46 protein-coding genes and 2 pseudogenes are annotated in these 51,693 nt (G+C 42.6%); 25 read left to right on the top strand and 23 right to left on the bottom strand.

Annotated features, from left to right (window positions below; genetic code table 11):
• Positions 1-2,186: tetratricopeptide repeat protein (locus Q0541_RS31535; RefSeq protein ID WP_298920406.1), on the bottom strand; the 2,186-nt coding region annotated here is incomplete at its 3' end.
• A 471-nt stretch (positions 2,187-2,657) separates the two neighbouring features.
• On the opposite strand from Q0541_RS31535, the gene Q0541_RS31530 reads away from it, so the two are divergent.
• Complete coding sequence (locus tag Q0541_RS31530) at positions 2,658-2,804, top strand: hypothetical protein (RefSeq protein ID WP_298920405.1); 147 nt, start codon at positions 2,658-2,660, stop codon at positions 2,802-2,804.
• A 234-nt stretch (positions 2,805-3,038) separates the two neighbouring features.
• Here Q0541_RS31530 and Q0541_RS31525 read toward each other — a convergent pair whose 3' ends face one another.
• Both Q0541_RS31525 and Q0541_RS31520 read right to left on the bottom strand, forming a co-directional pair.
• On the bottom strand, positions 3,039-3,728 hold the full coding sequence (locus tag Q0541_RS31525) for a phosphorylase (protein WP_298920404.1): 690 nt from the start codon (positions 3,726-3,728) through the stop codon (positions 3,039-3,041).
• Entirely contained in the window at positions 3,721-3,906 is a 186-nt protein-coding gene (locus Q0541_RS31520) for a hypothetical protein (protein WP_298920402.1), read from the bottom strand. Before Q0541_RS31520 ends, Q0541_RS31525 begins: the two co-directional genes overlap by 8 nt.
• Before the next feature lie 261 nt (positions 3,907-4,167).
• On the opposite strand from Q0541_RS31520, the gene Q0541_RS31515 reads away from it, so the two are divergent.
• From Q0541_RS31515 to hpnH, 3 genes are all read left to right on the top strand, one after another.
• Positions 4,168-6,816 carry an efflux RND transporter permease subunit gene (locus tag Q0541_RS31515; RefSeq protein WP_298920400.1) on the top strand — a complete coding sequence of 883 codons (2,649 nt, stop codon included), beginning with the start codon at positions 4,168-4,170 and terminating at the stop codon, positions 6,814-6,816.
• Positions 6,817-6,945: 129 nt separating this feature from the next.
• Complete coding sequence (hpnA, locus tag Q0541_RS31510) at positions 6,946-7,968, top strand: hopanoid-associated sugar epimerase (protein WP_298920398.1); 1,023 nt, start codon at positions 6,946-6,948, stop codon at positions 7,966-7,968.
• Between the two features lie 116 nt (positions 7,969-8,084).
• Positions 8,085-9,104, top strand: coding sequence for an adenosyl-hopene transferase HpnH (gene hpnH / locus Q0541_RS31505; RefSeq protein WP_273769616.1), 1,020 nt, complete (start codon positions 8,085-8,087; stop codon positions 9,102-9,104).
• Positions 9,105-9,316: 212 nt separating this feature from the next.
• Here the strand turns inward: hpnH and Q0541_RS31500 are convergent, their stop codons facing one another.
• Positions 9,317-10,405 (bottom strand): aliphatic sulfonate ABC transporter substrate-binding protein, encoded by a 1,089-nt coding sequence (locus Q0541_RS31500; RefSeq protein ID WP_298920396.1) that lies wholly within the window; start codon positions 10,403-10,405, stop codon positions 9,317-9,319.
• A 34-nt stretch (positions 10,406-10,439) separates the two neighbouring features.
• Positions 10,440-11,096 (bottom strand): class I SAM-dependent methyltransferase family protein, encoded by a 657-nt coding sequence (locus Q0541_RS31495; protein ID WP_298920394.1) that lies wholly within the window; start codon positions 11,094-11,096, stop codon positions 10,440-10,442.
• A gap of 1,150 nt (positions 11,097-12,246) precedes the next feature.
• Between Q0541_RS31495 and Q0541_RS31490 the strand changes: the two genes are divergently transcribed.
• The 7 genes from Q0541_RS31490 to Q0541_RS31460 all read left to right on the top strand — a co-directional run bounded on the left by Q0541_RS31490 (position 12,247) and on the right by Q0541_RS31460 (position 17,453).
• Entirely contained in the window at positions 12,247-12,768 is a 522-nt protein-coding gene (locus Q0541_RS31490; RefSeq protein ID WP_273763451.1) for a phycocyanin subunit beta, read from the top strand.
• A gap of 87 nt (positions 12,769-12,855) precedes the next feature.
• Positions 12,856-13,347, top strand: a complete 492-nt coding sequence (gene cpcA / locus Q0541_RS31485; protein ID WP_298920391.1) for a phycocyanin subunit alpha — start codon at positions 12,856-12,858, stop codon at positions 13,345-13,347.
• A 164-nt stretch (positions 13,348-13,511) separates the two neighbouring features.
• Positions 13,512-14,324: a phycobilisome linker polypeptide gene (locus Q0541_RS31480; protein ID WP_298920389.1), complete on the top strand. Its 813-nt coding sequence runs from the start codon at positions 13,512-13,514 to the stop codon at positions 14,322-14,324.
• Between the two features lie 161 nt (positions 14,325-14,485).
• A complete protein-coding gene (locus Q0541_RS31475) occupies positions 14,486-15,355 on the top strand; it encodes a phycobilisome linker polypeptide (protein WP_298920387.1) in 870 nt (289 codons plus the stop codon).
• An 82-nt stretch (positions 15,356-15,437) separates the two neighbouring features.
• Positions 15,438-15,719, top strand: coding sequence for a phycobilisome linker polypeptide (locus Q0541_RS31470; protein WP_298920385.1), 282 nt, complete (start codon positions 15,438-15,440; stop codon positions 15,717-15,719).
• Positions 15,694-16,539 carry a HEAT repeat domain-containing protein gene (locus tag Q0541_RS31465; RefSeq protein WP_298920383.1) on the top strand — a complete coding sequence of 282 codons (846 nt, stop codon included), beginning with the start codon at positions 15,694-15,696 and terminating at the stop codon, positions 16,537-16,539. The genes Q0541_RS31470 and Q0541_RS31465 overlap by 26 nt, the downstream gene beginning before the upstream one ends.
• A 170-nt stretch (positions 16,540-16,709) precedes the next feature.
• Entirely contained in the window at positions 16,710-17,453 is a 744-nt protein-coding gene (locus Q0541_RS31460) for a HEAT repeat domain-containing protein (RefSeq protein ID WP_298920381.1), read from the top strand.
• A 237-nt stretch (positions 17,454-17,690) separates the two neighbouring features.
• Here the strand turns inward: Q0541_RS31460 and Q0541_RS31455 are convergent, their stop codons facing one another.
• From Q0541_RS31455 to Q0541_RS31435, 5 genes are all read right to left on the bottom strand, one after another.
• The gene (locus tag Q0541_RS31455; protein WP_298920379.1) at positions 17,691-18,350 is read right to left on the bottom strand and encodes a 2OG-Fe(II) oxygenase; all 660 of its coding nucleotides are present in this window, start codon (positions 18,348-18,350) and stop codon (positions 17,691-17,693) included.
• A gap of 28 nt (positions 18,351-18,378) precedes the next feature.
• Positions 18,379-19,389 (bottom strand): iron-siderophore ABC transporter substrate-binding protein, encoded by a 1,011-nt coding sequence (locus Q0541_RS31450; RefSeq protein WP_298920377.1) that lies wholly within the window; start codon positions 19,387-19,389, stop codon positions 18,379-18,381.
• Positions 19,389-22,025, bottom strand: a complete 2,637-nt coding sequence (locus Q0541_RS31445; protein ID WP_298920375.1) for a TonB-dependent siderophore receptor — start codon at positions 22,023-22,025, stop codon at positions 19,389-19,391. Before Q0541_RS31445 ends, Q0541_RS31450 begins: the two co-directional genes overlap by 1 nt.
• Before the next feature lie 295 nt (positions 22,026-22,320).
• The gene (locus tag Q0541_RS31440; RefSeq protein WP_298920373.1) at positions 22,321-23,286 is read right to left on the bottom strand and encodes a helix-turn-helix transcriptional regulator; all 966 of its coding nucleotides are present in this window, start codon (positions 23,284-23,286) and stop codon (positions 22,321-22,323) included.
• An 839-nt stretch (positions 23,287-24,125) separates the two neighbouring features.
• Positions 24,126-24,785: a hypothetical protein gene (locus tag Q0541_RS31435; protein ID WP_298920371.1), complete on the bottom strand. Its 660-nt coding sequence runs from the start codon at positions 24,783-24,785 to the stop codon at positions 24,126-24,128.
• Between the two features lie 310 nt (positions 24,786-25,095).
• Between Q0541_RS31435 and pruA the strand changes: the two genes are divergently transcribed.
• Complete coding sequence (pruA, locus tag Q0541_RS31430; RefSeq protein WP_298920368.1) at positions 25,096-28,134, top strand: L-glutamate gamma-semialdehyde dehydrogenase; 3,039 nt, start codon at positions 25,096-25,098, stop codon at positions 28,132-28,134.
• A 62-nt stretch (positions 28,135-28,196) separates the two neighbouring features.
• A complete protein-coding gene (locus Q0541_RS31425; protein ID WP_298920365.1) occupies positions 28,197-28,673 on the top strand; it encodes a GNAT family N-acetyltransferase in 477 nt (158 codons plus the stop codon).
• A gap of 280 nt (positions 28,674-28,953) precedes the next feature.
• On the opposite strand, the gene Q0541_RS31420 is transcribed toward Q0541_RS31425, so the two are convergent.
• Positions 28,954-30,399 (bottom strand): MFS transporter, encoded by a 1,446-nt coding sequence (locus Q0541_RS31420; RefSeq protein WP_298920362.1) that lies wholly within the window; start codon positions 30,397-30,399, stop codon positions 28,954-28,956.
• 385 nt (positions 30,400-30,784) lie between these two features.
• Positions 30,785-33,010, bottom strand: a complete 2,226-nt coding sequence (locus tag Q0541_RS31415; protein ID WP_298920359.1) for a PAS domain S-box protein — start codon at positions 33,008-33,010, stop codon at positions 30,785-30,787.
• 383 nt (positions 33,011-33,393) lie between these two features.
• Here Q0541_RS31415 and Q0541_RS31410 point away from each other — a divergent pair, with 383 nt between their 5' ends.
• Both Q0541_RS31410 and Q0541_RS31405 read left to right on the top strand, forming a co-directional pair.
• A complete protein-coding gene (locus tag Q0541_RS31410) occupies positions 33,394-33,522 on the top strand; it encodes a hypothetical protein (RefSeq protein WP_298920357.1) in 129 nt (42 codons plus the stop codon).
• 55 nt (positions 33,523-33,577) lie between these two features.
• Positions 33,578-34,504 (top strand): cobalamin-binding protein, encoded by a 927-nt coding sequence (locus Q0541_RS31405; RefSeq protein WP_298920355.1) that lies wholly within the window; start codon positions 33,578-33,580, stop codon positions 34,502-34,504.
• Between the two features lie 294 nt (positions 34,505-34,798).
• On the opposite strand, the gene Q0541_RS31400 is transcribed toward Q0541_RS31405, so the two are convergent.
• The 3 genes and pseudogenes from Q0541_RS31400 to Q0541_RS31390 form a co-directional block, all read right to left on the bottom strand.
• Positions 34,799-35,101 carry a TMEM165/GDT1 family protein gene (locus Q0541_RS31400; RefSeq protein WP_298920353.1) on the bottom strand — a complete coding sequence of 101 codons (303 nt, stop codon included), beginning with the start codon at positions 35,099-35,101 and terminating at the stop codon, positions 34,799-34,801.
• Between the two features lie 113 nt (positions 35,102-35,214).
• Positions 35,215-35,643 (bottom strand): TMEM165/GDT1 family protein, encoded by a 429-nt coding sequence (locus tag Q0541_RS31395; protein WP_298920350.1) that lies wholly within the window; start codon positions 35,641-35,643, stop codon positions 35,215-35,217.
• A 129-nt stretch (positions 35,644-35,772) separates the two neighbouring features.
• Positions 35,773-36,120: pseudogene (locus Q0541_RS31390) on the bottom strand (YkgJ family cysteine cluster protein); the annotation flags it as partial.
• 94 nt (positions 36,121-36,214) lie between these two features.
• Between Q0541_RS31390 and Q0541_RS31385 the strand changes: the two are divergent.
• The 4 genes from Q0541_RS31385 to Q0541_RS31370 all read left to right on the top strand — a co-directional run bounded on the left by Q0541_RS31385 (position 36,215) and on the right by Q0541_RS31370 (position 39,549).
• Entirely contained in the window at positions 36,215-36,496 is a 282-nt protein-coding gene (locus Q0541_RS31385) for a hypothetical protein (protein ID WP_298920348.1), read from the top strand.
• 232 nt (positions 36,497-36,728) lie between these two features.
• Positions 36,729-38,450, top strand: coding sequence for a mechanosensitive ion channel family protein (locus Q0541_RS31380; RefSeq protein WP_298920346.1), 1,722 nt, complete (start codon positions 36,729-36,731; stop codon positions 38,448-38,450).
• A 193-nt stretch (positions 38,451-38,643) separates the two neighbouring features.
• Entirely contained in the window at positions 38,644-39,345 is a 702-nt protein-coding gene (locus Q0541_RS31375) for a hypothetical protein (RefSeq protein WP_298920344.1), read from the top strand.
• A gap of 42 nt (positions 39,346-39,387) precedes the next feature.
• Complete coding sequence (locus Q0541_RS31370) at positions 39,388-39,549, top strand: hypothetical protein (protein ID WP_298920342.1); 162 nt, start codon at positions 39,388-39,390, stop codon at positions 39,547-39,549.
• Positions 39,550-39,859: 310 nt separating this feature from the next.
• On the opposite strand, the gene Q0541_RS31365 is transcribed toward Q0541_RS31370, so the two are convergent.
• Positions 39,860-40,483: a hypothetical protein gene (locus Q0541_RS31365; protein ID WP_298920340.1), complete on the bottom strand. Its 624-nt coding sequence runs from the start codon at positions 40,481-40,483 to the stop codon at positions 39,860-39,862.
• A gap of 459 nt (positions 40,484-40,942) precedes the next feature.
• On the opposite strand from Q0541_RS31365, the gene Q0541_RS31360 reads away from it, so the two are divergent.
• Positions 40,943-41,065, top strand: a complete 123-nt coding sequence (locus Q0541_RS31360) for a photosystem II reaction center protein Ycf12 (RefSeq protein ID WP_298920407.1) — start codon at positions 40,943-40,945, stop codon at positions 41,063-41,065.
• Positions 41,066-41,150: 85 nt separating this feature from the next.
• Here Q0541_RS31360 and recJ read toward each other — a convergent pair whose 3' ends face one another.
• On the bottom strand, positions 41,151-43,250 hold the full coding sequence (gene recJ, locus Q0541_RS31355; RefSeq protein WP_298920339.1) for a single-stranded-DNA-specific exonuclease RecJ: 2,100 nt from the start codon (positions 43,248-43,250) through the stop codon (positions 41,151-41,153).
• 81 nt (positions 43,251-43,331) lie between these two features.
• Positions 43,332-43,586 (bottom strand): hypothetical protein, encoded by a 255-nt coding sequence (locus tag Q0541_RS31350; protein ID WP_366941949.1) that lies wholly within the window; start codon positions 43,584-43,586, stop codon positions 43,332-43,334.
• A gap of 75 nt (positions 43,587-43,661) precedes the next feature.
• Here Q0541_RS31350 and Q0541_RS31345 point away from each other — a divergent pair, with 75 nt between their 5' ends.
• Both Q0541_RS31345 and Q0541_RS31340 read left to right on the top strand, forming a co-directional pair.
• On the top strand, positions 43,662-44,417 hold the full coding sequence (locus tag Q0541_RS31345) for an SDR family NAD(P)-dependent oxidoreductase (RefSeq protein ID WP_298920337.1): 756 nt from the start codon (positions 43,662-43,664) through the stop codon (positions 44,415-44,417).
• A gap of 220 nt (positions 44,418-44,637) precedes the next feature.
• A pseudogene (locus Q0541_RS31340) lies at positions 44,638-44,850 on the top strand (hypothetical protein); the annotation flags it as partial.
• Between the two features lie 275 nt (positions 44,851-45,125).
• On the opposite strand, the gene pstB reads toward Q0541_RS31340, so the two are convergent.
• From pstB to Q0541_RS31315, 5 genes are all read right to left on the bottom strand, one after another.
• Positions 45,126-45,953 (bottom strand): phosphate ABC transporter ATP-binding protein PstB, encoded by an 828-nt coding sequence (gene pstB / locus Q0541_RS31335; RefSeq protein WP_298920336.1) that lies wholly within the window; start codon positions 45,951-45,953, stop codon positions 45,126-45,128.
• Between the two features lie 51 nt (positions 45,954-46,004).
• Entirely contained in the window at positions 46,005-46,904 is a 900-nt protein-coding gene (pstA, locus tag Q0541_RS31330; RefSeq protein WP_298920334.1) for a phosphate ABC transporter permease PstA, read from the bottom strand.
• Between the two features lie 6 nt (positions 46,905-46,910).
• Positions 46,911-47,852 carry a phosphate ABC transporter permease subunit PstC gene (gene pstC, locus Q0541_RS31325; RefSeq protein ID WP_298920332.1) on the bottom strand — a complete coding sequence of 314 codons (942 nt, stop codon included), beginning with the start codon at positions 47,850-47,852 and terminating at the stop codon, positions 46,911-46,913.
• 49 nt (positions 47,853-47,901) lie between these two features.
• Complete coding sequence (locus Q0541_RS31320) at positions 47,902-48,903, bottom strand: PstS family phosphate ABC transporter substrate-binding protein (RefSeq protein WP_298920330.1); 1,002 nt, start codon at positions 48,901-48,903, stop codon at positions 47,902-47,904.
• Positions 48,904-48,987: 84 nt separating this feature from the next.
• The gene (locus tag Q0541_RS31315) at positions 48,988-50,145 is read right to left on the bottom strand and encodes a sulfate ABC transporter substrate-binding protein (RefSeq protein WP_298920328.1); all 1,158 of its coding nucleotides are present in this window, start codon (positions 50,143-50,145) and stop codon (positions 48,988-48,990) included.
• A gap of 509 nt (positions 50,146-50,654) precedes the next feature.
• Here Q0541_RS31315 and Q0541_RS31310 point away from each other — a divergent pair.
• From Q0541_RS31310 to Q0541_RS31300, 3 genes are read left to right on the top strand one after another with little or no spacing between them, the layout of a single operon-like run.
• Positions 50,655-50,870 carry a hypothetical protein gene (locus Q0541_RS31310; protein ID WP_298920326.1) on the top strand — a complete coding sequence of 72 codons (216 nt, stop codon included), beginning with the start codon at positions 50,655-50,657 and terminating at the stop codon, positions 50,868-50,870.
• A gap of 7 nt (positions 50,871-50,877) precedes the next feature.
• The gene (locus Q0541_RS31305) at positions 50,878-51,303 is read left to right on the top strand and encodes a type II toxin-antitoxin system VapC family toxin (protein ID WP_298920324.1); all 426 of its coding nucleotides are present in this window, start codon (positions 50,878-50,880) and stop codon (positions 51,301-51,303) included.
• A gap of 17 nt (positions 51,304-51,320) precedes the next feature.
• Positions 51,321-51,449: a hypothetical protein gene (locus tag Q0541_RS31300; RefSeq protein ID WP_298920322.1), complete on the top strand. Its 129-nt coding sequence runs from the start codon at positions 51,321-51,323 to the stop codon at positions 51,447-51,449.
• The last annotated feature ends 244 nt before the right edge of the window (positions 51,450-51,693 follow it).

Below are 51,693 nucleotides of genomic sequence, written 5' to 3'. Positions count from 1 at the left end.
GGTTCGGCTTCGCTGTAGCGTTCTGTAAAACGGTAGAGTTCTGCAAGATTTTTCATGCTTTTGGCGACATCGGGATGTGCTTCTCCCAGTAAGCGTTTCTGGAGTGACAAAGCTTGCTGATACAGGGGTTCGGCTTCGCTGTAGCTTCCTATGGAATAATAGAGGGCTGCGAGATTGTTCAGGCTAGTGGCGAGATCGGGATGGTTGTCTCCCAGTAAGTGTTTACTCAGTGCCAAAGCTTGCTCAAACAAGGGTTTGGCTTCGCTGTAGCGTCTTGTAGATTTGTAGAGTCCTGCGAGATTGTTCAAGCTAGTAGCAACATCGGGATGGTTGTCTCCTAGTAAGCGTTTTCTCAGTGACAAAGCTTGCTGATACAGAGGTTCGGCTTCGCTATACCATCCTGTAAAACGGTAGAGTTCTGCGAGATTGTTCAGGCTAGTGGCGACATCAGGATGTTCTAAACCAAGACGATTTTTAGCTACCTCAATAGATAGTTTGTACCAAAGTTCTGCTTGCTGATAAAGTCCTTGACCTTGATAAAACCAGCCTAAACCTGTGAAAGGCCGAATTAAATCCTCGTCACTGAAATACTGGGATAGATGGGTTGCAATTTCTGCAATGTGGGGGATAGCGGGAGTGAGGTTGAGAATCTCTTCACGGTTAGGCTGTTGAGGAATTTGCTTTGCTACCTCTACCATCAGCGCGACAAAAGCAGTTTTCACCTCATCTGCTTCACTTGACTCATCCAACTTCATTTGGAAAAATTGCCGAATCAGTGGATGTAGACGATAAATTCCTTTAGCCTGCCATTGGATTAAATGCAGTTTCCGCAACTGGGCTATAGCTTTCTCCCAGAATTCTTGTTCTTCGTCATCTTCTATCGTCTCAACAGATAAGGGAATGTCAGCCAAGGCATACAAACTTAGCCAACAGCCTAAGCTTTGTGCATTCTTATCCAATTGTTTCCAACTCAATGCAAAAGCTTCAGCCACGCCGTATTCATAACGCATCAATGGGTTAGCCTTGGCTACTGCTTCGTGTTCCAGTCGGTTTTTTTCTAGGCGCTTGTGCAGTGTTTTTAGAGACAAATCTGGCATTGTATCCAGATATCGCCCCACTAACTCTAATGTCAAAGGCAAATATCCCAAGAATTTACAAATTCTTCTTGCAACCCAAGGCTCACTTTTAAGTCGCTCCCTGTCAACCAGCGACTTTAATAATTTGATCGCCGCCAATGGTTTGAGGACATCCAGACGTAATTGCAGTAAAGTTCTGTCAAACCCCAGGCGCATTGTCAGCAATACTTTAAACCGAGGTGATTCTGGAGGTAGATAACGCTGAACTTGTTTTTTGTAGTCGGTGACATCATCAAACACCAGCAGCACTTCACCTTGTTGCCAATTCTCCCAGCAGTATCGAAGCCTATCTGCTAATTCCCAGTTGTCCGGTGCAATGAGGTTAAATTTCAATTGGGCAAATCTGAGAATCTGAATTCCGACATCAATTCCCTGTGCTGATAACCAGCAAACCCCACCTTGATAATTCTGTAAATGTTGTTTGGCGTATTGGGTAGCCAGTTCAGTTTTCCCCACACCACTCATACTCATCCCAGCTACAATGGCAACTTGCCCAGATGTTTGTAATGAGGAGTGCAAGTTTTGTAGTTCCACCTCACGTCCCACAAATTTTTCAAATGGGACAGCAGGGGGAATATTTTGATGAATTTCCTTAATTGTCGTGTGGGCAGCGTTCGACTGACTTGTACTGAGCATCTCGACTTTTCTACGTTCGCGCAGCGTGTCGCAGACAGACGCTACGCGTAGCTTGCTTCCCCGTAGGGGTACGCTCGATGAAGCCGTTGCTGTTGGCGCAGCCTCTCCAAGAGTTGTAGCGCTCACGCCGAAGTCTTGCCCGCCATTATATTTTGCTCTCAAGCAAGCCCGTAACTTTTCTAGTTTGCCTCGACTCTTAGAAGTCGCTAACTCAGGACAACTCTGGGCAAACTTGTCATACACCTTAGTCATCAGCTTTTTGAAAACACCAACACCGATATTCAATTCGGTGGCTAGTTTCACCTGACTCTTAGCTAAGTTTTCATTCTTCAAACGCTCTACAAAAGCTGCCGTTTGCTCTGGGGATAAGTTATGAGTAGCAGCTTCATTGGCTAGAAAATCAACCCATTGCATAGACAGCTTCTGAGATTTCTTCTCGATTCTACTTAATTTCTACACATTTCGAGGGAATCTCCTCTTCTTCTGGCAGAAATACCATTTCCATAGAAAGAATTTAGAAGAAGTTCGAGCTGATGGGATTCGCGCCTACACAAACTCTCGTCCGCCTGCGCGGACTAACTAAAAATTTAAGGTTTAAAACCTGCCTCCGTGGGTTTTACCTGTGCAGATGCGGTTTATAACCGCCTATTAAATTGATGATATCAGAGAACAAGAATACTGCGACGCCGATAGCGTACTCCTACGGGGAAGCAAGCTACGTGCAGCGTCTCGTAAGAGAGCGTCATAGCCGGTCGTAGACATCGCCACTTGAGCCTGTGAACCTCAAATTTCGAGTTTTGTACTCAAAATTGCTATGCGATGTCTACGACGGGCTACGCCTACACTCTATTTTTCAATGAATTTTGGATATGAGGGGGTAATTGCATGTTGTCAATTAGCATGAGAATCGAACCGCAAAGGACGCATAGACACGAAGTGGCTTCCCGCAGGGTAGAGCGCAAAGAAAGAGAGAAAAGGGAGCGATCGCCATTTGAAGTTACAATTTGTAGGCGATCGCTGCTAAAATTTTAACTACAACTGTTGTGTCGCATCAATTATTACTTGCAGTTGGGTAAAAATTTCTATAAGTGAAGTGCATTAACTCAATGTAAACACGGTTCTTGTATGTCATACATGACATTTACAAATAGTCTACATTTTGTGAATAAATTAATGTAGTTAATAAAGTATAAGTGACTTATATACTAACAGAGATGCCAATTTTGCGTATAAATACAGGACATTATTTTGAGATTATTTCAGGCTCTAGCCAGAAAAGAGCCGATTTGTAACTTGCTCTAACACCTTTAATGATTTTAATGAACCTCGAATTAGTCGAGTAGCAGTAAGGGGTTGTCGAAGCATTCCCATCGCTAAAGGAAAAGGGTTTAGGGAACCATCAGAGTTAATTGCTGATGTAAGATCGGGGATATCGTGCTGACAATCGTCGCTGACTACTCGCAGCATTGCCACGTCCACCCCAGCTGCATTGAAAAACTCTAGGGCGGTAAATCCTTCCATATCAACAACATCAGCCGCCAAAGTCTCACCCAAATGGCGTTTTTCGGCAGCAGACCAAATCACACGATCGCTTGTCAGTGATTTGACTAATGATACTTTTTGTGATAGATAAAAATGCAATTGTGCTGTGAAAGTGCGATCGCATTCTTGCCGCTTCCCAGAGTAAAGACAATCTTGATAGAGGACAATATCACCAACTGTGTAGCGATCGCTCAAGCTGCCACATATACCCATAATCAGCACCTTGGATTTTGGAGCCAGAAATTGTCCATTTCCTTGGGATTGTTGCAGATATTTGAGTAAAGGCTTCATCCCAACAGGTATGGCTATTACAGTTGGGATGGAGCCAGTAACGCCGCTTAATCCGCGACACACAGCTTTATATTCTGCTCCCTGAGGTACCAAAATTGTGTTAATGGGCAAAAAATTAGGCACTAGCCCTCTCAATATTTTGAAGTTTGCGTCTGGATATTAACTCAAGGGTGCAGAGGGCGATCGTACTTTGTAAAAGAGGATTATTCACCGTCGCTGCATAACCACTAACTATTGCTCCGGCTTGTCGTTCTGCATCCAGAGCTTTATCCCAGAAGGGAATACTGCATAGGAAACTCAAGGCTGGATCATCAAAATTAAGGCAGGGGAGATACTCAGGTTAGTATTCCTTGTAGCTTTCGCTAAAGCTGTAACAGAATAATTCCTTATGCTCAACAGAACCAAGTTTCATTTCTAAAGTTCCATTCGGGATTAAAAATTTTGCTTTATCTGAGTCACAATAAGTAATATTGCCGTTTCGTGGAGACCAAAACTCGCAAACCGAAGGTGATTACTGTAGCATGACTAAATAATTGTGTCACCCACACGATAATTTTCCAAGATGGTAAAGCTTGATCGCTCAAAATCCGCACGAGAACTCTTCAATATTTCCAAATTAGCGATTCAATTTTCGTGGTTGACGGTGAGTTTTTGGATTGCTGTAACGGTAGCTGGTGTTCTGGCTTTCAGTTCTCTCAAGTATGCTTTGTTTCCAGATATTACCTTTCCAGTGGTGGTTGTGAATGCTACAGCTCCCCTGACAACTGCCGTGGATACAGAGGCGAAGCTCACCAAACCCCTAGAAGAACGTCTGCGCTCCCTAAAAGGACTGGAGAATATCCGCTCATCCACTTATCCTAGTCAAACTGCTGTTAGCCTTTCTTTTGCCGTTGGTACGAATTTAGAAACATCGACCAAAAAGGTTGAAACTGCCCTCAAACAGTTGACTTTGCCTCAAGGAGGAACTGCCAAAATTATTCCCTTGAATCTAAATGAGTCAGCCGCCATTAGCTATGCCATTGAGAGTCCCTCAAGGAATCTTACAGATTTGACAAAGTTGGCGAAAGACGAGATTGTAAGTGCGATCGCTAAACTACCAGGAGTCCTGAAAGTCTCACTACTGGGCGCTGCTACCGCAACTCCCCTAGCTCCAGCGAATGCAAGTGCCGCGGCTCCCCCCCAAGCAGGGGCGACATTAGTCAGGTTTAACGGGCAAGATGCACTGGCATTTCAAGTGATCAAACGTGGCAGTGCTAACACCTTGGAAGTAGTGAGTCAGGTTGAGAAAGAAGTCCAAAGGCTGCGATCTAGCCTTAATGATGTCAAACTTACTTTAGCTGCTACCCAAGCAGAATATATTCGCCAAGCCACCCAGTCAACAATCGATGCTTTGCTGGAAGCAGTCTTGTTGTCTATCGTGGTAATTTTTCCTTTTTTGTGGAATTGGCGAGCCACGCTGATTTCTGCCTTGGCAATTCCTACGTCTATTTTGGCGACGTTTATTGTCATGGCAATTTTTGGTTTCAACTTAGAAACGATTACGCTGTTAGCTTTAGCTTTGGTGATCGGTAGTATTGTTGATGATGCGATCGTGGATGTGGAAAACATCATGCGACACGTTGAAGATGGGGAAACTCCTCGCCAAGCAGCACTTTTAGCTACAAATGAGATTGGATTAACAGTCACCGCCGCCACCTTGACAGCAGTAGCAGTTTTTTTACCTATAGGTTTGATGGGTGGTGTAATCGGTCAATTCTTCAAGCCTTTCGGCATCACTGTTTCAGCGGCGATGCTTGCTTCTATGCTAGTTGCTCGGACTTTATCTCCAGTTCTGGCTATCTACTGGCTGAAACCTAAATCCTCGCTTTCCCCGCGTCGGGAAGCAAAAATCTGGGTGGCGTTTACTCAATCTTACAGAAACTTGCTGAGTTGGTCTTTGAATCACCGCAAGATAGTTATCGGATTAGCTGTCCTCAGCTTCATTGCAGGTATAGTGCTGATTCCACTAATTCCTAAAGGGTTTATTCCCAAACTCGATCGCGGCGAATTCAATATTGCTTATACGGCTCCTTTGCCGAGTATCCCCGGAGGGGCAGGGGAGCAGGGGAGACCCAATCCGCAGTTCCCAATTCCTAACCCTTTGAATGATTCTCTTGAGGTTGCTAAAAAACTAGAAGATGTAGTGAGAAAATCACCGGCAGTTGAAACGGTATTTACTACTATTGGTTCTCGCGAGGGTGAGCCGAATAAAGGCATACTATATGTAAAGTTAAAGGGCGATCGCACAATCACAACTGCTGAACTACAAGACCAATTCCGCTCCTCCTTACCTGTCCTTTCTGGGGTAACTACCAGTGTGGAAGATATCCAATTTGTCGATTCTGGCGGTCAAAAACCTCTACAAATAGCATTACGAGGTGATAATCTCCAAGCTCTGAGCAAAGCAGTCAAGGCAATTAAAGAGAGAATTCAGAGAATACCGGGATTTGCCGATGTCACAGTTACAGGTGAAACGAATCCACAGGGCACGGTTTTTCAGATCGAGCGTCTGAATAATCAGCGGGTGGCCTATGTCAGTGCTAATCTTGGCAAGAATCTATCCTTGGGTGATGCTACTGACAAAGTGGTAGCTGAAGCTAAGGCGGTGTTACCGTATAATGTTTCCTTAAATTTAGGAGGAGATTCTGCTAGTCAAAGTGAGGTTTTTAGCAGTTTCGGCAGTACTTTAGCTCTATCTGCCCTGTGTATTGTTGTAGTACTAATTTTGCTGTTCAAAAGCTGGATAGACCCTCTGGTAATTGGTGTCTCTTTGCCCTTGGCACTGGTGGGGGCAATGTTGGCACTACTGATCACCAAGAGCGATTTTGGGATGATCTCACTAATCGGTTTCGTCTTTTTACTGGGGCTGGCAAATAAAAATGCTATCTTGCTTGTGGATTACATCAACCAGTTACGCAGTGCTGGCTTAGACCGCACCGAGGCGATCCTCAACACGGGGCTAGTGCGCCTTAGACCAATTATGATGACCACTGCCTCCACTATTTTAGGGATGCTACCGATCGCCTTAGGTTTTGGTGCAGGTTCCGAATTGCGATCGCCTATGGCTGTAGCGATCGCTGGTGGACTCGTAACTTCAACTATCCTCAGTTTGATTGTTGTGCCAGTAGTCTACACTATTTTGGATGATTGGTTTCCCCGCAAGAAATTTTAGATTTTAGATTTTAGATTTTAGATTTTTGGACAGGTATGAATGGTCTGATTGAGAGATTTACATTACTAAATTCCACTTAATTATTGCAAAATTTGTGTATACAAAATTACAAACTTTGGGGATTATAAGTTGATAAATCCAAAATCCAAAATCCAAAATCCAAAATCCAAAAGGGTTTTTGTCACTGGGGGTACGGGCTTTATTGGTGCCCACTTGATACGGTTGTTGTTGCAACAAGGATATGCTGTCAAAGCACTGGTACGCTCAAGCAGCAATTTGGAGAATCTTCGTGGTTTGGAGGTGGAAATTGTCAAAGGCGATTTGAATGACCCAAATCTCTGGCAACAGATGGGAGGTTGTCAATACCTATTTCATGTGGCAGCCCATTATTCCCTATGGCAATCAGACCGAGAGTTACTCCATCGTCACAATGTCCTGGGTACGCGCAATGTGTTGGCAGCAGCTCGCAAAGCTAACATTGAGCGCACCGTCTACACGAGTTCAGTGGCGGCAATTGGGGTAGGATCATCTAGTGAAGTTGTCGATGAAACACATCAGAGTCCCTTAGATAAATTGGTGGGTGACTACAAAAAGTCTAAGTTTTTAGCTGAACAAGAAGCTATGCAAGCCGTTGCTACAGGTCAGGAGGTAGTTATTGTCAATCCCAGCAGCCCGATTGGCTCGTTGGATATCAAACCTACCCCAACGGGTGATATAATTTTACGGTTTTTACGACGGCAAATGCCCTTTTACTTGGATACTGGTTTGAATTTTATCGATGTGCGGGATGTGGCATGGGGGCATTTACTGGCTTTGGAGCGAGGCAAATCAGGCGATCGCTATATCTTAGGTCACCAAAACCTCAGCTTAAAGCAACTGCTAGAACAACTCGCCGATATCACAGGTTTAAGCGCACCTCAACGAACAGTACCCGCTTGGTTACCCCTTAGTGTTGCCTGGGTTGATGAAAAGATTCTCGCACCTCTGGGGAAATTGCCCTCAGTGCCATTGGATGGCGTTCGGATGGCGAAACAACCTATGTATTATGATGCCGCAAAGGCTGTACGAGAGTTGGGTCTACCCCAATCTTCGCTGAATGCAGCCCTCAAGGATGCTGTGGATTGGTTTGTTGCTCAGGGATATGTCAAATGAAAAATATAGCGATTTACGTGTGGATGCAATAGACAGTAGGGGCGGCCTTGCGCCCCTACGAAGGTTTTATGTTTTCCAGTGGTGTATTTATATCTAAAAGAGGAGCGATCGCAACAATGGCAGTTAATCTACAACAAGCTATGGATATTGGGAAGTATCTGGTTACTCAACGTTTGAAAGGACGTAAACGCTTCCCTTTAGTATTGATGTTGGAACCTCTTTTTCGGTGTAATCTAGCTTGTACTGGTTGTGGTAAAATCCAACATCCAAAGGAAATTTTAAAGCAAAATCTCACTCCAGAACAGTGCTTTACCGCAGTGGAAGAGTGCGGCGCACCGGTTGTCTCAATTCCTGGGGGAGAACCTTTGCTGCATCCCCAAATTGATCAGATTGTCCAAGGATTAATTGAGCGCAAGAAATATATTTACTTGTGTACCAATGGTTTGTTGTTAGAAAAGAGCCTGGATAAGTTTCAACCTTCTCCTTACCTGACTTTTAGTGTGCATTTAGATGGGATGCGGGAGTTGCACGATCAGTGCGTCGATCGCAAAGGTGTTTTTGATATTGCTGTCAAAGCTATTCGCGCCGCTAAAGCTAAAGGCTTTCGTGTCACTACTAACACAACTATCTTTGAGGGAACTGAACCTAAAGATATGCAAGAGTTCTTCGACTTTCTGAAAACACTAAATACTGACGGGATGATGATTTCTCCCGGCTACAGTTACGAGTGGGCACCAGATCAAGATCATTTTCTCCATCGTGAACAAACCCGCGCCCTCTTCCGGGAAATTCTAGCTCCATACAAAGCTGGTGAAAAAAACTGGAACTTCAATCACAATCCGCTGTTCTTAGATTTTCTCACTGGTGAGAAGGACTACGAATGTACGCCTTGGGGTAGCCCTAGTTATAGTGTTCTCGGTTGGCAAAAACCTTGCTATCTGCTGAACGAAGGTTATTACTCTACCTTCAAGGAATTACTGGCAAAAACTGACTGGAGTCAATACGGCCAGAAGAGTGGTAATCCCAAGTGTGCGGATTGTATGGTTCACTGCGGCTACGAACCCACTGCTGCAATGGATGCAATGCAACCGCAAAATATGGCACGTGCCCTTGGTAGTGTGTTTGGCAGGAATTAGTAAGTAGTAAATACTACATATTTAGAGTGGGCGATCGCTGCTTGGAAATATTATGAGGTAGTTCGTAGCGATCAATGAATTGGTGTTAGCAAAGGGGGGCGTCAGCACTTGCCCAAATTACTTTTTAAGCTCCGCTTCTCCCCTCTTTGCCTCCCCGTTTATTCTTAATTAGATGTCTGGAAAGTTTTGAACCTTTTGCTGCCCTCTTCAAGCTATTTTTGGCTAATTGATTCTGGAGTAATTGCCGCATATTGTTCAGGTGTCAACACAGCTTCCTGAATATTGACTTGTTTAGGAATCACACCATATTTATAGAAGTAATCTGCAACTCGTTGTTGGTCTTTAATTAACTTTGGGGAAATAGCTCTCAATCCATAGGGGCGGCGGCTAACTACTTTTTGCATAATGTCGGGAGGTAGTTTTTGGTATGGTGCGATTAAGTTTGCTGTTTCTTGGGGATGTACCTCAGCCCAGCGCTGGATTTTATCAATCTCCTCAATCACTATCCGCAGCACTCCAGGATTGTCAATCGCAAACTGCCTCCCACCAATATAGTATGCACCAGGGGTGTCAAGTCCTTGGGCAGTCTTGATCACTCGGATTTTACCTGCTTTTTCAGCCAGAGCCAAATAAGGATCGCCAGCCACCCAAACGGGAATTTTTCCTTCTAGAAAAGCACTACTAGCTTCTACGGTGGGTATACTCAAAATTTGAATATCACTAGGTTTCAAACCTGCATCTTCCAAAGCTCTGAAAACGAAATAGTGAGATGCAGAAGCTTTTTGAAAAACTATTTTTTGTCCTTTGAGATCCTTGACGGTTTTAATGGGAGAATTTGGTGGGACAGCGATTACACTTGATATACCCGTTTTTTCAGTGCGGCGAGAACCAACAACATAAACGATTTGAGCGCCAGCAGCTTGGGCGAAGATGGGCGGGGTTTCCCCGACGGAACCCAAATCGATTTTACCGACATTCATCGCTTCCATCAGTTGTGGCCCTTGGACAAATTGTGCCCACTCCACCTTTACTCCCAGAGGTTCCAGACGCTTTTCTAATACTTTAGTTGTTCTGATCAAATCCCCTGCTGATTGATACCCCATGCGAAGTACTTTGGTCTTGATTCCAGATGAATTGGTTTCAGATACATTTGTAGCAGAAGATGGGGTTTGAGCTTTTTGTCCTTCGGCTGTGCAACTAACTAATGTTAACGAAGTTGCCAAGGTTAACAACCCAGGTGCTAAAAGCAGCGTGAAACGGCGAAAGATGTTTATATACTGAGGTTTAACTGTAGCGGTCATAAGTTTTTTGTAAAGAAAGTTTTAGAGGCATTATTTATCTGGCTTTACTTGGAACACCAGTAAACGCGAACAACTGTTGCTCTTTGGGTGCAGCCAAACTTTCACCAAGGTAACGATGAATACCTACTCCCATGTCTCCTGTTGCAGTGAGTTTGAAGTTCACTTCTTCAAATCCATATTCACGGAAAAATTTACGGACAGCCTCAGAGTGGGGAATACCGTTAGAGTGTCCACGAGTCCAAATCACAAAAGCACCTTGTTTGCTTAGAAAACTCAGGTTTTTCAGCAAGCGATTGAGTTCAGATTCATCTGCGAGATTGCCGAATACACCACATACAATCACAATATCTGCTGGTACTGCTCCTACATAGTTAGAGGAGATAGTTGCATCACCATTGATAAACTCAATTTGTTTTGTCAAACCCAACGATTCTATTGTTTCTTGTCCACGTTCAACTAGTTGTGGATTTAGCTCTACTAGTCGAGCATAAACATCTTTTGTCCGTGGGTGATTTGATAACGTTCCTAGCAAATCTCGTCCATCACCCGCGCAAACACTAACTATACGGATTAACCCTGGTTGGGACAAGTTCAAGCTATGGGAAATGTATTCTTGCACAATTTGCAGGCGTTGTTGCAATTTTGGTTCGTTCTTGTAGAGGTCATGCCATTCAAACCAATCTTTTACCATAAGAGGTGATTTCCGTTTCCATTAACTATGAGGAAAGCAAAGTGAAAAACAAACTGGGTAATTTTAAACTACGGTAAATTTATCGATAAACCGTATTTTATGATTGAACGCAGACTATCATGGAAATTCATTCAAGATCAAGTCTTTTTTCTTTGGTTTGTGAATCTGGCAATTTAACAGTTGAGAGCTTGTGAGATAGCTTTGTATTCCAATCAAGGAAAGCGTCACAGAAATACTGGGCTGGAGTCGATGCGACAAAATCAACACAGATGCACTACATATTTCAGTCCGATTCGGCCAAAATTCAAATTTGTATTACTCAAAACTTAATTGCTCTGTATTCCTCCAGTCGGATAAAATGTACTACGGTAACTCGATAGTTAATTAGTAGTACTTATGTTGTCTAAAACACCAATTTAGTAATTCTGGAAGAACCTTTCCCCCTACCCCTCTCCTACGCGAAAAAGTGAGATCCTCATGAAATGAGCTTTCTTGCGTAAGTCCTGTAAATGTGGGTAGTTTACCCTAAAGCTATTCTTTGTAACCCGCCAAAGCAGGCTTTATTTATATTGGATTGCAAATCTAGAGCTTCGGCCTCGCTAGTTATAATCCTAAGTCTGCCGATTGTATGGTTGACAGCGGCTATTAACTCATCCCTGCAATGGATGCAATATAGTCGCAAAATATGGCATGTGTCCTTGGCAGTCTGTTTGGCAGGAGCTACGAAGTAGCCAATACTACGCCAATAAGTGTGCGATGCCTGCGGCAAGCTACGCTTACGCATTCTTTAAGGGATTTCTCACAAATAAATTATCCCATCTTTTGGGGTGGAGAAAAAAATGTTAAGTTATGTAACTAAAATTAACAAACACAACAATAATTTGTAATAAATAATGAGGCTGCTGCATTGTATAAAGAGAACTTGGGAGTAAAAAACAACATCTTAATCAGGTTTTCCAGTCGTTCACAGAAGTTTTAAGTTTTTTAACAAAAGTTTTAATCTGAAAGCCTGGAGATCGTAAACTTATTTTTGGGATGTCTGTTTTAAACCTTTCGGAACTCGTCAGGCAGTGCGGGCATCAAAAAAAACTGAGCCATTCAGTTTTGAGTCCAACTATTCTTAACGAAGCAAATTAGGAGATTTAAGGCAATGGTTTTAGATGCATTTGCAAAAGTAGTTACCCAAGCTGATACACGTGGCGAATATCTCTCCGATGCACAATTGGATGCATTGAGCGAACTAGTCAAAGATGGTAACAAGCGTACAGATGCCGTTAACCGGATTACCAGCAATGCGTCTGCTCTAGTTGCAGCTGCGGTTCGTGATTTGTGGGCAGAACAACCCCAATTGATCGCTCCCGGTGGTAATGCTTACACCAGCCGTCGCGCAGCTGCTTGCATCAGAGACTTGGACATCATTCTTCGCTATATCACCTATGCTATCTTTGCTGGCGATTCAAGCGTACTAGATGACCGTGCCCTCAATGGATTGCGGGAAACCTACTTGGCATTGGGAACTCCAGGAGCGTCAGTTGCTGTTGGTATTCAGAAGCTGAAACAAGCTTCCCTGGCCATTGTCAACGATACAAATAACATCACCAGAGGAGATTGCAGCGCTCTGTCATCTGAAATAGCTAGCTATTTTGATCGTGCTGCTGCTGCTGTGGCTTAAGCCAAGCATTGCTGATGTTGACTAAATAATTGTCCATCGGACAAAACAAAATTTCAACCATAAAGTTTGTGAAAGGGAAATACCAAAATGTCAAAAACACCTCTAACTGAAGCAATTTCATCGGCTGACTCTCAAGGTCGCTATCTCAGCAGCACTGAGATTCAAGTTGCTTTTGGTCGCTTCCGCCAAGCGCCAGCTAGCTTACAAGCAGCAAAAGCATTGAGCGCTAATGCTCAACGCTTGACCGAAGGTGCTGCTCAAGCGGTGTATAACAAATACCCTTACACCACTCAACAACAAGGCCCCAACTTCGCAGCTGATGCACGCGGCAAAAGCAAGTGTGTACGTGATATCGGCTACTACTTGCGGATTATCACATACGCTTTAGTTGTTGGTGGCACAGGTCCCTTGGATGATTTCTTGATTTCTGGCTTGGCTGAAATCAACCGGACTTTTGATCTATCTCCTAGCTGGTACATTGAAGCCCTCAAGTACATCAAAGCTAACCACGGTCTAAGCGGTGATCCAGGTGTTGAAGCAAATTCCTACATCGACTATGTAATCAATACTCTAAGCTAGAGTGTTTCTTTAGCCCGGAGAGGAAATCAGCTCTTATGACAAGTAAGTTCTATGAGTTGTTTACCTCTCCGGGCAGTTTTATTTTCAAAAGACTGTTAAAAGACTAGAAAAAAATTTTCTAAAAAGTTTTCAGTTTTGCAGTTAAAACTGAGGAGGTTTTAAAGATGGCAGCTTTGGGACAAGCAGCAAGATTAGGAATTGGAGCATTTGAAAACTCACCACTGGTAGAACTACGTCCTGATCGAACAGAAGAGAATGTAGCAGTGGTTATCCGGGCGGCTTACCGTCAGGTTTTGGGGAATGCATATATACTGGAAGGAGACCGTCTAGAGAGTGCAGAATCACTGTTGCAGCAAGGTACAATCTCCGTGCGGGGATTTGTGCTAGCCATTGCTCAATCAGAACTTTATCGGGATAAGTTTTTCCACTCCAACTCCCAAACTCGGTTTATCGAGTTGAATTATAAGCATTTATTGGGGCGTGCCCCGGAAGATGAGTCAGAGATTTCTTACCATGTTGAGCTTTACAACTCACAAGGTTACGAAGCTGAAATTAACTCTTACATTGACTCATTAGAATATCAAGAGAATTTGGGCGAAAATATTGTGCCCTACTATCGAGGCTTTAAAAGTCAAGTAGGACAGAAAAACGTTGGCTATAGCCGACTGTTCCAACTGTATCGGGGTTATGCCAATAGCGATCGCGCCCAAGGACAAAAACAAGGACGGCTAACCTGGGAAGTAGCTAAGAATCTGGCTTCACCGATTTACCCAGTCTCTGCCGGAGCCTTAACAGGCCTCTCTACAGGTGGTCGCGGCGAAACATACCGGATTAGAGTGCTACAAGCAGCTTCCCCGAACTCAGCTGTAGTGCGGCGGGGGACTGCGGAATTGATCGTTCCCTACGAGCAACTTTCTAGTAAATTGCAGCAGTTGAATCGCAAGGGTAGTAAAGTGATTAGCATTACTACCGTATAAATAGAGAATCGAAGGGGAGTAGGGAGTGGGGAGGAGCTACTGCGGTCTTGGAGTTTACCCAAGTGGAGCAAGTAGCATTAGGGAGTAGGAAGGTTCACCACTCCCCATTCTCCACTCACTACTCCCCTTAGCAATTACTAATTACAAAAGGAAAATTACCAATGGCTATTACAACAGCAGCGTCTCGTCTGGGGACAGAGCCTTTTACTGATCAGTCTCCTGTGGAATTGCGTCCGAATGCAACCAAAGAAGACATTGAGAGAGTAATTGCTGCCGTCTATCGTCAGGTGTTGGGCAACAACTATATATTGGCAGCTGACCGCCTCACAAGTGCTGAATCTATCCTGCGTGATGGAAAAAGTACAGTGCAAGAGTTTGTGCGTCAAGTAGCTAAATCAGAACTATACAAATCCAAGTTTTTCTACGACAATTTCCAAACTCGCGTCATCGAACTCAACTATAAACATTTGTTGGGTCGTGCTCCCTATGATGAGTCTGATGTGGTTTATCACTTAGACTTGTATCAAACCAAGGGATATGAAGCCGACATTGATTCTTACATTGATTCGCCAGAGTATCAATCTAACTTTGGTGAAAATATTGCGCCTTACTATCGCGGGTTTGAAACCCAAACAGGACAGAAAACTGTGGGATTTAGCCGGATATTCCAACTTTATCGCGGCTATGCTAGTAGCGATACCTCCCAACTCAAAGGCAAAGACTCACGCCTTGCTAGCGAACTAGGTCGCAATAGCGCATCCGTCATTGTTCCTCCCTCCGGTGGTCCCTCAGGCTTTTCATACGTTGCTTCCGAAAAAGGTGTTACCCCCAACAGTACTTTCGGTGGTGCCGGAACTTTTGGAAAAGAAGGCAGACTCTACCGCATTGAAGTGGCAGGCGTTTTTGGATCTGGGTATCCGAGCACACGCCGTGTCAATCAAGCGGTGGTTATACCATATGAAGAACTATCTAGTTACTTCCAGAGAGTGGTAAAACAAGGTGGTAAAATAGCCAGTGTGAAACCCCTTTAGTGTCATTTGTCAATAGTCATTAGTCATTAGTCATTATTAAAAACAAAAGACTAATGACAATTTAAAATTTGGAATTAATTTTATGGTTGGACAAATTAGTAGTAGAAATAGTAGTCGCTACTTTCGGTATGAAGTAGTCGGTCTGCGCCAAAGCGAAGAAACCCAAAAAGTAAACTATCCGATTCGTTCTAGTGCCAGTGTGTTTTTCACAGTGCCTGAGAATCGGATGAATCAAGAAATGCAGCGGATTACTCGCTTGGGTGGCAAAATAGTCAGCATTCAGCCATTGAACGCTGAGACTAAAACAGATAGCGGACAGAGCAATCCTCCTTCTTCTAATGAATCCCAGTCCGCAGAAATTTGAAGATTTATCACCGACAGGTGGCTTTGCCAACGATGAATCTTTAACAGTAGAGCAAGCGATCGCTAATCTGGAAAGTGCAGATTTAGGCTTGCGGTTTTATGCTGCCTGGTGGTTGGGTAGGTTTCGGATAGGTGAAGCAGCTGCGATTACAGGACTGATCAAAGCTTTAGAGGATGAAGCCGACAGGACACCAGAAGGCGGATATCCTCTGCGACGGAACGCAGCTAGAGCCTTAGGAAAACTAGGCGATCGCCAGGCAGTATCACCTTTAATTAGGTGTTTAGACTGCTCAGATTTTTATGTCCGGGAAGCAGCGGCACAATCCTTAGAGATGCTAGGCGATCCGGTTTGTATTCCCGCCCTAATCAAGCTATTACAAGTAGGTTTGCAGGATGGGCAACTCATATTAAAGCAGCCTGATTTATCTCAACCCTACGACGCCATTTTAGAAGCCTTGGGAACTTTGAGGGCAACTGAGTTCATCCCTTTGATAAAGCCATTCTTAGAGCATCCAATCGAATTAGTGCAATATGCTGCCGCACGAGCCATGTATCAATTAACCCAAGAACCAGTTTATGGAGAACGGTTGGTACAAGCTCTGGCGGGAGAGAAATTGCAATTGCGTCGGGCAGTGTTAGCAGATTTGGGAGCGATTGGATATCTACCCGCAGCAGATGCGATCGCCCAGACTCTTGCAGAAAATAGCCTAAAGCTAATTTCTCTCAAAGGATTACTAGAACATCAAGTTAACCACATAACACCAAGCACTTTCTCAGAAGGTGCGATTAAAGTCATTAATTTGATGGATTCGCTGTTGTAGTGATAAATTCTAGATAATCAGTTGTCATTAATCCGTTTAAACTAAATATTTACTACACATAAACCCCCAACTCAACTGCAAAATCAGGGCTAGGGGGTTTATGTATGATGTCAACTACGGATAGCTTAAGCTACAATTGGCTGACGACTAATTACCGATGAAAAATTATTATGAATAATAGTGATCTTGTTGAAATATTGATCCGGGCTGTGGAAGAAGCAGATTCCTCGGATCGCTTATTAGATGCAGTTCAGGAGTTAGCAGCAGCTGGTATAGAGGAAGCTGTTCCCACACTAATTGCAGCTTTGGGCTACAACAATCCAGGGGCGGCGGTGGCGGCGGTAGACGGATTAATTGCGATCGGGGAAGTTGCAGTACCGCCACTATTGGAACTAATTGATGATTACAACTACGGCGCTAGAGCCTGGGCACTTCGTGCCTTAGCGGGAATTGGTGATGTCCGGGCGCTGGATACTTTGTTAGAGGCAGCAAAAAACGATTTTTCCTTAAGTGTACGGCGGGCAGCTGCCAGGGGATTAGGCACTTTGCGCTGGCATCAAGTCCCGTCTGAAAAAGTGGAATCTGTTCAGACTCAGGTATTAGAGGCGCTATTACTAATTTCTCAAGATCCAGAGTGGGTAGTGCGCTATGCGGCAGTGACGAGTTTAGAAACACTAGCCGTTGCAGTGGCAGTGACTTCACCTGATCAAGCATTGCGGATTACAAATCAACTCCAGCAAATGCTCGATACAGATGCCGATCTTGGAGTTCGCACCCGTGTAAAGTTTGCACAGGAAAAAATTCAGCAGCAACAACATCAAGAACAACAACATCAAGAAGTGTTTGCACCTAAAAGAAAGCTAGAAGACACTGACGTGACTGAAGTGCCTTATCGTGGCCGTGGAAGACGTTAAGCAATTCGTTTATTGCCGATTCCAATTGCATAGAATACAGCCTGTCGTGAGTGTTTACTGAAAGTTTCACTTTCCCAACTCGAAGTTTCATGTTACAAGCTTAGAGCTTTCTGGCACTATAGTATTCGGGACAAAAACGATATTGAGGAAAACTTTTTGGATGACAAGGCAGGTGGCTTTGAGTTGGAACGCTCTCAATTTAAGCAAAATTCCCCTCAAAGTTTGCTAAACAAAAACCTAAGACTCTGGCAGCCAAAAGGTAGTCGCTAGATGCAGACGGTGTTGAGTTGCATTCAAGGAAATAGGGGAAACCATGTGCCAAGAGCGATCGCAACGGACAATAGCAACTGAATATTGAGACAAGGGTGGAACTTCTTTAACTACAGATGTAGTCTGATTATCTTTGAGAACTCGGAAACATCCTCCCCACTCTGGGTTCCATCCTTCATTGAGATAGAATAGTTGAGTTACATGTTTACGCGGGATATCTGTATGAGGACGGTTCCAGAATCCTAAATCATGTCGTGTTAAATAAATTGTTAGTGAATGGTTTTTCAAATCCAAATTAGTAAGATGCTCCATCGCCTCTCGATAATCAGGAGTGAGAAGTTGTTCAATCAATTTTTGCCAACTAAGACTCAGATCCTTGATATCTTGTAAACCTTTGTACTTACTTTCATCCAGAATGCAGCGTGCAAAAAACCTGTAGTCATCATATGTATATTCCGGGTATCCATCTGGCTCAAACTCTCTAGCATGATATTCTTTATAGTTTGTAGTCGGAAAACTATTTGCTAGTTCAGATTGTACTGAAGTGTCAAGCAAATTTTCAAATACAATCCATTTATAAGGAATTGACTGCATAGTTGCATTACTAATTGCACTCAAGTTCAACATAATCCCTCTTAAAAAACTTTCAAATAGTTTATTGCTGTTTAACTAAATATTGCTCCAAATCGTCTATCATCCGATTGGCTGCAAGGGGGCCAAACTGAACCCAATAAAACCCCACCTCATGAACTTTTTCCTGTTGGACAACTTTCAACTTTGACCACAACGGTTCTGCTTTCAGTTGCTCAAGTATTGGGTGTAAATCCCTTGTGCCCAGTACGTCTTCTGATACTAGAAATAAAATATCCCCATCTAACTCACTCAAAAGTTCGTTTGATAAAGCATAGGCAGCAGGGCCACCCCCTAGACTTAGGGTTGCTTGACTATCCAAAGTTTGAGAGTAAGGACGTGCAACACCCGCATCTTTAAGAATAACTCCTGAAAAACTTGCCTTCGCCCACAGCCAAAGTGCATCAGTACGCAATTCGGCAACCGAGACTAAAGTTGTGTTCAGGCGATCGCCCATTTTTGCTTTAAACTGTGTCAAACGTGCATAATAATTATCCATTACCTGTTGGGCTATTTTAGTTTTACCCAGAACACTGGCTGTGAAAGCAAAAGATTCTTTCCAAGCTCCACTGGCTCCAGGAGGAGCCAAAACAGTGGGTGCAATGTGTGATAACAGTGGATAAATATCTTGATGAAAATGCATACCAAGAATTAGGTCTGGTTTGAGAAACAAGACTTTTTCGATACTAGGAGAGAGCCAATCTACATCTTCAATACCTGATAGCGGGCCTACTAATCGCTGCAATTGTGAGACAAATGACTTTGAGGCAGCTATAGGTTTGATCCCCAACGCCAAAGCATTTTCTAAACAACTACCACTAAGCACAACAACTCGTTGAGGATGAGCAGGAACTATTGTCTTACCCATTAAGTGCTGAACTACTCGAACCTGATTTAAAGAAGAAACACTCTTGTTATGGCTAACTTTTGGGTAATTAAAAAAGAAACAACCGTTTAGCCACACTACCACAGCAAGCAATCCTAAAAGGGGCAGGCATCGGACAAAACACTTGGTTAACCAATGAGTTGTTCTCATTAAAATTCCCACTTCACTGTCAACTGTGCTGTATACGGACGACCAGGAATAATTCTTTGGAGATAATCAAAGCTTGCTTCATAATATCGAACATTAAATATGTTGTTGAGGTTGAGTCCAACGCTAAAGTTGTTATTCCGATAGTACAGAGCTGCATCGGTAAGAAAGTAGCTTGGGATCGTATATGTATCAAAACTATCTGGCATTTGATCTCCAACGTAGTTAAAGCCAATTCCACCTCCAAAACCTTTGAGAGAGCCAGTAAGAAAGGTGTAAGTTGTCCACAAACTAGCGACATGAGCTGGTACTCCTTCTACTCGATTCCCGACTGGAAGATCATTGTCTTTGGTAATGCGTGCGTCTGTATAACCGTAGAAGCCAATCACATTCCAACCGGGAAGAATCTCTCCGGTGACACTCAGTTCTACTCCCCGACTTCTTTGTTCTCCTGTTTGCACACTATAATCGGGATCGGTAGGATCGGTAGTCAAAACGTTAGTTAGTGTCAGATCATATAAAGCAAGTGTTGCTGAGAGTTTGTTATCGAATAAATCAGTCTTAACGCCCACTTCATACTGAGTACCCAGCCGTGGTTTAAAAAGGTTGTCATTTTTATCTGCACCCGTTTCTTGTTCAAAAGAACGGCTATAGCTGGCGTAGAGTGAGACAGGCGCTACGGGTTGATAAACTATGCCTACCCTTGGACTAAAGGCAGAATCAGACTGGACACTCGCCGTTGATGTAATCCGATTAGCAAACTCATTCTCTACCAAGTCATAACGTCCACCCACAAGCAATTTGAGGTTATTGGCAAGTGTCACTTGGTCTTGAAGATAAAAGCCTAAAGCATCATCTCTAAAGAAGACATCAACTCCTCCAAGAGTATCACCTAGTGGTTGACCATACACTGGGTTAAAGACATCAAGAGGGGCCGCAGCTGTTCTAAGTACACTAGTTCTTCGGGTTTGTCTAAATAAGTCAAACCCCACCAAAAGTTTATGTTTTATATTACCAGTGTTAAAATCACCAATAACATGAGTATCTAAAGTATAAGCTTCATACTCTGTTGGCTTTGGAAAAGTAGTCTGATCTCTTTCGACAGTGCGGTTGTCTGCTTCCAGCAGACTGGTAACAGATGTTTCACGTAAATCAAGGGTTAAAAATGCAGCTTGAAATGAATTACTAATAGACCAGTTATCGTTAAAGCGATGTTCTAGATTGTAATTATATCTATTAAGCTGGCGGTTAAAGAAATCAGTCGGTTCCCCTAAATAACGGTTAATAGGGATTTTGCCATTTGGGTTAGGAAGTATAGTTGCACTAGCAATCTGCTCCAAACCAGTGCCTAGCGACTGTTGTATGTCTTCATACTCTGTATCAAAAGTTAGATTTGTATTTTTCCCTATACGCCAATTAACAACAGGCGAAACGAAAAAACGCTTTTCATTATAAAAATCAGTAAAGTCTTCTGCGGTTCTGTAAGAAGTGTTTAAACGATACGACAGACTGCCATCTTTTGTCACAGGGCCAGAAAGGTCAAGTGAAGGTTCAAAAAGTTCATAACCACCACGCCTTACCTCTAAGGCATAGTAAGGTTGACTCAAAGGCTTTTTAGTAACTATATTAATGATCCCACCTGGATTGACTTGACCATAAATTACAGAGTTTGGCCCTCTAACAACTTCTACTCTATCTATATTTGTCAGCGAACTTGATAAAGCAGCAACATCTGCAAAGCGGTCTTTGACACCGTTTCTATAAACGTTTCTGGCTCTAAAACCTCGAATAGAAAAAGTGTCTGCAATTCGAGATGAAAAATTATTTTGGACAACGCCAGCATTTCTGAGTATCCCAATTAAGTTACGCGGTTGTTGGTCTTCGATAACCTGCTGAGGAATCACCTGAACTGAAGCGGGAATATCACGCAATGGTGTATCTGTTTTCGTTGCAGTAGTTGCATCTGGAACGCGATAGTCTGTATTTGGTGGCGCAGTCACCTCTAGTTCTATAGGTGGTTGCTTTTCCCCTGTTGGTGGTTTTTGCTCAGGCGTTGGCTGCTGTACAGTAGATGTAGTACTTGTCACCCCAAACACCAAGCCCTCAGTTTGGCTATCAAACAACTCCACCACAGGCGCACCTGCTTCCCCTACAACTGTTACGCGCAACGTATTAGCTTCTACATTTACAACCGTTACTTCTGCAATTCCGGCTACTGGCTTTTCCTGTCTTAAACTTTCCCCACTTCTTAGTTGCAACTTGGCGTTAGGGATATCTGCAATGTAGGAATTGCCCTCAATTTTCGGTAAAACTTGTAGCTTAAGAGAATTAGCTGTGACTAAAATTAGCTCTATCCCTTTATCAGTAGAGTTAACCTTCACATCCGTAACTGATACTACATCTGTAGTTGCTTGACTAAGTTCGGGAAATTTATTCTGTCTGGGTACTCTCCATAAATATGAAGCATTAGTTTTAGGAAACTGTAGCTGATTCAATGTTTGAATTTCTTGGAAGACTTCACCTGAACGCACTAAAGTTTTTTTGACTAACGCTTGTTGAGAATATGCTGGATTGGCTAAAGTAAGAGAAATAACAGATATTAACCAGCAAACAGCAGTATATTGTAGTTTAATGAACATTTATACATCCACTCCTCAACGGGTAAGCTAATCAGCATTTAAGTTGCATAAAAGCAGGGCTGAAGCCCTTACTACAAGCGAATCATCCTGGAAAAATGAATGACGATTAGCTTACTAAGTCTTGAAATTGGCAATTAAGTATAATTTCCTTCTCAGCCCCTAGTTCCCAAGTACTGTTACTAATTAAGTTGGTGAAAAAAATGTGTTTATACCAACCTGATTATTGTAAAAATATACAACTTTTAAATATTTGCGTCTTATTCGAGCCGGAATTTTTTTATTCCATCCGGAATTTTTATTTCTGGCAGGACTTAGGAGTTACCCCAAACTTCTTACGAAAAGCATTACTAAATGAAGGTAGGCTAGCATAGCCTACTGTCTGTGCAACTTCTGTGACTTTCATATTTCCTTCAATAAGCAGCTTATAAGCTAGTTCCATCCGGCGGTGGTGCAGATAGCCAAATACCGTAGTCCCAAAAACCTGCTTAAAGCCTTGCTTCATTGTGCAATCATTTAAACCAACTTGTCGTGCTAGTTCGATAAGAGAGGGTGGATTGTCTAAATGTTTCAACAAAATTTCCCTAACATCATAGATGCAGTCAATATCTGATGGTTTGAGTGGATTAATCTGGAAGCAACCTTGCTTGATTTGTACTTCTTGATCAACTACCATTGCAACTAGTTCCCAAATCTTACCTTCAAGATAAATTTGTTTAGTAAAGCCTTGGTAGGGACATTGAAGAATTTGCTGCACTGCTATTTGCATTGCAGGAGTTTGAGTTCCATAGCGTTCATAAGTCGGTTGATCCCAACGTCTAATAAGATGTTCTAATTCTTTTGGAAGTTTACCAGATGTATTTTCTGTAAAGTAGCGAAATGCATTTGGATGTATGTGAACACCTACTTCTACTATTCGCTGTGATTTAGCCTCGAATACATCACACTCAGATGCCATCCCACTACCACTCAAAAAGTATTCTCCGGTCTTGAACTCAAGGTCTTTAAATTCGCTCTCTACCAAAACAAAGAATCGAAATTCTAATGGATGTTTTCGCTCATGACATTTTAAAATTAATGATTTGGGCTGCTGATAATTGGAAATGTCTAAAGATATGCCATCTCGTAGCTGAATATGTCGCCAATACCCTTCTCCAAATTGATACTTTCTGGTGATATCAAAACTATCTAAAATATTATTCTGAATTATGTCCGCTTTATCCAGTAATTTTAAATAATCTGATTGTAAAAGGATAAGTGTCATAGTAATAGTAACTTGGTAACCTTTTGAGATATTATTGTTATTTAGATTTTATAATTATTGATAGCTGTACTAAATTGTTGAATATCAGAATTAAATAAACTTTTTTATAGCGATGACACTATAGGACTGATATTTGATTTTTGAAATATACGTAGGGTGCGTTATGCCAAAGGCTAACGCACCACCTCTGATTCTAGGTGCCGTACTCAAGGGCGATAACACACCCTACATATACTTAGATTTTTTCACGCAATCAAATCGGATTGCTATAGAATTTATAATTATCTTTTGGGTAGATAACATCTTTTTCAGTAGCAATGAGTGGTTGCCATAAATAAATGTTCTTTTTATTCAGTTCATCTGGTAATGTTGGTGGATCTATCTGTCTTAATAAAGTAAAAATAAAAAAAGCACATTGATTAATTAAATTTGATTGTGTTGGACTAAAATGTTTACAATCACAAATTAGCTAAAAATCCTTTGAAACAAAGGATTATAGCTAGTACACTACGGCGTAAATAGAGCAACCATTTAAAATCCCTAAAAAACCCATTCCATAATACTTTTGACTTTTGACTTTTGACTTTTGACTTCCGCTGCCGTTGCCAGACTAACTAATAATAGTTAAAATTATCACTGAAGCAAGTATTGAAATGTAATCAATTTAACAGTTTAATCAATTTTTACCAACAATTACGGTATAGTAACAAAGCAAGTCTTAATTGAAGAGATGGATTACAATGCCGTTCGCAAAGCGTCTCGTAGAGAAGGCGGTTCGCTTCGCGACCATCGCACTTACAAGATGACGAACAATTTGCCAGGTGATTACCCAGTCTTTATCAAAAACTACATCCTGAAGCCAAAGACTGAATTTCTGCTTGGATATTGCCACGGGCACATGGTTCGGCGAACTCTAACATTAAAGGCGTAAAGTAGATAGGCGATCGCTGTAAAAATCGTTCTAAAACCTGCCGACGACCTGTGATATAATCTGCCTCTGCCACCCAGCTATATTCCTGGCGAATGGCATGGGCGTATTCTAGATATTGGATTGGGTTAGTAGCCAAAATCGCTAAGTCTGCATCAAGTAGGACTTGGCTATCACAGTCATCCACCGCAGCTTGGTGGGCTTTAGTGTTCAGAATCAGACGCGTAACAGTAGTTATGGTACTTTCTGGAATATTTAAGTTACTCAGCAATTCAAAAGCATAGTCTGCGCTTCGTTCTTCGTTATCTTGAGCTTCAGTGTCATACACTACATCGTGAAACCAGGCAGCTAGTTGAACAGCAGCTAAGTTGTTCGTGTAGCCTTGCAAAATCTGAATTATGCTCAGGATGTGATTAATGTGTTTGAGTGTATGGTAGTAGCGACCAGGGGTAGAGTAAGCTGCAACCAAGCGATTAAAAGCTTTCTCAGCCGCTACCTGGTCAACGCCAAAGGGTTGGAGTGTGTGTTGCCAGTTAGAAAATAAAATATCCATGAAGTTTTCTGTAGGCATAGAGTGAGTATACCCATTCTTAGTATTAGAAAGAATAAGTACATCCTGTTAAAACGACAGGTGGAAGACGCAATAATAAAAGAGGTAAGGGAAAATCCTTCCCAATATATTTCAGTTAAGGATAATTGTAGATTGGGTTGAACGTAGACAAAGGAGGCAGCTTAAGGCAGGGTAGTGAAACCCAACAAATGCCCGTGTAGGTTAGGCATCACAGTTTACTAGATATGGTGACAGCTAAATGAAAGCGTCAAAATAGAAGACACAGGCTTAGTACAAAAAGCCTTGCCTTAATTAACGGAGTTTATTATCAGTGGTATTACAAGTACAAGCAAGCACCTACGAAGCTAAAACCCAAGAAATTGCTAAACAACTTCTAGCAGCAACCCAGGAAAATCGTTCGTTTTTTTCTTCCCTGCGGGATCAAATGCGCTGGGATGATAAATTACTAGCTTGGGCGATGAGTAATCCTGGGTTGCGGGTGCAACTATTTCGCTTTATAGATACGCTACCGGCTTTGCATAGTAAATCAGAAATTGCCTCACATTTACAAGAATATCTAGGAGATGAGTCTGTAGAATTACCGGCAGCTTTGAAGGGAATGCTAAACTTTGCTAACCCCGACTCTATGCCCGGACAAGTTGCTGCTACAACCGTTGGTACAGCAGTCGAAACTCTTGCTCATAAATATATTTCTGGGGAAAATATTAAACAAGTCATCAAAACAGTTGAACGACTGCGAAAAGAGAAAATGGCTTTCACCATCGATTTACTTGGTGAAGCCGTAATTACCGAAGCCGAAGCGCAGTCTTATCTAGAACGCTATCTAGAATTAATCCAACAACTGGTGGAAGCATCGAAAAATTGGGCAGTTATCCCGGCTATTGATGAGGCTGATGGCGAACCAATCTCAAAAGTTCAGGTTTCTGTGAAGTTAACGGCATTTTATTCGCAATTTGACCCTTTAGATGCTAAAGGTAGTGAGGAGCGAGTTAGCGATCGCATTCGGATTCTTTTACGTCGTGCTAAAGAGTTAGGCGCAGCTGTGCATTTTGATATGGAACAGTATGCCTATAAGGATATAACTCTCAGCATCCTGAAAAAACTATTATTGGAAGAAGAATTTAGGCAACGCACAGATATTGGCATGACAATTCAAGCATATCTGCGTGATAGCGAACAAGATACCAAAGACGTAATTTCTTGGTTGAAACAACGTGGTTATCCCCTAACAATCCGCTTAGTGAAAGGCGCATATTGGGATCAAGAAACAATAAAAGCAGCACAAAAGCATTGGCCACAACCAGTTTACAACGACAAAGCGGCAACTGATGCTAACTTTGAAACCATCACTCAGTTATTGCTAGAAAATCATCAATATGTGTATTCTGCCATTGGTAGCCATAATGTGCGATCGCACGCTCGCGCCATTGCCATAGCTGAAAGTTTAAATGTCCCTCGTCGTCGCTTTGAATTGCAAGTCCTCTACGGTATGGGGGATAAAGTTGCAAAGGCGTTGGTTGACAAAGGTTATCGGGTCAGAGTTTACTGTCCCTACGGTGAATTATTACCTGGGATGGCGTATTTAATTCGTCGGTTATTGGAAAATACAGCTAATAGCTCTTTTTTACGGCAAAATATGGAAAATCGACCGATTGAGGAGTTATTAGCGCCGCCGATTGTCAAAGAGGAGAACGTACAGACGCAATTAATGAGCCAGCGCGTTGCGGGGGTTCCCCCCGTTGTAGCGACTGGCGTCGCGTCTCTCCAAACTCCTCACTCTCATTTCCTTGGGGCGGCGGATACAGATTATGCGGTGGAAGAGGTGAGAACGAAAGCAGCGCAAGCTTTCCAAGGCGTTCGTCAACAACTGGGTAGGACTTATCTACCGTTGATTAATGGGGAGTATGTTAATCCGCCGGAATTTGTTGATTCTCTCAATCCTTCTAATTTCAGCGAGGTAGTTGGTAAAGTTGGATTGATCAGTGTTGAACAAGCAGAACAGGCGATGCAAGCTGCGAAAGCGGCGTTTCCTGGGTGGAGGAAAACACCAGCTAAACAACGCGCTGATATTTTGCGGAAAGCGGGTGATTTGATGGAACTCCGCCGCGCTGAACTTTCAGTTTGGATAGTTTTGGAAGTTGGGAAACCAGTTAAGGAAGCTGATGGAGAGGTTTCTGAGGCCATAGACTTTTGTCGGTACTACGCTGACGAGATAGAACGGTTAGACAAAGGTGTTAATTACGACATTCCAGGTGAGACGAACCGTTATATTTACCAATCACGGGGTATTGCTATAGTGATTTCTCCCTGGAATTTCCCCCTAGCGATCGCTTGTGGGATGACTGTCGCAGCTTTGGTTTCAGGTAATTGTACTCTCCTGAAACCGGCCGAAACATCTTCTATCATTGCTGCCAAACTCACAGAAATCTTGGTAGATGCTGGTTTTCCTAAAGGTGTATTTCAATACGTACCTGGTAAGGGTTCGCAAGTCGGCGCTTACTTGGTAAATCATCCAGACACTCATGTAATTGCTTTTACGGGTTCCCAAGAAGTAGGTTGTAGAATTTACGCAGAGGCGGCAACTTTAAAACCCGGACAAAAGCATATGAAACGGGTGATTGCTGAAATGGGCGGCAAGAATGCCATTATTGTAGATGAAAGTGCTGATTTAGACCAAGCTGTTGTGGGGGTAGTACAATCGGCATTTGGTTACAGTGGCCAAAAATGTTCTGCCGCCTCAAGAGTGATTGTGCTGGAACCGATTTATGATACCTTTGTGCAGCGATTGGTGGAAGCGACAAAATCCTTGAATATTGGGGAAGCAGAGTTAGCGAGTACACAAGTTGGGCCGGTAATTGATGCTAATGCCCGCGATCGCATCCACGAGTATATTGAGAAGGGTAAGGCAGAAGCAGAAGTGGCGTTGGAATTACCAGCACCCGAACAAGGATATTTTATCGGGCCTGTCATCTTTAGTGAAGTATCGCCAAATGCAGTAATTTCCCAGGAAGAAATTTTTGGCCCTGTGCTGGCGGTAATTCGGGTGAAAGATTTCCAGGAAGCGTTAGCAGTCGCCAATGGAACTAACTACGCTTTGACTGGAGGACTTTATTCTAGAACACCTTCGCACATTCAGCAGGCGCAGACAGAGTTTGAAGTCGGGAATTTGTACATCAACCGCAATATTACAGGAGCGATCGTTGGGCGGCAACCTTTTGGCGGATTCAAACTTTCTGGAGTCGGTTCTAAAGCAGGCGGCCCTGATTACTTACTGCAATTTCTGGAACCACGCGCGGTGACAGAAAATATTCAGCGCCAAGGTTTTGCACCAATTGAAGGTGCAGATTAAAGTATAAAAGTAGGGTGGGAAAAAACCCACCTTTTTTATCTATTAACTGTACATAGAGTTTGATGAGTAATTTAGTTATAAGAGTTGCTGAATTACCTAAAGAATTTCCAGCAATTCAAGCAATTAGAATATCAGTTTTTCAGCAAGAGCAAGGGGTAGATCCCGCTTTAGAGTTTGATGGAAAAGATGATATATCTGACCATTTGATTGCTTATTTAGATGGAGAAGCTGTAGGTACTACTAGAATTAGATATTTAGATGAAAAAACTGCAAAAATAGAAAGACTTGCCGTTTTGTCTATAGCTAGAGGACAGGGTATTGGTAAGAAAATTATGGTAGAGGCATTACAGATTATAGCGAGTAAAAATATTCCAGAAGTTGTGATTCACGCCCAAGAATATGTGAAATCTTTATACCAAAAATTGGATTTTGTAGAAGAAGGAGAAATTTTTCAAGAAGCTGGTATTGCCCATGTGATAATGAGAAAAAATTTTATATTACAATACGGTTCAGTTAAGCCGAAAAAATATATTGCGTAGGTTGGGGAGCCACTCATGTGGGCGGGTTTCCCGACTTGAGTGAAGTGGCGTTTGAGGAACGTAGACCCAAAGGGGCTTAAGGCAGGGTAACCCAACATTTTTAGGCATTTGTTGGGTTTCACTTCCCTACAGGACGCTGTTGGCGTTCGTTCAACCCAACCTACAATTATCCTTAACTGAACTGTATTGTTTTATATTGGACAATTCTTCCTGTAGGTGGAAAAATCCCCAGTCTGAGTGCGACATTGTTTATTCACATCTGTAACCAATCAATTTCGCCCTATCTACCCATATCCTTTTTAACAATGAGTGGTATGAGTGACGCTAGTCGTAATATACCAGACACAATGAACACTTCCCCTATGCCAAAAGACCCAGCAAATTGAGCGATGAAGCCACCTATAGTTGCTCCTAAAGCACCACTCGCCCCACCAATAGCAGCAGCGATCGCAAAATAGATAGACTGATTTTTTACTGATGCAATCTCTATCTGGAGATTATTGCTGCACAAGTCGACTGCTCCCCAATTAATTCCCATAAAAATGTGCAATAGCGGAAACCACAGCCAGAGATCGAGGGGACTAGAACCAATCGTCAGCCACAGCCAGGGGATGACGGCAATTAGAATTCCACAATAAATTAGAATCGAACGATTGCCTATTCTATCTGCTAATTTACCCCACACGAGGAGCAGTAGCATATGTGCCGCTGCTCGCAGACTGGTGTAGAAAGTTACCCAACTCACATCCAGGTTCAGCGTATCTAGCAAGTAAAGGTTAAAAAACGGGGCACTTAGGCTAACAGCAAACGCCCATAAGCCGAAATAAAGCAGAAAGACCAAAAAATTAGAGTTTTTCCAGATGCTGCTATCTATCTGATTTTTAGGGGTCGGCATTTGCGGGAGATAGATTGCTTCAGATATCTCACTAGATTCATTTGGTGCTGAGTCTGACTGAATCTCACTTGTTTGAGATAAGCTTGCATGATAGGTGTTTTGTAATTGGGGATTGATATCTACCTGGAAATACTGACACCCCAAGCTCACCATTCCAAAGATAATCCCGAAGAACAAAATCACTCCATAACCTTGGATACTCCCCCCATACCAATGTGATACAGCTAGACCGGCTATTGGCAAGGTGAGTAACTCGGTGAGGTTGGCAAAGCTATTGCGTAGCCCAAAATATCTACCTCGTAATTGCCGTGGGACTAACATTGCTATCCAACTGAACCACGATGCAGTTCCTAGTCCTCCTAAAAGATGACTGCATACGAGAATCAAGAGCGACAATATCACCAATTGGTTTGAATTAAGCCCTCCCCAACTAAAGCTAGCAATGCCAATTACTAAAATCAGCCACAGTAGCCGAGCAATTCCATGAGTGCGAAGGGAATTCTGAAAGCGGCTAGTGCTGCGTTCAGACAAGTAAGCACCCATCGGCTGAAAGAGATTCGCTAACATCGGGATAGAGGATATCATGCCAAACACCACCGGACTGGCATCCAACTGCACCAAAAAATTACTCAGCAAAACCCCGCCACTGGCAATATTGAAAACTGCTGCGAAGATACCATCGGCAGTGGAGGCTTTCAAACTGGTGCGAATAGCATCTTTGGAAATTCGCGGGGTGGGTGTTGAGGTAGGAGTGAGTGTTGTTGATGGCGAACCAATCTGAGCAATTTCTAAGGTTAAAGGCACACCTGTGTCAGGTTGAAAAGAATCCATAAATTTAAGATTTAAGAGTATAAGAGGTTGTTTGAAAAGTGGTTGGCTGTGATTTTAGGCACTTATCAATCTCCCCTAGCCCATACCAGTCGCTCCACTTGGGAAAACCCCATACGCTCTCGCGTTCGCAGACTCGTTGGCAGAGCCTCTGGTAGAGTTGAGGTTGCGCTATGTGCATTAATACTAATAATTATTAATGATTTACGATTGCTATTTAACCACCATTAGCCAGATATTGGAAATCTTCGTGTATTACACTATGAATTGCTAAATGTGGCATAAAGTGCTAAACCAGTAAAAGTATTAGATAAAATACTTAGAATATAGAATATAGGTGCTGTATTGGCGAATTGGGACTAAAAATATGAATGCGATCGCCTAGTGTTTATATTGGTGTTTCGTTCATCCGAAAATCGCTATGATTTAAATATCGCATCAATATTGACTCTAATTGAACTACTTGAATTGGTTTGAGAAGATAGTCGTTAGCACCAGCTTGCACAATAGAAAGCTTCTCTGGAGGTTCACTAAAGCCCATCATCACCACCTGCATATGTTGCAAAGAAGGTTCTTGTTTGAGAATATTTAGCAAATCCCAGTCCCTAAGATCATCTACTAATTGGACATCCAAAAAAATTAAATCTGGCTGTAGGGTTCGCACCTGTTCCAAAAATTTGTTTTTGTTGTCTATCCACTTGACTTGGTAGCCAATTGTCTGGAGATAATTTTGCAACACCATGCCAGTGTTTTCTTCTTCGACTACCAAAATAGTTTTATTTTTGGGAAGAACTAGGGAGGATGAGGAAGATGTTGCTTCAGTATCTTTTTTAGCTTCATCTGCTGCTCCCAGATGTACTGGGTTTGGTAGAAACAAAGTAAACTGACTCCCTTCTCCCAAAATCGATGTAACAGTCACATCTCCACCATGCAAACGCGCTAATTTGCGTGTTAAAACTAAACCCAAACCTGTGCCTTCATACTGCCGATTTAACTGACTGTCAAGCTGTTTAAACGGTTCAAATAGAAATTGAAACTGATTTGAGTCTATACCAATTCCAGTATCTGAAATTGTAAAGGTCATCCCTTGCGGTACTTTTTTGACTACCAGCGATACCTGACCGGCTGGGGTGAATTTAATCGCATTAGTAAGTAGGTTGAGTAGCATTTGCTTGATGCGCCGCTGATCAACAATCAGAATATCCGCTTTTAGGCCAATTTCATGTGTGAGTTGCAATCCCTTTTCTAAGGCGCGATCGCGCACTGTCGATATGGCATAATTACATAAATCTGACACTGGCAAAGGTGAGAGTAACAGTTCCTCTTTGCCTGCTTCCACCTTAGATAAGTCAAGGATATCGTTAATCAGTTCTAGTAGGTGTTCACCACTACTATATATACAACTTATATATTCGTTCTGCTTTTCATTCAGAGAGCCAACTATTTTTTGTTGCAACAACTCTGATAAGCCCATAATTGCATTCAGAGGTGTCCGCAACTCATGGCTCATGGTTGCTAAAAATTCACTTTTTGCCCGACTAGCAGCTTCTGCTGCTTCTTGAGAGGCACGCAGTTTCAACTCTATTTGCTTGCGTTCAGTAATGTCCTCAATCATCGCTAGAAAAAACTCCGGTTCACCATTGCTGTCTGGTATAACAGAAACAGAGATATGAGTCCAAACTAAGCTACCATCTTGATGCAGGCAGCGTCTTTCCATTTCAATGCGATGTCTATCGACTAGCTGTTCCTGAAGTTCGGAGTGTTGGAAACCGAACCTTGAAGTTTTCCCTGAATTTGTGCGAATTCCTGACACCAGTTGTTTGTAAAGTTTTAAATCCCCCCTTTGTATAGAAATGTAATCTATAAAGTGCTTGCTGGATAACTCTTCTCGGCTGTATCCTAAAATCTCGCACAGTGCCGGATTAGTATCGACAATCTCCGCTTTCATATCTATAAGTCCAATGCCGATAGAAGAACGCTCAAAAATCGCCCGAAATTGCGCCTCACTCTGTCGCAGTGCTTCCTGGACGACGTTTCGCTCGCTTGCTTCTATAGCCAGGGTCACGAAATCTGCAATCGAGCCAGCAAAAGTCTCTTCTTCCAAAGTCCATTGGCGACTTTCGCCTATGTGTTCGTGACAGACTACGCCCACCAAACGACCCTCTAGCCAAATTGGTGCATCCAGCAAGGATGTGATGCCTAAAACAGAAAGATAAGACTCAGATAATTCTTTGGTTCTTGTATCGTTTCTGGCATCATTTACGGCAATGGTACGTTCCTCTTCTAAAGCCTGGAAATAAGCTGGATAATTTTTTTGTGAAAGCGAGTTACCAAAGCTATGCTCCTTAGTACTTACATCATATAAATCGATGCATTCAATTTTTGAACGTTCTTGATTATATAACCACACCCCAACTCGCTGCACTAAGAGCGTCCGAGCAGTAGTTTCTGTAATTTCCCTTAAGACTGCGTTGAGATTACCTTGCTGAAATGTCTTGCTCCTTGCTAGTTCCACCAGTGTCTGACTTTGTTTTCGCCGACCATTTTCTTTGATTTGTAAAGCCTCTTGGGCCTGCTTGTGCTCTGTAATATCTCTAGCTAACACCACCTGCATTAGTTGCCCTCAAGAAAAAATAATTTTGCCTTGCAGTTCTAAGGGAAAATTAGAACCGTCCTTGTATAACTACAATTACTTCATAGGGTTTTTCATAACCGGAAAGTATATTTTTTCTAATCAAATTTGATGATTCTGGATAAGGAATTCCAAACTAGATTTTCCTCATAACTTCTATTACTTCATACCAGTGATTTTTGCTAGGGGATAATTAATATTTAAAATAATTTCACTATCAAGTAATTCTACTATTAAGTAGTATAGTAGTATTTTGAATTTGGGTCTAGGAAACTGTAGGAAGTATGAAGTAGGGAGTGGTGTAGTTTCATTACTTGAAAAGCGATGTAAGTCAATTTGTTGCTTAGTGCTGGTAGCAATTCTTTGTGAAACTGCACAAAACCAAGCTTGGTGAGACGAACTTGGGGCAAAATCCCCAAGTTTCAGGAGCAACCTCACAGATAATCGGTATGACGACCAAAACAACCTTGATTCTCCTAGAGAAAGATACTTAATGACTCAAATTTTGCCAAAATCTAAGATGACGGAAGCTTTTATGGAGGTGAAGCGATGACGGATAGTAATGTGAGAATAGTTTCCCTAATTCCCAGTGGAACAGAGATTTTAGCGACACTAGGGTTGGTTAATGCTATTGTGGGGCGATCGCACGAATGCGACTACCCTCCAGAAATCCAAAATCGCCCCATTTGTACCCAAGCCCGCTTAAACTCCAATGCCTCCAGCAGCCAAATTCATGATGACGTGAACAATTTATTACAATCTGCTCTCAGTATCTATGAAATCAAAACAGATGTTTTAGAGCAGTTGCAGCCTACCCACATTCTCACGCAAGACCAGTGTGATGTTTGTGCTGTTAGCTTAGACGAGGTTGAAAAGGCAGTTGCCACACTCATTCATAGTAAACCTCAAATAATTTCTTTACAACCTAATATTCTCCAAGATGTTTGGGCTGATATTGAGCGAGTCGGCAACACCTTTAAAGTAGACTCGGTTAAAGTTCTAGAAAACTTAGAAGCTCGCGTCAAAATTTGTCAGCAAAGAATCCAAGGACTTTCTTTAAATGAAGTGCCTACTGTCGCCTGCATCGAGTGGACTGATCCTTTGATGATCGCCGCCAATTGGATTCCTGAATTAGTTAACTTAGCAGGAGGGCACTCTCTGTTTAGCCTTACAGGTCAGGCTTCTCCTATCTTACCGTGGGAAACACTAATAGCAAGTAACCCAGATATCATTGTTTTTATGCTTTGCGGCTTTGATTTAAATCGAACTCGTCAAGAAGCCAATTTGTTAACTCAACGTTCAGACTGGGAAAAACTGCACGCAACCCAATCCGGTAGGGTGTACATTACTGATGGCAATTCTTACTTTAATCGTTCAGGGCCACGATTGGTAGATTCTCTAGAAATTTTGGCTGAAATTTTGCATCCAGAAATTTTTCAATACGGCTACAAAGGAACCGGTTGGGAACCTTTGTAATTTAGCTGGATGTGCAACCCTGGTCATTTGGTTAAGGTGAGTTCGATAAACTTCTCCTTGACTTGAATTAAAGTTCAAGTCTGTCCTTCTGGGACTCCCAGAGGGACGACTTTGGGTAGTAAAATCTCTGGTATTTTGATTGAGCTAGTACCGCAAGGCGGAAGTCAAAAGTAAAAAGTCACTCATTCAAAAGTATTATGGAATAAGCTCTTTAGGGATTTTAAATGGTTGCTATATCTACGCCGTGGCGTACTAGTTAGGCAATACCACATGAGCCGTCGAACTCACGTTTGGTTATGGTGTTTGTTCAGAATCCGTCGATGGTTTATTGTTAAATAACAGCAGGCGTGCAGCGAGGACGGCAAATCCCACAGCAGCGATCGCTTTTAACAAGCGTGTAGGTAATAATTCTGCTACTGCTCCCCCTGCTAATGCTCCCAACAAGCTTGTCAACAGCAGTGCGCCTGCTGCGCCAAAAAATACTGCACGCGGAGAATTAGAACGCCCTGAAAGTGCGATCGCCGCTAGCTGACTTTTGTCACCCAATTCTGATAAAAAAACTGTAATAAAGCTTAGTCCTAAAAGATGCCAATCCATATAATTAAGGGGGATGGGGGAGCAGAGGAGATGAGGAAGCACAGGAAGCGGAGCAATTACAAATTACCAATCCAAAATCTAAAATCTAAAATCCAAAATTTAACGACTTCTAACTAACCTTGCAATATATCCCAAAACAGCATTAGGGAAATCACCAACAACATTACGCCTGCTGATTTTTCTATAGTTTTCGGGCTGAGTCGGCTGGCTATCCAACTACCTAAAAGCACACCTAATAAGCTGGTGGTTATTAACGCAGCCGCAGATCCGATAAATACAACCCACGGCGAATGAGATTGTGCGCTCATTAACAGCGTGGATAGCTGAGTCTTATCTCCAATTTCTGCTAGAAAAATAGTTACAAAAGTTGTACCAAAAACTACCACCACTGATTGCTGCTTTTGAGGACTATCCGCAACTACAGCCTGAACTGGCTGGGCGATCGCTGGAGTTAAGTTAAAATCAGTGCTGTCTTTCAGTTCTAGCTCAATCTCAGTCTCAGATATGCCAGAAATGTCCAAAGGAGCAGAGTCAAGTTTCACGAGCAGTAGTTTTGTTGTTAGGTTGCTTTCATATTTCTATCATATTCTCAGATTGTTGTAATAAATTGCAACTCCACAGATGAAGACAAAAAAATTATCGGGTGTGTTTGCGTCCTTGCATCCTCTTGACAACCCAACAGCTTTATTGAAGCGGATTATTTCCAAACTGCGATCGCCATATACTCCCTCTATTTGCTGGCGACAGCAGTCAATGGCAAAATCGTTGACTTCTTCTGGTTCAACCCCATACATATCTTGAAACACTTCTGATTCCACACGGCAGAAACGAGGACGATCTGAGTAGATGCGGCATTCTCGCGTGGTATGGTCGAAATTAACGCACCATCCCCCTTCACCTACCATGCTGAGATAAAGTTCTAGTTCTGGTGGAGAGAGATACTCATCCAAATCTGGACGCTCTGCTGGATCAAGATTACAGCAGGCTCCACATTGCTTTACACATTGCCAAGTTGCCATTTTGTATTAGGGAGTAGGGGATTGGGGATTAGGCGAGTAACGTATCATTTAGAATCGGTCACGGTCTTTGACATTGGCTTTAGCAGGATGCTCCATGACAACCTACAACACGAACTTAGTTTTCAAAGCTTCCCTGCACGCTGCATTGGGAGAAGAAGTGGGATTCATCACAAACGCGGCTTCTACATCTCTAGCACATTGCGAAAATACAAGAGCGCCATGCCCGAAATTGGGAAATTCTATCAATGTGCCATTTGTTAATCCTGCTAGTGCCTGTTTGCCCACATCTGTATCACAGACACTGCTTTATCTGTTCTTGCGATCAAAATGGGCTTCTTACCAAGTGTTTTTAGGAGCGCGATCATGCGTGCTTTGAGATTGGGATACGCTGCATTACAGGCGGTGTGCTTCTGAGAGTCTTCGATCAAATTCTTGGTGATTGGTAAAGAACTTAATCTTGGTATAAATATACTACTAATTTGTATTTCATTTAGGATTGCTATAGGCAATTAAAGTAGGACGATGACCGACACTAATATCAGCTACTCAATCACTTTCCCATAGATATGTTCCTGTTTAATCGCTTCCTCCATTCAGTAATTCGTTTTGTGCTAGTCAGTGTAATGACGATCGCAATGGTGCTTGGTTGGAGTGCGATCGCTCACAGTCAACTACCTTCCTTACCTACCGCAGCCTCCAACGATCCGCACAAACCACCTAGTGGTGTTACCCGCCTCGGTATGTATGAAATTGCGTCTGTGTATTCACCCTTAGACAGAAGCTTATTGTTTGAGATTGTCTCTCCCACTGTTTTTAATCGTAGCCAACCGCCAGAGGGATCTCTTCCAGTAGAGGTACGTGCTGAAGAAATAACGCAACGGCTCATGCGAGCGCTCAACCGAACTAACAAAGCTAAACAAACTCCTATAGTTTCTATTGCCATTCTGAATCAGGATTTAATCCTCCAGCTCAGTGACGATCAAACAACTCGTCCTTTAAGGCTGGTAACAGTAACAGAGCCAGATGCTGACTACCACGGGAAAACTCTGGAGGTATTGGCGCAGGAGTGGCAAAAAATATTACAAGCAGAAGTCGAACGCATTAATAGACTCTTCTCGCATAAGGTATTGTGGCAACGAATTGGACAGGCACTGCAAATCAGCATCGGCTTAGTGTTGGGGAGTGTTGTGTTGTGGTTATTGCGGCGAACTTTAATTCGTAAACAGACGGCATTGCAAGTTCGCCATCAAGAGCAGAAAGCTGCGGTAAAACAGGGTGTGGTCAAGCGAGCTGAGGCAGAAACATCCACAACTATTCACACAATAGAGACCAGCGAAAAGAAAACAGATGCAGACATGATCGCCCATCAGCGATCGCAGTTTCTAGAAACGATCCGGCGACAGTTCAGCCTCAAGCGCCAACTGGGGATCTATTCTCTGCTCACATGGCTACTGTTTTGGGCATTTATTCTGATGTGGTACATCGGAATTGTGGTGATCATGTATCGCGTCCCCTACCTCATGAGATGGTCTACGGAGGCTTTAGCCAGACCCCTAGCGCTACTGATTATTTGGTTTTTCATCAGTCTTGTAATTCGGATTGGCAAAACCTTAATTGACCGCCTCACTGATGTCTGGACAACCCATTCCTCTCTACCTTTGAGTGAAACTCAACGGATTGCGCTACGAGCTGCAACAGTTTCCGGGGCACTAAAAGGATTAATCACTTTTGTTTTCATCACCTTGGGTATCTTGCGGTCTCTAAACATATTTAATATGCCTACCAGTTCAATTTTGGCAGGGGGCGCTGTCATTGGTATCGCCATTTCTCTTGGTTCTCAAAGTCTGATTAAAGATTTGGTCAATGGCTGCTTGATTTTGATGGAGGATCAATTTGCTGTGGGAGATGTAATTGAGATTGGGGATAAAAGCGGACTAGTGGAAAATCTCAACTTGCGGGTAACTCAACTACGTAATAACGAAGGTAAACTAATTACCATTCCCAATAGCAATATCACGAATGTCAGCAATCTAACCCGCCTCTGGTCGCGGGTAGACTTTTCTATTGTAGTGGCGTATGAAAACGACCCCAAGCAGGTTTTAGAGATTCTCAAGCAAGTATGCAAACAATTGTATAGCGAAGTAGAATGGCGCCATCGCCTACTAGAATCGCCCCAAGTGTTGGGGATTGATGACCTATCACACATGGGTATGTTAGTGCGCGTTTGGATTAAAACGGCACCTATGGAACAATGGAGTGTTGGGCGAGAGTTCCGTCTACGGGTACGGCAAGCCTTTGAAGCCAACAATATTCAAATTGACGCAAATTGAGGATTATCAGCCGGAAACGAATAACTTATCAGAACTGCTAAAACCTTTTGCGATCGCTCTGGATTATTGGCTTCAGTTAGCTTATTTTGAATTCAAAAACTGTATCTCAAAATACTGACTTTACCATTTAACCTCTTGGTAATAGAGTGATCCAATCAATTTATATTTATTCAAAACAACAATTAACATAACAATGAAAACATTGCGGGCTTTAACGCCGATCGCGCTGGGTTTACTTACACTTACAGTCGCGAGTTCTGTGAATGCTCAAGCGATGATCGACACTGTAGACAACGGTAATTTCAGTGTGACGGGGATGACGCGAGGAAGCGGTTGCACTGTCCTTTTTAGCCCTCAAGGGGAGCTACTTCAAAATGGTCGTTCCTGTAGTTCAAGAGAAATTGGTAAAGCTCAAACTGCGATCGATACCTATCTCCGGGAGCAAGGCGCACCTGAGCGCAACAGTGACAACTCAATGCTGCAAAGACTGACCTTAATCTGCTACGGTGAAGGTCGCAAACCAAGTCTTGAAAACCGCAACAGCTATGAATGGAACTCACGTCGCGATCGCTATGAACTGCAAAATCGTGTAGAGTCTTCGACAGACGAGTTCGATTCCGAGGTTCAAGTCGAGATTCGTAATATGCAGGGAAAAATTCATCTGGGCGGAAAGCTCATCCCGCCAATTAATTCAGGAGGTAGTGATGGATGGTGGAACCTCAACAATCTCCGTGTCACACCTGAGCAAATCACGGGAAAATACCGAGTGAATGGGCTAAATCATCCGCGTGTTGAAATCGATAGACGCAGTGGACGGATTGCCATTAATGGGATTGAGCATTTCCGTGGTACTTGTGATTCAGGCGACTGGAGCAGTGGCAGAACTCGTTTCTAGTCTGCTGTATTGTTGGGTTTCGTCAAGACAAAGATGAAACCTATGTCTTCGCAGTTTTTATCTCGCTCCATCGGTGGCATCAAGACCTTCTTGTTTGGCAGTGAAGACTTCATGTTGGTGCAGACGCGATCGCAGGAGCAGTTCCTCTTTTGGCTAATTCCCAAACTGCCCACTAACACAAGCAGCAGTAGTAGTAGTAGCTAGCAGCCGTTAAACCAAACCGTGATGTTTTAATGATGCGCTTTTCCCGATTGTTGTAGCGGTGCGATGTAGAAGTTGAGTGTTAGATGTAGCGATCTGCAATGCTAATCGCTCAGACCTGCAATCAAATATGGGAACATCCACTCCTTAAAGCACAATGTATGAAACGCTGATTATTTCGTGAATAAGCATCGTCCAAGGGAATTCTCATACATTGTGCCTGAATCAAGGAATGCGAGTTTCACGTTTCTCGGCTACCTTTTAGGACATCCTCTCAGTGCCCTCCAAATTGGATTGTTTGTCCAGATAGCAACTAATTCTTACAATCCTGTGGACCCCCCGTGTAAACAATCGATTGGTAGCGTCCTTGGTCTGTTTGGATCGTTATACAGTAGTTGGTTTTGCCTTCTAGCCAGTAGCTGTAGCCCGAATCATCACTCTTGACCCATCGATAGCCCCGTTCTTTCACTGTGTTTTCTGCCTGTCCTGCCCGTGCACCCACTAAATCACTCAACCGAGCGACGGTAGTACCCGCTTCAGGCTGACGCCTAGCAGCAGCCCTACGATTTCTGTTACCTGAGTTTTGTCTAGAGGAAGCTGTATCCCAATAGACATAAATCGACTCAGTGGCAAGGCGATAAATCTGTCCTTTGTCACCCAGTCCAGCTTGTCGATAGGCAGCATCACCATTTTGATCGCGATAATTGCCGGGTCGATTACCCGAAGGGAGCAGGTCATAGCTACGACCATTTTCTAGTTGAATGCTAACCGCACCCTGACGTTGGGAAAAAGTACAGGGACCAGAAGATGTGGCGCGGTCTTCTCCTTTTGGGAATACATCGCAACGGGCATTCACAGTATCGGCTTTGACAGATACGGGAAAACTTACTGAAGCGATCGCCAGTGCTACCACTAAAAACGAATTTGAAGATTTCATTCCCATAAAACCCTTGAGTTATGACAACGAAGATGACATTTTATATCATCCCCTAGATGTGCGTTTGCTAGTTGACATTTGCAAACCCTTCTTAAACGGACAAGGGGGACAAGGGAGAAATTAATTTCCAATGCCCAACACAACTCTTCTCTACGAGAGGCTGCGCCAAGGAGAGGCTGGCGCTTAGGGCGTAGCTATACCGCAGGCTTTACGACAACTCTTGGAGACGCTACGCGTAGCTTGCTTCCCCGTAGGGATACGCTCAGTACAAGTGCCGCATCCCCCATGCCCAATCTTCCTATTTTACTTTTTTATGTCTTTTCTTATAATTTTGTTAAGTAAATTAAATTTAGCAGGCCATAGCCAGATATGATCGATTGCGGGTTTTATAACTAAGTTATTGAATTTTTCAAGACAATTGGCAGGAGAAGAGGAAAAATGTTTGACGCTGTGTCTGACTTGTTTAACGCTTTTATCAGTATCAATTGGGAAGTTATTTTCCAATTGCTGTCCGTGGCGCTAATTGTGATTGCTGGGCCAGCAGTAATCTTTTTGCTGGCATTTCGCAACGGCAACCTATAATAGTGCTGAGTGCTGACTAAGGAGTTGACAGTTAAGAGTTAGGAATGAGAAGTTAATTCATAATTCATAATTCATAACTCATCACTCAGCACTCAGCACTCAGCACTGATAACGCCTGAAGGGCAACTTGAATAATACTGTCATACTGTGGCTGAGAAATATCAACTTCTTTGGCGTTTTGACGATTAGTGCCTAGCAAACCGATTGTATGTCCTGGCTGCATGGCTAAAACTTTGCCTTCAGAATTTTTAATTCTTAATTCTGCTTCAATACCGTTTTTATAGAAACCACAAGTATAATGCCGCTGGTTGTATTCAAAAGTTGTGCTTGATGGGGTAGGTGGCGAAGCAAAAAATTGTTGAAGCTGAATTGGCAGTCTAACACCTATTAACTCTAGCTCGATGGTGGTGTTACCGTTAAAGTAATTTTCTCGCAGTTTGTAAGCGACATCGACTCGCGGTGGTAAGCGAAAATAGTCGCCCCAACGCCAAGCGATCGCTTTAATTTTGTACTCCTGATTATCAATAGTTTGAGCAATTGTCAGTTTAATGTGACCCTTACCAACGATTTTTTGCTCAACCACTTGAACATTAGGTGTCCAAAAAACTGGATCGGGGTTGTCCATACCGCAGGGGTGTAAAGCATTAAGCTGTTGATAAAGCTGCTGATTAATGTGATTGAGATTGACTTCGGCATCAATTTTGAGCAGAGGCTTGAGATGCTGAGGTTCAAGACACTGGTTAGCAAACTCAATCAAACGCGATCGCAACACCTGTAAATTCGCTGCTGGTAGAGAGAATCCCCCGGCTGCTTTGTGTCCGCCAAATTTCCCTAGTAAATCGTGACAATATTCCAAAGCTTCAAATACATGAAACTCTGGAATTGAGCGTGCTGAACCGCGTATATGTTCCTCATCCTCATAAGTACCGATAAACACGGGAACGCCATAGCGTTCGACCAAGCGGGAGGCAACGATACCAATAACGCCATGATGCCAATTGGGTTGAACAACAACTAATACACGGTCTTTTTGTAGGGACGCAACAAATTCTGTCTCTACATAAGCGATCGCTTCTTGTTCAATTTGCTCACACATTAGCTGGCGAGAGGCGTTGATTTGTTCGCACTGCATTGCTCTTTCTAGCGCCACCCCCATATCATCTGTAGTCAGCAATTCAATCACAGTCTGGGGATTACCAATCCGACCAATAGCATTAATTCGTGGCCCCAGGCGAAACCCGATATCTTCAGGCTTTAGGGATTTTGGATTTTGGATTTTGGATTTTGGATTTTCTTCCTTGCTCCCCTGCTCCCCTGCTCCCCGCGCCTGTACGCCGCCTACCTGAATTAACGCCTGCACCCCAGCCAAGTTGGATTTGGGTAAATGCTGTAAACCACGTTTTACCCAGCGGCGATTCACACCAGTTAAGGGAGCTAAATCTGCGATCGTTCCCAGTGTAAATAGTGCTAACATCGGCTGGATCAAGCCTTTAGTCTCCCCTAGTTGTTGTGCTAGAGACACTGCCAAAATGTAGGCAACACCAACACCAGCAACACCCCGATAAGGTGAGGATTCAGCTATCAGTTTAGGGTTGAGGATAGCATTCGCTGGCGGTAATTTTTGGGGGATATCGTGGTGATCGGTGATAATCACTGCAAGACCAAGTTCTCTAGCTCTAGCAACTGGTTCAAACGCAGATATGCCATTATCTACAGTCAGAATTAGTCCTACACCTTCGCTGTGGAATTCTTCAACTATGCGTTTATTAATACCGTAGCCTTCGTGCATCCGACTAGGAATAGCATAATCTACTTGTGCGCCTAAAGTGCGGAGACTACGTAAAAGTAGAGCAGTGCTAGTCATTCCATCAGCGTCGTAGTCACCGCAAATAGCAATTTTTGTTTGAGAGGCGATCGCATTTTGCAACAACTCCAAACTAATCACCAAATCTGGGAAATCTTCCAACGGCGAAGGCAAAACTAAAGACTCTGGATTTAAAAATGCTTGTACCTGTTCTGGTGTTTCCATACCCCGATTAATCAGCAACTGACTGATAATGGGGGAAATATTTGTCAAAACCGCCAGCTTTTGGGCAAATTCTGGTTTTTGTGGATAAATTTGCCAGCGCTGATTAGGTAAGCGCTTGTTAGGTTTTGATAGTTCAGATACAGCTCGGTCTAGCACAATAAAAGTTAGGAGTTTTCAGTTATGAGTGTTGAATCGAAAGTTGTTTCTTAACTCATAATTAATAACATTATTTACTATCTAAAACACGTTAATCCTACCATCATCCATAATATATAACGAGCGATCGCCCGGAGAACGCAAAGTCGGACGCAGTTCCAGCCGCAATGTGCCAAAGTTAGGTTTAGAGACAATTGCTTGTAGTGACAAACCCTTTTCGCTCCAAAATATCAGAGATGTATTTGGTTCTGTACCCTCTATTTGTTCTAAATTTAATTTCTGTCCTAGACTTAAGGATATTGCGTCAGTTCCAGAGGGTTTTTGGATTTTAATCAAGTTATGATATGGAACATGGTTCCGGCTTCCAATAAGGATAGCAGGCTGCCCATCCACCTCATCAAGGATAACATCATGCCAAACGAACGCGTCGCTTTGGTTACCGGAGCCAATCAAGGAGTCGGTTTTCAGGTCGCCAAGGAACTTGTAGCGAATGGAGTTACTGTGTTCGTCGGATCGCGCGATTTCGAGCGTGGCAAGACCGCAGCCGAAGAGATCGGGGCGGGCGCGACTGCTCTCCAAATCGATGTTACCGATCGAGTTTCGCTCGATGCTGCGGCGGAACGCATCCGCAAGGAGTTTGGTCGCCTTGATCTTCTCGTCAACAACGCGGCTATCTCCAATACAAATAAGGGGAACTTGTCGTTGGAGGAGTACTTCAAGATATCCCGCGCGAGCAACGCCCCTCTCGATGAGATTCGCGCGGTGTGGGAGACCAACGTGTTTGGCGCGCTCTCGGTATACCAAGTGATGCTTCCGCTTCTTCGCGAATCCTCAGACGCCCGCATCGTGAATGTGTCTAGCGGAGTCGGCTCGCTGACGACGAACGCGGATCCTAATTTTCCCTCTCACGCCTCCTATGGCCCGATCTATCCGGCGTCCAAGGCCGCGCTCAATGCGATGACGCTGGCCATGATGATCGAACTGGAGTCGACCGGAATCAAAGTAAACCTCGTATCGCCTGCCTTTACCAAGACGAACCTCAACGGATATGCAGGCACGGAATCCGTCGAAGATGGGTCCCGTGAGGTGGTGCGCGTTGCACTGCTCGGTCCGGATGGCCCGACGGGGACATTCACGCGCTGGGAGAACACAACGATCCCGTGGTGATCGGCAAGGCCGAAAGCACGACGCTTGGTGTACCTACTTGTAGCGGCTTGCAAATATAAACACTCCGGCTTGCAAACAAGATAATTACTGGCTCACATTAATTGCAAATAAGACTGCACTCCGGCTCCAATTAATTGCAACTGGCTTGCAATCATAAATCTCGGCTCATATTAAATGCAAATAGGCTCATGTTCAGTAGATCACAAACTTTTCCTAAAAGGGCGATCGCCAGGGCGATTTAGCCAACACTTTTGAAGTACCAAGTTACTTCCGCACTGATGCTGCCATATTTTACAAGCGAAACAACTTCCGCGCACAGGTCAATTTTAGGAATCTCTTCAACGTGGACTATTTTGAGAGTGCCCAATCTAGATTGCGCGTTTATCCTGGTGATCCATTCACCGTGCAAGGCACAATTTCTTGGGAGTTTTGACATACACAGCTATCAGTCATTTTAGACGATACTCTTTGTAAGTCACTTCTCTACCTTGGGCTGCGTCAACGTAAACACATTACTTGAAAAAGCGTAGACGCACGGTGAAGGAGTCACAGTCTTCTCTACGAGACGCTTTGCGTTCGCGTAGCCTTCCGTAAAGCCTGCGGCATAGCTTCTCTACAAGACGCTACGCCCAGCCTTGCTTTCCCAAAAGAGTACACAAGTAAATATGCAATCTTTTATGCGTAACAGCTTAGAAGTGTAATGTCTCTTTAACCAAAGCGTCCACTGATATAATCCTCAGCTTCTTTGGTTTGAGGAGAACTGAAGATTTGCGCCGTAGGATTAAACTCAACTAATTTTCCGCGACGTTTGCCATGCTCGTCAATTTCTGTATTGAAGAAAGCCGTGAAATCTGCGACTCTAGAAGCTTGCTGCATATTGTGTGTCACCATGATGATGGTATATTGCTGCTTGAGTTCTAAGCAGAGTTCTTCTACTTGACGGCTAGAAATTGGGTCGAGAGCAGAACATGGTTCATCCATTAATAATACATCTGGCTTCATAGCGATCGCTCTTGCTATGCAAAGTCGTTGCTGTTGTCCGCCAGATAACGCAGTCCCCTTCTCTTTGAGTTTGTCTTTAACTTCATCCCAGATAGCAGCGCGTCTGAGGGAATCTTCCACCAATTCATCAATGTTACCTTTATAACCGTTAGCACGCGGCCCAAAGGAAATATTTTCGTATATTGACTTGGGGAAAGGGTTCGGTCTTTGAAAAACCATTCCGACTTGGCGGCGTAATTTTACAGAATTTATCTTGGGATCGTAAATGTTGCGATCGCGATAATTCAGTCTCCCTTCTACCTTAGCTCCAGGGATTAAATCATTCATCCGGTTGAAGCAACGCAGTAAGGTACTTTTACCACATCCTGAAGGCCCAATAAAAGCAATAATTTGTTTATCAGGAATCTTGAGATAAACATCTAAAAGTGCCAAAAATCCCCCATAGTAGACCTTCACACCTTCAACGTTGAATACACCCTTGCTTTGGTCGATTGTGGCACTATCTGATTGACTTCTACTATTGCTATAAGTCACTTGGCTATTCTCCTAATATTCGTGAATGTATCCAACTAGATATTTAATTACCTAATTTATTGAGAAGCTTTGTCGAATATAAATTGCTACACCATTTAAAACTAAAATCAAGAGTAACAACGCAATAATTGTCGCTGCTGCTGCACTAGCAAAACCCGGTTCAGGACGAGTGATGTAACTATAAATTTGAATGGGTAATGCCATAAATCTCTGAAACAAACTAGGGTTAAAGGTGAGAAAACCCACAGCACCTACAACAATCAATGAGGCTGCATCACCAATAGCGCGGGATATAGAGATAATCACCCCCGTCAAAATACCAGGAACAGCATAGGGTATGACATGACTGCTGATAGTTCGCCATTTTGTGACACCTAATCCGTAAGAAGCATTTCTCAGGGAATCTGGGACAGCGCGAATTGCTTCTCTAGCTGTCACAATAATTACTGGTAAAGACAACAAAGATAAAGTCAATGCACCGGAAATTAAAGCGGGGCCAAACCCAAGTAAATAATTGAAAACTCCTAAACCTAGCAATCCATAGACAATAGAAGGCACACCCGCCAGATTACTGATATTAATCTCAATAATCGCTGTCCACCAAGCTTTAGGTGCATACTCTTCTAGATATAAAGCTGCTCCAACACCAATTGGGACAGTTACTAAAATCACAACAGCTCCTAAAAGCATACTGCTGATAATCGCAGGACGAATACCACCTTGGTCAGGAAAACGAGAAGGAGTTTCTGTGAGAAAGCCGGGTGATAAAAATCTGCCTAATCCGTCTTTCAAAATATCAAAAAGTAGCAACGCTAGGACAAATAAACCAATTAGCAATCCTAACAAAAAAAGTACTTCAAATACTTTCCCTAATTTATCTCTACTCTCAACATTATCGCTAAATTCTGCCGCAGATTCTAAAGAATCATCTTGTTGATAACTTGTAGCCATATTTATTTAGTCGTATTTTTCTTTAAAGCGATTAGCAATCCAGTAACTAACAATATTCAAAGTAAGGGTAAGTAGAAACAGAACAGCACCTACAGCATATAATGTCTTGAAATTAAGACTACCACGCGGACTATCTCCACCAGAAATTTGCGCCATGTAAGCTGTCATTGTTTCTATTGATTCCGCAAAATTAACAGTTAGTCTTGGTTGTTGTCCGGCGGCGATCAGGACAGTCATTGTTTCACCTACAGCGCGAGAAATACCCAAAATAATTGAGGCTATGATTCCAGAAAGTGCGGCTGGGAGAACTACTTTAAAAATGGTTTCTAGTTTAGTGATACCTAAAGCATAAGCTCCTTCTCGCAAAGAACGGGGAACTGCTCGGATAGCATCTAAGCTGATAGAACCAACAGTAGGAGTAATCATTACCCCCATCATTAACCCCGCACTCAAAGCGTTGAATATTTCCAGAGGGATAAAATTCCGCAGCAATGGTGTAAGGAACAACAGCGCAAAGTAACCATATACTACCGTTGGTATTCCTGCCAAAAGTTCCACCGCTGGACGTAAAATTGCCGCAACTTTAGGTTCAGCATATTCACTCAAATAAATAGCAGAAGATAAACCCAAAGGAATAGCAACTGCCATTGCAATAGCTGTAGTTAAGAAAGTGCCATTAATCAATGGCCAAACGCCAAAATGTTTATCGGCAAATAAAGGTGTCCATTTACTATCGAGAAAGAATTGGGCAAAGGAGACTTCTTGGAAAAAACCGAATGTCTCCTGAAAGATAATTATGACAATCCCAAAGGTAGTTAAAACTGAAACTAAAGCACAAGCAAATAAAACTGCCGCAACAATCTTTTCTGAGATATCTTCAGATGGATTTTTATCCAGTGACTGTCTGGATAGTAGATAAGGCTCGTCTTGAGAATTGGTATTTTGCATAAACAGTTAAGTTTTAACTACATTCAGACTACAATGACTAGGACTTTATTTAAATGAAGTTTGTGATCGGTTCACCTGGTTTTGCTTTTTTAAACTTTGTCCCAGTTTCACCAGTAGCAAATTTTTGTTTGACTTTGAGGTAAGCTTCATCAGGTAATGCTACATAACCAACACTATCAACCCACTTCCAAGAATTTTCTAGATAAAAATCTACAAATTCTTTGACTGCTGGCTTAGTATCTAAGGATTTTTTACTTACATAGATGAACAGAGGACGAGACAAAGGTGTATAGATATTTTTAATTACATTATCCACCGGCACTGGTTTTTCACACTTTCCTGTAAGACTTTCTACAGCAACTAGATTCAGTTTTTCTTGATTTTGAATATAGTAAGATATGCCTACATAACCCAAGGCTGATACATCACCTGACACTCCTTGTACGAGAAGGTTTTGATTCTGAGTAGCAGTGTAGTCTGTCCGGCCATTCTTGGCTTTGCCAGTCACAGCTTGAGTCATATAATCGAATGTTCCCGTATCAGAAGATGGAGCATACAGCTTCAGTTTTTGGTTAGGAAACTTGGGATTAACTTGATTCCATCTCAATACTTTACCGTCTGATTTGCCGCCCCAAATCTTACCCAGTTCCTTAATAGTTAAACATTTGGCAAAGTTATTTTGGCGGTTAGCAATCACAGCGATGCCATCTAAAGCTATAGGTAACTCGACAAATTCAATATTCTTACTTTTACATTTTTTGATTTCTTCATCTCTAATAGTGCGAGAAGCACCAGCTATATCAAGATCGCCATTACAAAATTTACTGAAACCACCACCAGTACCGCTTGAGGCAACGCTTACTTTAGCTTCAGATTTGACTTTCCCGTATTCTTCTGCAACTGCTAAAGAAATAGGAAAACCTACAGCTGCACCATCAATACTCACCTGACTTTTCTTTTCCTCGTCGCTGCTACAAGCAGTGCTACTGCTGGCAATAATCATTAAAAATATCAGGAAAAAGCTATCCTTAAATCTGCTACGAAAGCTCATAAATTATTAATTGAGTAAAGTGACTGAGAATTCCTTATGCTTGGCTATCTGCTAGTAGATAATTTTGCACGAAAAGTATAGATATCATGCTTTGCTAGCAGCTTTAACTTTGTCAAAAATAGCCCCTTCTCCAAAAAACTTTTTCTGGATAATATCCCAGCCACCTAAATCTTGAGATGTGAATAAAGTTTTAATAGGCTGATATTGTGATGCTACTTCTTGGGTGACAGTGGGGTTAACAGGACGATATTGTAATTTAGCAAATTCTCGTTGAGCTTCTGTCGAGTAAAGAAAATCAACAAATGCTTGTGCAACTTCCCTTGTACCGTGTTTATCAACGTTTTTATCAACTACGGCTACAGGATTATCAATGGAAATATTGACTTGGGGTACAACATAAGGTAGTTGAATCCCATTTTTTCCTGCTAAAATTACTTCATTCTCGTAGTTGATTAAGACATCACCCTGATTTTGTTGGAAAAATAAATTGCTAGCTTCACGAGCATCTTTCGTCAGAATAGGAGTGTTTTTATAAACTTTGGTGACGTAATCTAACGCTGTCGCTTCGTCACCTCCGGTTAGACTCACGGAACCCCAAAAAGCCAAGAATTCCCAGATAGCAATACCAGAAGTTTTTGGGTTAGCGGCAATCACTTTTACGCCATCTTTTGCTAAGTCTGCCCAAGTATTGATGCCTTTGGGATTGCCTTCGCGGGTGACGATCGCAGCAACCGATTTACTAACAATACCATTTCTTGGAGCTTTGGTTTCCCAACCTGATTTAATCAAACCTGCAAGAGCAATTTTACTGACATCCAGAGGAAGTGCCAAGTGTACTATATCTGCTTCTTGCGAACCAGCAATCACAGCCGCCGCTTGAGCGCCAGAACCCCCATAACTTTGCTCAAATGTGACGTTTTGGTTGTGTTCTTGCTTCCATTTTTCTACAAATTTGGGAATTATCTGGTCATGAGCTGCTTTGGTAACAGAGAAAGAAACGAGTTTCAGCTTGACATCATTTTTGCTAGCTGAACTGCTTCCAGAGCAGGAGGCAACTGCTATACTCAAAAAAGCACCTACTAAAAACAGACTCACAAAGCTTTGCACAGTGTGTCCATTCAACCAACTTTTAATTGTCTGTTTATACGAGAGTTGTATAGTCTGCAAAGCTTTCATGGCATAAGCCTGCATCCCCTCAGTCAGGAATTTACTTAATTGTGTCAGTTGTTGCGACTTGCTCATCAGAATACACCCCTAAATCTACGGTATTTCTAGACGGATGCCGTAATTAAAATGATTATAGGGTATATAGAACATTAGTTCTCATCTGGCTTCAATTTTTTTTATTAAGTCAGCATTTGATCATCAAAGTAGCAAAGGTAGGGTACAAGCTCTGTACTCTGCCCAACTCCAAAAAGCTGATTTATTTACAGCCTACATAGGTTATTTGTGTATAGAATTGCCACTAAAATTTATTGGTAAAAATTGGGAAAAAGCGAAAATTTTTCCTCCTTTTGTCTGTAAAAGAGCAAGACCAGTGCAACTTCACAGACGCAGAATCTCGGATTCTGATAAATAGCTCAGAGCAGGGATTTAACCAACATTAGTTCAGTTGGTGACTTAGCCAATTCTGAAATAATCGATATAATTCGTAAAACAGCTATAAGTATCTTCACTAGTTATTACGTCGTCTACTCTACCCGTATTGCTACAACTAGCTTAGGATAGACTAAAAGCACTTTTTGCAAACAATGGTAGAAAAAATCACAGCTGTGTTCAATGGCAAAGTGTTCTATCCGGCTGAACCGATCGCACTGCCAATCAATACCCGCGTGCGAATCAGTATTGAAATTTTACCGCCAGGTGAACATGAAACGGTATCATTTCTGCAAACGGCGCGATCGCTCAACTTAGATGGGCCACCTGACTGGTCTACCAATATAGATAAATATTTGTACAGTAAGTAAACTTTCCATGCATTCTGAAGTCTTTCTTGATACATCATTTGCCATTGCCTTATCTGCACCGAGCGATCGCTTGCATGACCGAGCCTTACATCTGGCTAAAATGTTACAAGCGGCAGAAACACGTTTGGTGACAACACAGGCGGTGATGTTGGAAATTGGCAATGCTTTATCCCAACGACCTTATCGTCAAGCGGCAATCATATTATTAAATTCTCTAGTAGCAGACTCCAAAGTCGAAATTGTTCCTCTCTCCCAGGAACTCTACGAACGTGCTTTCGAGTTATATCGGGAACGAACAGAGAAAGAATGGAGATTTGGGGATTGCGTATCTTTTATTGTGATGCAATATAGCGGAATCACTGAAGCACTAACTGCTGATGAGCATTTTCAACAAGCAGGCTTTCGAGCATTACTGCGAGAAAATTTACCTTAAAGATGGGGGATTAGGGAGTGGGATTAAGTATTGAGAAAATGAATATTTTGGAGGTGGAAAGAAGTCGGGAATCAGAAAAATCTGCAACTCTCAGTTTGCGATCGCAACTTTATGACTATTGGATAATGACTAAAAAAGTTAGATAACTGACATGGTATGTATGTAATTCATCAAAATTTAGCTTTTCTAATAGGGATTGATTTAGCAGGGATACCTTATATTCATTCATAAAAATCTCTACTGGTAGTTTGGAAAGTTCTATTGTTATTTCGTGGAGCAAGAATTACTATCGCCACAAATTGGTGGAAACCAATAGACATAGGAGTGAAATTAAATATGCGTTATTCAGAACCTTTGTATAAATGTAGCAGTGCTACGTCTCTACATTAG

The sequence above is a fragment of the uncultured Nostoc sp. genome, from assembly GCF_937863485.1.
Classification (GTDB): domain Bacteria; phylum Cyanobacteriota; class Cyanobacteriia; order Cyanobacteriales; family Nostocaceae; genus Nostoc.
This window is presented reverse-complemented; position numbering and strand designations above follow the sequence as displayed.

Coding starts and splice junctions, on each gene's coding strand:
- Q0541_RS31415 (WP_298920359.1), bottom strand. CDS start 33,010: ATGCAGGTGGTGTTAGCTAGAGATATTACAGAGCACAAGCAGGCCCAA.
- Q0541_RS31480 (WP_298920389.1), top strand. CDS start 13,512: ATGGCAGCTTTGGGACAAGCAGCAAGATTAGGAATTGGAGCATTTGAA.
- Q0541_RS31400 (WP_298920353.1), bottom strand. CDS start 35,101: ATGGATTGGCATCTTTTAGGACTAAGCTTTATTACAGTTTTTTTATCA.
- Q0541_RS31465 (WP_298920383.1), top strand. CDS start 15,694: ATGAATCCCAGTCCGCAGAAATTTGAAGATTTATCACCGACAGGTGGC.
- pstA (WP_298920334.1), bottom strand. CDS start 46,904: ATGGCTACAAGTTATCAACAAGATGATTCTTTAGAATCTGCGGCAGAA.
- Q0541_RS31435 (WP_298920371.1), bottom strand. CDS start 24,785: ATGCCTACAGAAAACTTCATGGATATTTTATTTTCTAACTGGCAACAC.
- Q0541_RS31515 (WP_298920400.1), top strand. CDS start 4,168: ATGGTAAAGCTTGATCGCTCAAAATCCGCACGAGAACTCTTCAATATT.
- Q0541_RS31385 (WP_298920348.1), top strand. CDS start 36,215: ATGACAACCTACAACACGAACTTAGTTTTCAAAGCTTCCCTGCACGCT.
- Q0541_RS31455 (WP_298920379.1), bottom strand. CDS start 18,350: ATGTTGAACTTGAGTGCAATTAGTAATGCAACTATGCAGTCAATTCCT.
- Q0541_RS31495 (WP_298920394.1), bottom strand. CDS start 11,096: ATGGTAAAAGATTGGTTTGAATGGCATGACCTCTACAAGAACGAACCA.
- cpcA (WP_298920391.1), top strand. CDS start 12,856: ATGTCAAAAACACCTCTAACTGAAGCAATTTCATCGGCTGACTCTCAA.
- Q0541_RS31405 (WP_298920355.1), top strand. CDS start 33,578: ATGACGGATAGTAATGTGAGAATAGTTTCCCTAATTCCCAGTGGAACA.
- Q0541_RS31425 (WP_298920365.1), top strand. CDS start 28,197: ATGAGTAATTTAGTTATAAGAGTTGCTGAATTACCTAAAGAATTTCCA.
- Q0541_RS31315 (WP_298920328.1), bottom strand. CDS start 50,145: ATGAGCAAGTCGCAACAACTGACACAATTAAGTAAATTCCTGACTGAG.
- Q0541_RS31450 (WP_298920377.1), bottom strand. CDS start 19,389: ATGAGAACAACTCATTGGTTAACCAAGTGTTTTGTCCGATGCCTGCCC.
- Q0541_RS31460 (WP_298920381.1), top strand. CDS start 16,710: ATGAATAATAGTGATCTTGTTGAAATATTGATCCGGGCTGTGGAAGAA.
- Q0541_RS31490 (WP_273763451.1), top strand. CDS start 12,247: ATGGTTTTAGATGCATTTGCAAAAGTAGTTACCCAAGCTGATACACGT.
- Q0541_RS31530 (WP_298920405.1), top strand. CDS start 2,658: ATGTTGTCAATTAGCATGAGAATCGAACCGCAAAGGACGCATAGACAC.
- Q0541_RS31320 (WP_298920330.1), bottom strand. CDS start 48,903: ATGAGCTTTCGTAGCAGATTTAAGGATAGCTTTTTCCTGATATTTTTA.
- Q0541_RS31375 (WP_298920344.1), top strand. CDS start 38,644: ATGAAAACATTGCGGGCTTTAACGCCGATCGCGCTGGGTTTACTTACA.
- hpnH (WP_273769616.1), top strand. CDS start 8,085: ATGGCAGTTAATCTACAACAAGCTATGGATATTGGGAAGTATCTGGTT.
- Q0541_RS31470 (WP_298920385.1), top strand. CDS start 15,438: ATGGTTGGACAAATTAGTAGTAGAAATAGTAGTCGCTACTTTCGGTAT.
- Q0541_RS31345 (WP_298920337.1), top strand. CDS start 43,662: ATGCCAAACGAACGCGTCGCTTTGGTTACCGGAGCCAATCAAGGAGTC.
- Q0541_RS31305 (WP_298920324.1), top strand. CDS start 50,878: ATGCATTCTGAAGTCTTTCTTGATACATCATTTGCCATTGCCTTATCT.
- Q0541_RS31370 (WP_298920342.1), top strand. CDS start 39,388: ATGTCTTCGCAGTTTTTATCTCGCTCCATCGGTGGCATCAAGACCTTC.
- Q0541_RS31500 (WP_298920396.1), bottom strand. CDS start 10,405: ATGACCGCTACAGTTAAACCTCAGTATATAAACATCTTTCGCCGTTTC.
- pstC (WP_298920332.1), bottom strand. CDS start 47,852: ATGCAAAATACCAATTCTCAAGACGAGCCTTATCTACTATCCAGACAG.
- Q0541_RS31420 (WP_298920362.1), bottom strand. CDS start 30,399: ATGGATTCTTTTCAACCTGACACAGGTGTGCCTTTAACCTTAGAAATT.
- Q0541_RS31475 (WP_298920387.1), top strand. CDS start 14,486: ATGGCTATTACAACAGCAGCGTCTCGTCTGGGGACAGAGCCTTTTACT.
- Q0541_RS31310 (WP_298920326.1), top strand. CDS start 50,655: ATGGTAGAAAAAATCACAGCTGTGTTCAATGGCAAAGTGTTCTATCCG.
- Q0541_RS31365 (WP_298920340.1), bottom strand. CDS start 40,483: ATGAAATCTTCAAATTCGTTTTTAGTGGTAGCACTGGCGATCGCTTCA.
- Q0541_RS31440 (WP_298920373.1), bottom strand. CDS start 23,286: ATGACACTTATCCTTTTACAATCAGATTATTTAAAATTACTGGATAAA.
- Q0541_RS31445 (WP_298920375.1), bottom strand. CDS start 22,025: ATGTTCATTAAACTACAATATACTGCTGTTTGCTGGTTAATATCTGTT.